Here is a 47,884-nt window from a genome sequence, read left to right as displayed (position 1 = left end):
AACGTGCGGGCGTGAGGTCTGGCGGGGGGGGGGGGGGGGGGGGGGGGGGGGTGTGGGGGGGGGGGGGGGGGGGGGTGGGGGGGGGGTGGGGGGGGGGGGGGGGGGGGGAGGGGGGGGGGGGGGGGGGGGGGGGGTGGGGGGGGGGGGGGGGGCGGGGGGGGGGGCGGGGGGGGGGGGGGGGGTGGCTCGCAGGTCGCAGCGGTGCGCCGGGCAGCGGCCGCTGCGCAACTCGTTCTGCAATCGCTGCGCGACTGCAGAACTCAGACAGTGCTCGCGGAAACCCCGCTGCCCCGCGCACCGCTGAGCGCGACCTGATTGGCGAGCCACCCCCGCCCCGCACCCGCCCCACTCCGGCACTGCGCCAGCGTCGGAGCCGGACGGCTTCACGGATAGAGCGACCTGCCGTTTTAAGCAAATGTCATCGCTGAATGGGCGCTCCCGTCTGCACCGGCGACAACGCAAAGCGCGTATCGGTGCCCCTGGCAACCCGCCAAGCTCAGCACTCATGGGCGCTCCCACCAAAAGTCCCGCCTGGCCCGCGCCCGGACCTCGCAGATGCCGCGACCACCGCGAGATACCCTGCAAGAAGCGGGCGCCGGATTCGTGCCACAGCCCCCGATTTGCTAAACTGCGCCCCTCGCAAATCACAGGTGATCTCAACGCAATGGCCCAGTACGTCTACACCATGAACCGGGTGGGCAAGGTCGTCCCCCCGAAGAAAAAAATCCTCGAAGACATCTCGCTGTCGTTCTTCCCCGGCGCCAAGATCGGCGTGCTCGGCCTGAACGGCTCCGGCAAGTCGACGCTGCTGCGAATCATGGCGGGCATCGACACGGAAATCCTCGGTGAGGCGCGCCCGCAGGCGGGGATCAAGATCGGGTATCTGCCCCAGGAGCCGCAGCTGGATCCGGCGAAGAACGTCCGTGGCAATGTCGAAGAGGGCCTGCAGGAGGCCATCGACGCCCTCGCGGACCTGGACAAGGTCTACACCGCCTACGCGGAGCCCGATGCGGACTTCGATGCACTGGCCAAGGAGCAGGCGCGGCTTGAGGACATCATCCAGGCCACCGACGCGCACAATCTCGAGCACAAGCTGGAAGTTGCCGCGGACGCCCTGAGACTGCCGCCCTGGGAGGCTAACGTCGAGACGCTGTCCGGGGGTGAACTGCGCCGCGTGGCGCTGTGCCGGCTGCTGCTGTCAGGGCCGGACATGCTGCTGCTGGACGAGCCCACCAACCACCTGGACGCCGAGAGCGTCGGCTGGCTGGAGCGCTTCCTGCACGATTTCTCCGGCACCGTGGTGGCCATCACCCACGACCGCTATTTCCTCGACAACGCCGCGGGCTGGATTCTCGAGCTCGACCGCGGCCGCGGCATTCCCTACGAGGGCAACTACTCGGACTGGCTGGAAGCCAAGGAAAAGCGCCTGGAGCAGGAGCAGCGCCAGGAGGCCTCGCATCAGAAAGCGATCAAGTCGGAGCTGGAGTGGGTGCGCAGCAACCCCAAGGGCCGGCAGGCCAAGAGCAAGGCGCGCCTGCAGCGCTTCGAGGAACTGCAGTCCCAGGAGTTCCAGAGCCGCAACGAGACCAACGAAATCTATATTCCGCCGGGTCCCCGTCTGGGTGACAAGGTTATCGAGGTCGACAATCTGAAGAAGGCCTACGGCGACCGACTGCTGTTCGAGAACGTCTCCTTCACAGTACCCAAGGGCAGCATCGTCGGCATTATCGGCGCCAACGGCATGGGCAAGTCCACCCTGTTCCGCATCCTCATGGGCCACGAGCAGCCGGACGGCGGCAGCGTAACGGTCGGCGAGACCGTGCAGCTCGGCTATGTCGACCAGTCGCGGGACGATCTGGACGGCAGCAAGACCGTCTGGGAGGAAGTCTCCGACGGACAGGACGTGATCCGTATCGGCAGTTATGAGGTGAACTCCCGCTCCTACGTCGGCCGTTTCAATTTCAAGGGCTCGGACCAGCAGAAATATGTCAAGGATCTGTCCGGCGGCGAGCGCAACCGCCTGCACCTGGCCAAGCTACTGAAACAGGGTGCCAACGTGCTGCTGCTCGACGAGCCGACCAACGACCTGGATGTGGAAACCCTGCGCGCGCTGGAGGAAGCCCTGCTCACCTTTCCGGGGTCAGCCATGGTGATCTCCCACGATCGCTGGTTCCTCGACCGTATTGCCACCCACATCCTGGCCTACGAGGACGACGGCAGCGTGGTCTTCCACGAGGGCAACTTCAGCGATTACGAGGACGATCGCAAGTCGCGGCTGGGAGCTGCCGCAGATCAGCCGCACCGTGTCAAGTACCGAAAGCTGAAGTGAAGAGATGCTGTCGATTTAACGCAGCCCCCTCGGTATAGTCCGACCATCGAGAGCCAGTAGCGAGATGCCATGAGCGACTTCACGAATGAACGACGCGAGTTTCTGCGCGGCCGCCCCGACCTGGCGGTGGATGTGCATCAGGGCGGAAGCGTCTGGCATCAGCGGCTGGTGGACATCTCTCTCGCCGGAGTCGCCACCGATCAGCCTGATGTCTGGGACGCCCAGTACAACCAGCCCTTCACCCTGATCATTCACCTGGGCGATAACCGGGAGCTCGAGCTGCATGCCTACCTGCAGCACGTGGAGAACGGCCGCCTGGGGTTTTCCGTACAGCATGTCGATCAGGAAAACATCGAGCCGCTCAGAGACCTGCTGGCTGCGCAGGTCGATGATCCGGCCGCACTCGATGCGGAGATTCAGCGGCTCGGGAAATAAAGCCCGGCAGTCGTCGCTGCGGGCACCGCGTTATACGGCACCGTAAGCCAGCATGGCGTCGGCCACTTTTCGAAAACCGGCGACATTCGCCCCCTTGACGTAATCGACCTGCTCATCCCCGGAACCGTATTCCACACACTTGCCGTGAATGTCCTGCATGATGGCCTTCAGCCGGCCCTCCAGTTCTTCGGCACTCCACGCCAGGCGCATACTGTTCTGGGTCATTTCCAGCCCTGAGACGGCGACCCCGCCGGCATTCGCGGCCTTGCCCGGGGCATAGAGCACGCCATTGCCCGTCAGGACCTTGATACCTTCCACGGTGGTCGGCATATTCGCACCCTCGACGACGGCGCGGCAGCCATTCGCAACCAGGTCGCGGGCGTCCTGCTGATCCAGCTCGTTCTGGGTGGCGCAGGGAAAGGCGACATCACAGGCGACACCCCAGGGCGCCTTGCCGGCGTGATACTCGCAGCCGTAGCGCTCGGCATAGTCGGCAATACGGCCGCGCCGCTCTCCCTTGAGTACCTTGATGTACTCCAGTTTTTCCTCATCGATACCGTCTTTGTCGTACACGAAACCCGCCGAGTCCGACAGCGTGACCACCGTTCCTCCCAGTTGCCGCAGTTTCTCCGCGCAGTGCAGGGCAACATTTCCCGAACCCGAGAGCACGCAGGTCTTTCCCTCCAGCTGTTCGCCGCGATGGTGGAGCATGGCTTCCAGAAAGAAGGCCGCGCCGTAACCGGTGGCTTCCTTGCGCACAAGACTGCCCCCATACTCCAGCCCCTTGCCCGTAAGAACGCCGGTAAACTCCCTCGCCATGCGCTTGTACTGGCCGAAAAGAAAGCTTATCTCCCGCGCGCCGACGCCAATATCGCCCGCGGGCACATCAATATTGGGACCGATGTAATGCACCAGTTCTGTCATGAATGCCTGGCAGAAGCGCATGACTTCGCGATCGGACTTGCCCTTGGGGTCGAAATCAGAGCCGCCCTTGCCGGCGCCGATGGGTAAGGTCGTGAGGCTGTTCTTGAAGGTCTGCTCAAAGCCCAGGAACTTGAGAATGCTGAGGTTCACCGAGGGATGAAAACGCAGGCCGCCCTTGTAGGGGCCAATCGCATTGTTGAACTGCACCCGGTAGCCGCGATTGACGCGGATATTCCCCGCATCGTCCTCCCACACCACGCGAAACATGATGGTGCGGTCGGGTTCTGTCATCCGCTCCAGTATACCGGCCTCCCGATAAGCCGGATGCTGAATGACATAGGGAACGACGGACTCCGCAACCTCGTGCACCGCCTGGTGGAACTCCGGCTCTCCGGGGTTGCGCCGGATAACGCCCTGCATGAATTTCTCGAGCGACAAATCCCTGTACATGAATGGCATCCCTGTTGGCTTCGCTGCGCATTATCGCAGCGCTGGCCGCAGATGGAAGGGCGGGCAGACTATCACTGTTCCAGGGCGTCGAGCGCTTCACCCAGCTTGCCCACGGGAATCACCTGCATACCGGGAATGGCATGCTTTGGCGCGTTCGCCTTCGGCACCAGCGCGCGCCGGAAGCCGTGCTTTGCGGCCTCCGCGAGGCGCTCCTGACCACTGGGTACCGGTCGTATCTCGCCGGAAAGGCCGACTTCGCCGAAGATCACCATGTCACGCGGCAGCACGCGGTCACGGAAACTGGACACAATCGCCATCAACAGGGCGAGATCGGCGCTGGTTTCCAGCACCTTGACGCCGCCGACCACATTGGCGAACACGTCCTGGTCGCCGACCTGCAGGCCGCCATGACGATGCAGCACCGCCAGCAGCATGGCAAGACGGTTCTGCTCCAGCCCGACCGCGACGCGACGCGGATTCCCCAGCTGGCTTTCATCCACGAGCGCCTGTATCTCGACCAGCAGCGGCCGCGTTCCTTCCCAGACCACCATGACCGCACTGCCTGCAGCGACCTCGTCGCTGCGATCCAGAAAAATGGCCGAGGGGTTGCGTACCTCTCTCAGGCCGCCGTCGGTCATGGCGAAAATACCGAGTTCATTGACCGCCCCGAAGCGGTTCTTCTGCCCGCGCAGCGTGCGGAAACGCGAGTCGTCACTGCCCTCCAGCAGAATGGAGCAGTCGATCATGTGTTCAAGGACCTTGGGGCCGGCCAGGGATCCGTCCTTGGTGACGTGACCGACCAGCAACAGCACCGTTCCCGACTGCTTGGCAAACCGCGTCAGTGCCGCCGCGCATTCACGTACCTGGGAGACGCTGCCCGGCGCAGAGGCAATCTCGTCGCTGTGCACCACCTGAATGGAGTCGATCACAACGACCCTGGGACGATGCTCATCCAGTGCCGCCAGCATGGACTCGAGATGGGTTTCGGACATCAGGCGCAGCTGATCCGTCGGCAGGCCGAGTCGACGCGCGCGCATGGCCACCTGCTGCAGGCTCTCCTCGCCGGTGACGTACAGACAGGGCATGGTCCGCGCCAGATGGCACAGCGTCTGCAGCAACAGCGTGCTCTTGCCCGCGCCCGGGCTGCCGCCGACGAGTATGGCCGAGCCGGGAACGAGCCCGCCGCCGAGCACGCGATCGAACTCACCCGTGCCACTGGTGAAGCGCGCCACGTCTTCGCAGTCGATATCGTCGAGCAGGCGCGATTCCGGAACCGCACCGGCAAAGCCGCCGCGTCGCCCCGACAGCGCCGAAGACCGGGCAGAGGCGGCGCCACTGCCGCCGCTACTCCCGAGCCGGACCTCGCTGAGCGTGTTCCAGGTGCCACAATCATTGCACTGGCCCTGCCACTTTCGGTAGTCGGAGCCACACTCCGTGCAGACGAATGCCGTTTTCTGTTTTGCCATGTCTCTCCCGCAATAAAAACCGGCGATACCTTCAACTGCGACGGGGGGCTAGGTATCCTAGCCGGCCGTCCACCGCATTCAGGTATCACGATGGCCGAATCGTCGCTCGTTCCCGAGCAACAGCTTGTCTTCTCTCCCGGCCTGGCGGCAACTCTGGGGCTGGAAGAGGCCATTTTGCTGCAATTCCTGCACGGCCTGCTTGACTACCTGCCCGTCAGGCGTCGTGATAGCCGCGACTGGGTGCGAGTGGAACGCGCGCAGCTGCTGAGACAGCTGCCATTCTGGAAAAATCAGGACCTGCAGCGTGTTTGCGCCAGTCTGGCGGCCAAGGGCGTTATTCTGCTCGATCCGGCCGTCGGCATCGACAGTATTCTGTACGCCCTGAACGAAACCCCAGCGGAAGCGAACCGGGGGCGATCCGCTGCGGCGCCGTCGCCCGCCGCATCCACGATGCGCAGTGCTGCCTCCGGCGCGGCGCTGCAAACCCGCGGTTCCGCCGGCACCCACGCTCATGCAGGACTGCTGCCCTCTGGCTGGGCGCCGAGCGAGGATCTGCTGCAGTTGCTGGCACTGAACCACAACATACCGCGGGCCTTCGCACTGGATCAATTGGAAGATTTCATCTTCTACTGGCGCGAGCGCGGCGAAACCAGTCATGCCTGGGAAAACAAGTTCCGCCAGCACGTGCTCAGCAGCTGGCGGCGTCAGCAGCAAAACGCCGGCTCGGCGTTCCAGACAGCGGAACGTCCGCTGGACAACCAGTGGCATCCCAACGCAGACGCCATGGAGATCATGCTGCGGTCAGGGATTGATCGCCAGTTTATCGAGGATGCCATCCCGGAGTTCATTCTGTACTGGCGTGAGCGCGGCAGCGCGCCCAAAGAACTGAACTCGCGCTTCATCCAGCACATCCGCCTGCAGTGGGCGAAATACACGTCCAGCGTTCGCCACAGCACGGAACCCCAACGCATTCCCGAAGACTGGCAGCCAAGCAACGATGTCGTGGACATTCTGCGCCTGTCGCACATCGACCCGGCCTTCGCGATGACCCTGGTGCCGGAATTCATTCTCTTCTGGCGCGACAGCAACCAGCTGCACACCTCCTGGAACACCAAGTTCCTGCAGCATGTAAAATATCACTGGGCAAGACAGAATCAGTTCAACAACAGGAGTGCAGGCCATGACGGACAGCAGAACGCTGGTGGAACAGGTCGCACGCGGGATCGCAGCCTCGAACAGGACCTCAGAGACACCTCCTGGGCGGAATGATCGGCAGCGCGAGGACAGTCACTCGCGCATCGAGGCCATCAATCAGGTCTTCGCCCTGTTCCGACTGAACTACCACAACCAGTACTACGCGGCTTTCCCTGATGCCTCGCAGCTCAGCCAGATCAAGAAACTCTGGCTGGAATCACTGTCAGATTACTCGGTGGAGCAGATCCTTCTGGGTGCCCGACACGCCATTGAAACCAGCGAATACCTGCCGACGCTGAACCGGATGCACCGCTGCTGCGAGGACAGCGCCTCTGCACACGGCCTGCCTCCCGCGCGGGACGCCTATCGCGAGGCCTGCAACGCCCCATCGCCACGCCGCGCACAGAGCTGGTCACACCCGGCGGTGTACCACGCCGGCGCCGACAGCGACTGGTTTTTTCTGTCGACTCACAGCGAGCGGGAAACCTGGCCGGTTTTTCGGGACCACTACCAGCGACACTGCGCCAGGGTCATGCGCGGCGAGACGCTGGAGGTGCCGGCACCGCCCGCGCTGGAGCGGGATGATCCCCAACCGCTGACTCCGGAAGCTCAACAGGCGGAAATGGCCAGATTGCGGCGAGAGACAGGCCTGTAGCGTCAAGCCACAAGGCGCCGGGGGCGCGCCCCACCCGGTGCGCCCCACTAGGTGTCAATGACGGCACGGCCCGGACGGCCAGCGCCCCCCGCCCGCAAACGTTCTTCCTGCAGACGCAGAGAGCGCCATGCCAGCGCCAGGCTGCGACTGAACTGAAGCACCAGGGCCTGTTCGTCGTCATCAAAGGCGTCGCCAGACCGGCTGTACAGACAGAGCACGGCAGGGCGCTCATGATCGTCTCGCGCGACCGGCGCGACCATCATCGTTCGCAGCCCCTGCAACGCGGCGCGATCCGCCCAGGGCATGAACGCGTCCTCACCCGCCAGATCCCGTATTACCAGCGGCTGACCACTGCGGACAACCTGGCCTGCCGGTCCTGCTCCCAAGGGTGAATCGGACCACAGCGCCTCGAAACCGTCCATGTAGCGAACAGCCTCGCCCGCGGCGGCAACCGGCTCGATGCGCTTGCGGGTATCCTCGCGGGGAATCCCGACCCAGACCAGCGCATAGTGACGTTCCTTGACCAGTGTTTCCGCCGTTCTCGAGAACAGGTCGTCTTCACCGTCGGCACTGAGTAGCTCGGCATGGCAGCGCAGCAGGGCGTCACGCAGTCCGGCCAGATGCGCAGCCCGCCCCTCGGCGCGCTTGCGCGCCGTGATATCGATGTGGGTACCGGACATGCGCAGTGGATGCCCGTCCGCGTCCCACTCCACAACAATTCCCCGATCCAGCACCCAGACCCACTCGCCATTGCGATGCCGCATGCGGGCATCGCACTCGTAAGCCGTCGTCTCCCGGGAAAAGACCCGCGACAGGGCCTCATTGGATCGCTCAAGATCCTCCGGATGCGCCAGGCGCGTCCAGGTTTCAATGGTGGTAGGCGACAGCTCCTCCAGGGTGTAGCCAACGATATTTGCCCAGCGCTCATTGAACACGGTCTCGCCGGTGACAATGTTCCACTCCCAGGTGCCGGCATCGGTACCCCAGATCACCTCTTCCAGCCGCTGCTTCTGTCGCTGGAGTTCGCGCTCCTTGCCGCGCACACTCGTCATGTCCAGCAGGCTCACGGGCACGTGTCGCGCCGCCTCCGGGGTCTGCGGTATGGGCATGGCAATCACGGCATCTACTGATGACCCATCCGAACGGATAAACGTCGCCTCGGACTGAAAGGCGTCCTGCCCGGTCCAGAAGGCTTCCAGTTCGTCAACGAACATGCGCCTGGCATCATCGGAGAAGAAATGATGAACCGATCCCAGCAGCTCGGTGCGGGACTTCACGGCAAACAGGGCCACAGCCGCCGGATTGACCTGTACAACCCGTATCAATGACGCCAGGTGGTCTATCTCGTCGGGCCACTCGGCGAGATAGCGGCGTATATCGCTGACGCCGGAGTCCCTAAGTGCGGACAGCGCCTTGAGCAGGTCTGTCAGATCCTCATCGTAGATTGCCACGCCCGCGTTCTCGAACAGATACTGGACCCGCGCTCGCGACTCCAGGAGTGAGCGCTCGTAATCGCGGATGGCATCCAGCTCGCGCAGTATCAGCGCCATGACCAGCGTCGCGACAGTAAGCAGAGGGACATACACCGGCGCCAGACCCAGCACGATATCGTTGAGATAATCGACAGGCAGAAGGGCAAACCACAACACCCCGAGCACGTGCACGGCCAGCCCCAGCGCCAGAAGCTGCCAGTAGCGCAACGCAGCCACCCGGCCGCGGCAGGCGTAGCGCGCGACGCAGCCAACGGCAATTGCCGTGACAATGACAGCAACGCCAACCCAGGTACCCACGCCGCCGACAATAAACACGCGGTAGGCAATGGCAATAATGCCCGAGACAGCACCGACCAGCACACCGCCAATCAGGGCTCCCGTAGAGAGAACGACCGTACGCGCATCGAAAATAACGCCGGATTGCAGCGTGTAAGCCAGCGACATGGCCATGACCGCAGCCGCGCCAAACAGCAGACCCGACATGACCTGGCCACGACGCGACGACGCCGGCCAGCGATCGCGGATAAACCGCTGCATCAGGGCAGCAGCGAGGATCAGTCCGACGTTCTGTGCAAGAGTGAGGAACACGCGCTTATTCGCCGTCAGCCAGAGTTGGGTGCCAGGGAAGTATGGCAGTATGCCGGGCCGGGCTCCAGCGGGACGTCGAGAATGTAACCGGACTGACGCTACTGCGGCTGCTGGGCGCCCCGGGCGAGATTCTCGAAGCGCGTGAACTGATCGATGAAGGCGAGACGACAGGTACCGATGGGCCCGTTGCGCTGCTTGCCGATAATGATTTCCGCAACGCCCTTGTCCTGGGTCTCCTCGTTGTAGACCTCATCCCGGTAAATGAACATGATCACGTCCGCGTCCTGCTCGATAGCACCGGACTCACGCAGGTCAGAGTTCACCGGGCGCTTGTTCGGGCGTTGTTCGAGGGAACGATTGAGCTGGGACAGAGCCACCATGGGGCATTTGAACTCCTTGGCGATGGCCTTGAGATTACGCGAGATTTCCGATATCTCCGCGGTGCGACCCTCCGAGGAGCCTGCCACCTGCATCAACTGCAGGTAGTCGACCATGATCATGCCGATCTCGCCATGCTCCCGCGCTACCCGTCGCGCCCGGCTGCGAAGTTCGGTCGGCGTCAGGGCCGGCGTGTCATCAATCAGCAGATTGGCGTCCTTGAGCTTGCCCACCGCCGTGGACAGCTTCGGCCAGTCTTCCTGCTCGAGTTTGCCGTTGCGGATGCGCGTCTGGTTGATGCGACCGATGGACGACAGCATGCGAATGACCAGCTGATCCGCCGGCATTTCCATGCTGAAAACCAGCACCGGTTTGCCCTGGTTCATGGTTGCGTGCTCTACCAGGTTCATCGCGAAGCTGGTCTTGCCCATGGAGGGGCGTCCCGCAACGATGACCAGGTCGGAGGGCTGCAGCCCCGACGTCATGCCATCGAGGTCGAGGTAGCCCGTGCTGAGCCCGGTGATCTCGCCGCCAGACTGGAACAGCTCCTCAATACGACCCAGTGCGGTCTGCAGAAGGGGCTTGAGAGTTTGCGGACCGCCGGCCTTGGGCCCCTGCTCGGCGATCTGCATGATGCGGCGCTCCGCCTCATCCAGCAGCTCGTCCGAACTGCGCCCCTCGGGGTTGAATCCGCTCTCGGCAATGTCCTGCGCAACGGCGATCAGGCGACGCAGATTGGCCCGCTCACTGACCACCTGGGCGTAGGCACGGATGTTGGAGGCGCTCGGCGTGCTCTGTGCGAGCTCCGTCAGGTAGGGCAATCCACCGGCCTGGTCCAGCTCGCCGCTTGCCTGAAGCTTGTCGGCCACGGTAATGACATCAACGGGATCGCCGGCCTCGGCGAGACGCGAGATCTGGCGAAAAATGAGCCGGTGATCCGGGCGGTAGAAGTCTTCGGCGGCAACCGCCTCGGCGACGCTGTCCCAGCCGTCTGCAGACAGGAGCAGGCCTCCAAGCACCGACTGTTCCGCCTCCGTGGAGTGCGGCTGCATCTTGATGCGGGCGAGATCACGATCGTCCGGGGATGACGACAGCGTGGAGTCAGTGTAGTCCGGATCCATCATGAAAAGCCTGGGTGCAAACGGGGCCGCACAGCGTAGCGCAACTCCCCGTCCTGCTGAAGGCCGGTCTGCGATAACGCAGACCGGAAAGCCGATTTACTCCGGCACGACAGCCAGGCTGATGTCCACCATGACCTCTGCGTGCAGCTGTATCGCCACCTCGAACTCGCCGGTCTCGCGCAGGGCGCCCTCGGGCAGGCGAACTTCGGACTTGTCGATCTCGCAGCCGGCAGCGGTAACCGCGTCAGCGATATCCCGGGTGCCGATGGAGCCGAACAGCTTGCCCTCTTCACCGGCGTTCGCCTCGATGGTGATCGTACCCAGTGCCTGCAGGGCCTCGGCGCGCTTCTGCGCTGCTGTCAGGGCCTCTGCGGCGGCGCGCTCGAGCTCGGCACGACGTGCTTCAAATGCCGCAACATTTTCGCTGGTGGCAGGCACAGCCTTGCCTTTGGGAATCAGAAAGTTCCGACCGTATCCCGACTTGACATCGACCTTGTCACCCAGTCCACCCAGGTTGCCAATGTTCTCCAGAAGAATGACTTCCATTCTGCAATCCTCTACATGCTGGGAGCGCAGCTCCCTGAAAAATCAGACCAATGGCGCCATAGGCGCCATCACAACGTGTATTCAATCGTCGCGCCCCGACGTGTCGTCGTCGCGATCATCCCTGTCTGCACCCAGCCAGCGGCGGCGAAAATCCACCCAGGCATCCACCACGGCCAGGCCCACCAGCATCAACTTGGCGGCATCGAACAGCAGCCACGCCACATACATGGCCGTCAGCCAGAAGGTGCCGCGACCCTTTACCGCCGCCCAGGCGTGCAGTAGTGCAAACCCGATAACACTCACCGGGATCAGCAGGTTCACCGACCAGCTGCGATAAACCAGGCCCATGCTTGCCAGTGCCAGCGCCCCGACCACCAGGCTTGCCATGACGCCAACCGGGTAGCGCAGTTCGCGAAACTCACCCGCAAAGCCTCCGGGGTTGTAAAGTGCCGCCTGCCAGTAACGTGCCAGCATCAGGCACAGCACCGACAATGCCGCGTTTGCCGCGCCAATCATGCCCGCCAGTTGCGTTACACCGGGCGCTACAAGGGTCACGCCGTCCGCGTTGTTGGCTTGCTGGAGCGCACGCACGAAATCCGCAAACACCGCAGACAACTGCTCCAGCATGGCGCCGCCAAAGGCGAGCGTCAGTAGCCCTGTGATGACACCCACCAGCGCGCTGGCCAGTACCGCTAGTGCCAGACTGACCGAAAGGCGCAGCACCAGTGCCAGCACGAAGGTGCCTGCCAGCAGCGCGAGCGGCGTGGTGTCGCCGGACATTCGCGTTACCACCAGAGCCGGCAATGACGCCCACATGAGAATCCATGCGCCCTGAGCAGGCCCCCGTCGCAGGGTGACCAGCGCCGTCACAGCAGCGCCTAGCCAGCAGAACAGCAGACTGCCGGAGCTGGCCATCGCCACCAGTAACGCCCGGTAGCGACCACTCATGACAAAACTGGCCAGACCCTTCATCGACTCGCTCCGGCCGGCAGTGAAACGCGCCGGCGGGCAGCAGTCTTACTGATGCGAATCCGTGTACGGCAGCAGCGCCAGAAAGCGGGCGCGTTTGACAGCGGTCGACAGCTGACGCTGGTAGCGGGCCTTGGTTCCCGTAATACGGCTAGGCACAATCTTTCCGGTTTCGGAAATGTAGGCCTTGAGTGTATCCAGATCCTTGTAATCGATTTCCTTCACGCCTTCGGCGGTGAAGCGACAGAACTTGCGACGACGGAAAAAACGCGCCATGGATTGATCTCCTGCTATTGGGTTGGGCGGACTCAGGCGTCAGCGGATTCTTCGTTACGGGCCGGACGCTCTTCAGCGCGCTCCGGCTTGCTCTCGCCTTCGCTGGACTGGCGCTCTTCATAACGCGTCTTGCGCTCGCGGCTCTCTTTCTCCGCCTTCATGATAGGAGACTCTACCGTATCTGCCTGGTCCCGGCGGATGACCATGTGGCGTATCACCGCATCGTTGAAACGGAAGGTCGTGGTCAGCTCTTCCATTGCCTCGTTGCTGGCCTCGACATTCATGAGCACGTAATGTGCCTTGTGAATCTTGTTGATCGGGAAGGCGAGCTGACGGCGTCCCCAGTCCTCGAGACGATGTACCGCGCCGCCATCCTTGGTGATGGTGCCGGTATAGCGCTCGACCATGCCGGGCACCTGTTCTGACTGGTCCGGATGGACCATGAATACGATTTCGTAATGTCGCATTGACGAGCTCCTTACGGGTAAATGCTGCCCGACGCGGCGGTGCAGCAAGGAGTAATGCCCAACAGTCGGGCACACTTTTTCAGGGACGCGGATTCTATAGGGCAGACGTCCAGATAGCAAGCCAGCTGGCGACGGAATACGCCGACCCGTCTCAGCCGCCACAATCGACGCTCGCAGCGCGTCCCGGCCCCGAATGCCCTCATGCTGGCAACTTGAACCCGACGGCGCCCGGGCCGATACTCAGCGCTGCCCGAAACCATAACATCCCACAAATGGAGAACCCTCGCATGAATGGCGCACAGGCCCTGCTGAAGACCCTCGCCGACAGCGAGATCGACACCTGCTTTGCCAACCCGGGAACCTCCGAAATGCAGCTGGTCTCGGCCATTGGCGAAACGCCGGGGGTACGCGCCGTGCTGTGCCTGTTCGAGGGCGTGGTTACGGGGGCAGCGGATGGCTACGCCCGCATGGCGGATCGCCCCGCCCTCACCCTGCTGCACCTCGGCTCTGGCCTGTCCAATGGCCTCGCGAATCTGCACAACGCCCGCCGCGCCGGGTCCGCCGTGGTCAACGTGGTTGGCGACCACGCCACCTACCACCTGCAGTATGACGCCCCGCTGACCTCGGACCTGCCGGGACTGGCAGCCTGGACATCCAGCTGGTCTCAGGTGGCGGCGTCTGCCGATGAAATGCCCGCGCTGGGTGCAGAGGCGGTATGCGCTTCCCGCGCCGGCAACGGCGCTATCGCGACGCTCATCGCCCCCGCGGACTGTGCCTGGGAGCAAAGCAGCGCACCCGCGACGGCAGCCCTGGCGGCGGTGACGCCCGCTGTCGACGCGGATCATCTGAATCGCCTCGTACAACAGCTGCAGGGCGACCGGCCCCGCGCGTTTTTCCTGGGAGGCCGCGCCCTGCGTGAAGATTGCCTGAATACACTCGGGCGCATTGCCGCCGTGACCGGCGCACGGCTTATCTGCCAGACCTTCCCGGCCAGACTGCAGCGCGGCGCCGGAAGGGTAGCGGTGGAGCGCCTGCCCTACTTCGCCGAGCAGGCCACCGCGTCGCTGGGTGGGCTCGAACAGCTGATACTGGTGGGCTGTGCCGCGCCGGTCAGCTTCTTCGCCTACCCGGGCAAGGAGAGCTGGCTCACCCCGCAGGGCTGCGAAATCATCACACTGGCCAGCGCGAATGAGGATATTGCCGCAGCGCTGGCATCCGTCGCCCAGGGCCTTGAGGCGAACAGCGAGCCGGCGGTGCGCGATGCACACGTCCCGGACCTTCCCGGCGACGTGCCACTCAACGCCGAAGCCATCGGCAACGCCATCGCCGCGCTGCTGCCGGAGAACGCCATCATTGTCGACGAGGGCGTGACCGGCGGCCTGGCGGTCTATCTGCTGACCGAGGGGGCGGCACCCCACGACTGGCTCACACTCACCGGCGGCGCCATCGGCCAGGGACTGCCCGTAGCGCTGGGCGCCGCCATCGCCCGGCCAGCACAGAAAGTGATCGCCCTGCAGGCGGACGGCAGCGCGATGTATACCGTGCAGGCGCTGTGGAGCATGGTGCGCGAGCAAACGGACGTGACGGTAGTGCTTCTGAACAACCGCAGTTACGCCATTCTGGCCATTGAACTCGACCGCGTGGGCGCGGGCGCTGACAACGACAAGACCCGCTCGCTCCTGGACCTGTCGCGCCCGGACATGGACTTCTGCGCCATCGCTGCGGGCCTCGGCATGCGGGCGAGCCGCGCCCGCACCGGCAGCGAATTCGCGCAGCAATTCCGCGATGCCATGGCCACAGCGGGACCCTGCCTGATCGAGGCCATGGTCTGAACGTCGCAGAGTGCGGCCTGGCAACGCCAGCCATAAAGCTCGCAACGCCAACAATAAAGAGAGAACCGGCATGGACTACCTGGGATTACTCGGCAGTGTCGCGCTACTGATCTGGATGGCACTGCGCGGCATCGACATCGTGTTTGCCGCGCTGCTGTGCTCCGTCATCGTGATCGTCACCAACGGCCTTCCGGTTGCGCAGGGCCTCGGCGAGTATTTCTCCCTCGGCCCCCTGGGCGCCTTCACCTTCGCCGGTCGCTTCTTCCTGCTGTTCGCCGCGGGTGCCGTTTTCGGTCGCCTGATGGGTGAAAGTCACGCCGCCGCCAGCGTTGCCATGGCGCTGGTGAGCAGGCTCGGTGCCCACCGCGCGCTGTGGATCACCGTGCTCGCCTGCGGGCTGCTCACCTATGGTGGCGTCGTGGTGTTTGTGGTGATCTTTGCCATGTATCCCTTGGGTCTGCGCCTGCTCCGTGAGGCCGACATTCCCAAGCGCCTGTTCTGCGGAGCCATTGCGCTCGGGGCCGGCACTTTCACGCTCACCGCTCTGCCCGGTACGCCGTCGATCCAGAACGTCATCTCCGCCTCCGCTCTGGGTACGGACCTGTTCGCCGGCGGCTGGCTGGGGCTGATCGGCGGCGTCATCATGTTTGCGCTGGGCATGTGGTACCTGGAGACACAGCGTGTAAAGGCGCAACAGCAGGGCGAGGGCTTTGTTCCCGGCCCGCGGGATGCGGCCATCAGCGGACCCGAAGATGCGAGCCCACTGCCGCCCTGGCCGCTGGCCATACTGCCCATCGCAGTCGTGCTCAGCATTATTGTGACGCCGCGGCTTCTCGGCGAACCGACCGGAGACGGCGCGCTCGGGGCGCTGCTGCGCTTTGCCGCGACCCAGCCAGTCCTGTGGCCCAGCTTCGCCCTGTTCACCGGTAGCCTGGTCAGCGTACTGCTGTTTGCCTCCGTGCGTCGGCACGGCCTGCGCCTTGCGGGAGCGGGTACGCAGGACGCCATCCTGCCCCTCATCAACACCGCCGCGGTTATCGGCTTCGGCGGCGTGGTCACCCAGACCCAGGGCTTCGCTGATTTCACCGCGCTCGCGCTGGAATCCTCGCTGCCGCCGCTGGTATCCCTGTTCGGCAGCGTCAGCCTGGTATCGGCACTTACCGGCTCGGCATCCGGCGGTCTGCAGATCTTCATGCAGAGCCTGGCGCCCGCCTATCTTGAGATGGGCATTGAGTCCGGCGTTCTGCATCGCCTGGCCACCATGGCCAGCGGCGGATTCGACTCCCTGCCGCACTGTGGCGCCGTGGTCGCCATGCTGACCATCACCCAGCTCTCCCATCGCGAGGCCTACCGGGATGTCGGCATTATCACCGTGGTTATCCCGGTGTTTGCTACACTGGTAGTCATGGCGCTGGCAGCGCTAGGCCTGTCATGAGGACTGCCGTGAACCCGACCATCCATTTCCGTATTGCCGCCCTGCTGATCGCGGTCGGCATCGCCAGCGCCGGCTGGTTCGTGTCTCAGGGGCTCGAGCGCCTGCGCATGGCGGATCGCTCCGTGGTCATCAAGGGGCTTGCCGAGCAGGACGTGCAGAGCGACTATGCCACCTGGTCACTGACCTTTCGCCGCGCGGCCAGCAACTTCATGGAGGTGCAGAAGGCGCTGGCCGCGGACCGCGAGAAGGTGCTGAGTTTCCTTGGCGACGCCGGTTTTACGACAGAAGAAATCGAGGTGCGCCCCCTGCTGGTGCGCGACGCCTTCTCCGCGGAGTACGCCAACGCCAATCAGCCATTTCGCTACACCGGGACTGGCCTCGTGCTGGTCAGTACAACGCGCATCGACACCGTGGAATCCGCGGCCCTGGCAACGGATCCGCTGACCAGCCAGGGCGTTGTGCTGGACACTGGCAACGGCCCGCGCTATGAGCTGCGCGCCTTCAACGAGGCCAAGGGGCCGCTCCTGGCTGAGGCAACCCGCAACGCCCGGGCGCAGGCGGAGGCCTTTGCCGCCGATGCCGGGGCACGCCTCGGGCCGCTGCGCAATGCCAATCAGGGTGTGATCCAGATTCATGGCAGCACCAGCCAGGGCTGGGATGACGGCACATCGCGCAGCAAGCGGCTGCGTGTAGTAAGCACCTTCGAGTACGAATTGCGCTGAGGCTTCAGGCCCCTGCTGTACCCGTCGGACGTCGTTGCCGTACGGCCTCGAACAGGCATACGCCGGCAGCCACCGAGACGTTGAGGCTGCTGACACTTCCCGCCATCGGCAGCTGCACCAGCGCATCGCAACCCTCACGGGTGAGGCGACGCAGGCCCTTACCCTCGCTGCCCAGCACCAGCGCGACCGGAGCGCGAAGGTCCTGATCGTACAGACTTTCCGCAGCCTCGCCGGCGGCACCGTAGACCCAGACACCGCGCTCGCGCAGGGCTTTCAGGGTGCGCGCGAGGTTGGTGACCTGCACCAGCGGCAGCACTTCTGCAGCGCCGCAAGCCACTTTCTGCACTGTGGGGGTCATGCCGACAGATTTGTCTTTAGGCACCACCACCGCCATCGCTCCGGCGGCCTCGGCGCTGCGCAGACAGGCGCCGAGGTTATGCGGATCGGTAACACCGTCGAGAACCAGCAACAGGCAGGGCGATTCTGCGGTGTCGAGGACCTGCAGCAGGTCCGGCTCCTGCCACGCCTGCGCAGTGGAAGGGGCCCTGTCCACCTCGGCAGACAATTCCGCGGCAACCCCCTGGTGTCGGCCGGGTGCCATGGCGTCCAGCGCGCGTTTGTCCAGACGCTCGACCCTCACGCCCTGATTGGCGGCCAGTGTCAGCAGCGCCTGTACACGCCGGTCCTCACGGCCCTTGAGCACGCACAGACGGGCAATGCCGCCGGGACGCTGTCGCAGCAGTCCATCCACCGCGTGGATGCCATAGGTGACCCGGGACATGGCCGTCAGCTGGAGGAGGCGGGGCGGCGGCGTCTGCCGCCACGGCGACGCGCCTTCTTCTTCGGCGCAGCACCGTCTGCGTCCTGATCCGGCGCTGTTGCCGTGTCAGTCTTCGGCTCACTGGCTTTCGACTTGGGCCTGGGCTTGGTCAGGACCTCGACATCGGGACCCGCCCGGGTGGGGGGCGCTGAGGAAGCGTCTGCAGCAGGACTGGCCGCTGCGGGCTTCTTTCGGGCCCGTGATCGCCCGCCGCCTTTTTTGCCCTCGTCTTTGCCCGCATCGCCCTTTTTACCCGCATCGCTTTTCTTGCCCGCGTCGTCCTTCTTGCCCGCGTCGCTATTTCTGGTGCTGCTGCTTTTTTTGCTGTCACTCGGCTTCTTGCGGCCGCCGCCTTTCTTGCCATCGCTGGCCGCAGAATCGCTCTTGGCGGGAGCCTTGCGCTTGCCGCCACCGCCTTCAGCGCGCGCCTTGCGTCGCGCCGGCGCATCGACCAGTTCAAGGTCAATTTTCTTGTCATCCAGATCTACACGGGCAACCTGCACACTCACCTTGTCGCCAAGCTGGAAGGTACGGCCGCTGCGCTCGCCTACCAGGCGTTGATGCGCCGGATCAAAACGGTAGTAGTCACCTGGCAGTGCGGTAATATGCACGAGGCCTTCGATATAGAGATCCTCCAGCTCGACAAACAGACCGAAGCTGGTGACCGCAGCCACAACACCGCCGAACTCGGCGCCGACATGGTCCTGCAGGTACTCGCACTTGAGCCAGGACTGCACATCGCGCGTGGCGTCATCCGCCCGGCGCTCGGTCACGGAGAAGTGCTCCCCGAGTGCTGTCACGGTTTTTTCGTCGTAGGGGTAGCTGCGCTCCATCGGCAGCAGTTCGGCGCCGTCGGCCCGGCGCACCAGCTTGCTGCGCGTTTTGGACCGGATAATGGCGCGGATACCGCGGTGGATCAGCAGGTCGGGATAACGCCGGATCGGCGACGTAAAGTGGGCATAGCCATCGTAGTTGAGACCAAAGTGACCCTTGTTCTCGGGCTGGTACACCGCCTGACGCAGGGAGCGCAGCATCATGGTCTGGATGACATTGGCATCATCGCGATCCGCCACCTGCTCCATCAGCGCCTGGTAATCCTTGGGCGAGGGGTTGTTGCCGCCGCGCAGACCCAGACCCAGTTCGCCGAGGAACGTGCGCAGATTTTCCAGGCGCTCCTCGCCGGGACCCTCGTGCACACGAAACAGGGTCGGCAGCTTGTGCTTTTCAAAGAACTGGGCGGTCGCCACGTTGGCGCAGAGCATGCACTCTTCGATCAGCTTGTGCGCATCGTTGCGGTGCACCGGGACAATCGCATCGATCTTGCGCTGCTCGTTGAAGATGATCCGGGTTTCCACGGTCTCGAAGTCGATCGCACCGCGCTGCTCCCGCGCGGTCCGCAGCACCCGGTAAAGTGCCTGTAGACGCTGCAGGTCGGGAACGCGCTCTACCGGGACGCCGTCGGCCTGGCCCTGTTCCAGTGCCTCGCCCACCTGCGTATAGGTAAGCCGCGCATGGGAGTGAATGACCGCCTCGAAAAAGCAGAAGCGCTTGATAACGCCGTCGTTGGTGAGATCGATCTCAACCACCTGTGACAGGCGGTCAACGCCGGGCTTCAGCGAGCACAGTCCGTTCGACAGGACCTCGGGGAACATCGGCACCACGCGCTCCGGGAAATACACCGAGTTGCCGCGGGTCTGGGCTTCGGCATCCAGCGCCGAGCCGGGCCGCACGTAGTGTGAGACATCGGCAATCGCCACCCACAGGCGCCAGCCACCAAAACGCTTCTTCTTGCAGTAGACGGCATCGTCGAAGTCCCGGGCATCTTCACCATCAATGGTAACGAAGGGCACATCGCGCATGTCGATGCGGTTCTTCTTGTCCTTTTCTTCCGGCTCGTCTTTCAGGTAAGACGCTTCCTCGAGCACCGGCTCCGGCCACTCGAAGGGGATGCCGTGGGCGCGGATGGCAACGTCGATTTCCAGCCCGGGATCCATATGGTCGCCGAGCACCTCGATGATTTCGCCCTTGGCACCGAGGCGGCCCTTCGGGTAATCCGTGATCAGCGCGGTGACAATCTGCCCGGAAATCGCCTTGCCTTTTGCCGCCGGCGGGATCAGCACCTGCTGGGTGATCCGGGCGTTGTCGGGAATGACAAAGCCGATGCCGCTTTCTTCCTGGTAGCGGCCCACAACTTTCTGCACGCCGCGCTCCAGAACCTCGACCACCTTGCCTTCCTGGCGACCGCGTCGGTCAATTCCGGATACCGCGACCAGCACGGTATCGCCGTCAAACACCTGGCCCATCTGACGGGCACTCAGGTAGACGTCCTCGCCACCCGCCTGCGGCACGGCAAAGCCGTAGCCATCGCGATGGCCCTGTACGCGGCAGCGCAGCAGGTTCATCTTGTCCACAACGCCATAGGCACCGCGACGGTCCACCAGCAGCTGGCCATCGCGCTGCATGGCGCGCAGCCGGTTGCGCAGGGCGTCCACGTCCTGCTGTTCTGTCAGACCGAGGAGATCGGCAATTTGCTGGGTATCGACGGGCCGGTCAGCCTCACGCAGCTGCTCGAGAATGAACTCCCGTGACGGGATGGGGTTATCGTAGTTCGCCGCCTCGCGGGCGGCGTGCGGGTCGGCTTTCTTGCCTCGACGCGACATAGGGGGTCCCTCAAAAAGCCGATAGTGTAGCACAGAGGGCCCGTTCAGATTGACGTCGCAAAAGCAACAGCGGCCTCGCCGTAAAAAAACACACGGTGCCGGTTGACAAGGGCCGGCTGCAGCATTAACTTTGCCGCCCTCACCCGATGCCCAGGTGGTGAAATTGGTAGACACGCTAGCTTCAGGTGCTAGTGGCCGAAAGGCCGTGGAGGTTCAAGTCCTCTCCTGGGCACCATCCAAACGCGACTCTACGGCTCTACCCACTTAACGGGGGATGCACCGGTTTTCACTAAACGCCGTTAACAATGGTAGCCCGTCAGCGCCTTAGCTCAACCGCCACGGGGCAGTGGTCCGAACCCAGCAATTCATCGTGGATTTCAGCGCCCAGCAGGCGACCTTCCGCAATGTCCTCACTGGCCAGGAAGTAGTCGATGCGCCAGCCGATGTTCTTGCCCCGCGCCCCCGCGCGGTAGCTCCACCAGGAATATTTTATCGTATCCGGATGCAGATGGCGGAACGTGTCCACGAAACCGGCGGCCAGAATCCTGTCCATGCCGTCGATCTCTTTCTGGGTATAGCCCGCGCTCTTGTTGTAGTTGGGTTTGGGCCTGGCGATATCAATCTCCCGGTGAGCCACGTTGAAATCACCGCACATCAGCAGCGGTTTTTTCCGCTTCAGTTTTTCAGCAAAGGCAAGAAACTCACGATCCCACGCCTCCCGATAAGGGAGTCGCGCCAGCTCGCTCCCTGAGTTCGGCGTGTACACCGTCAGCAGGTAGAAGTCCGGAAACTCGGCCGTAAGAACCCGCCCCTCCTGATCGTGGTCTTCCATGCCAATTCCCGAATTGACGTCCAGCGGCTCCTCGCGGCTGAGGATCGCTACGCCGGCATAGCCCTTTCGCACTGCCGCATTGCTGTAGACATGGTAACCCTCGACGCCCTCAAGAGCGGCGTGTACCTGCTCGTTCTGCGCCTTGGTTTCCTGCAGGCAGAGAATGTCGGCCCGCAGGGTATGCAGGGAATCGGTGAAGTCCTTTTTCATGATGGCTCGCAGGCCATTGACGTTCCAGGAGGCTATTCTCATTACCTGTCTGCTCCCGCGGGACGTTCAGTGGCGATCGAGCGCATGCCGCGTCAGATCCTCGAGTTTGAGCACGCCGAGCGCGCCTTCGTGCGTCGCGTCCAGCCGCACCGGTGGCGCGCAACCGGCTTCCAGGGATTCCTGCCAGCGCGCCGCGCACAGACACCACTGATCGCCGGGCACCAGCCCCGGGAATCCGGATTCCGGCCTGGGCGTGGCAAGATCGTTACCTCGACCGGCCGAGAACGTGAGGAACTCCGCGGTGACCCGGGCGCACACGAGGTGCCTCCCGACATCGGCTGGGCCGGTGTTGCAGCAGCCATCGCGGAAAAAGCCCGTCACCGGATCATGCGAGCAGTCGGCCAGCACGCCGCCAAGAACATTGCGGGCAGTGGGTGATTCCAGGGTCGACATCGGACATCATCCTCCGATTAGCGTGAGAAGTTGCCGTCATCGCGCGGCATGTGGACTATCACCCGATGGCAGCGACTCACTCGATAGTTTTCGAACGGTTAGCGCGCTTCAGCGCGTGCCAAGTATAGAGAGTGTGCACGGGCTTTGTGAACCGACCTCGCTTTTGGAGCGCGCACAACACCGAACCAAATTCGCCAAAAGGTGACAAAGACAGGGGGATTTCAGGCGCGGGCTGGCCGTGATGCATGGCATCTGCCGGGTCCGCACCGTGTACAGTTTTCCGACGTGCAGAACGAGGCAAACAAGGCATGACCCGCAGGAAAATACTGTTGACGCTCACCACTATTGTGATGATTCCTGTAATCATCGTCATCGCGGGGCTCGGCATACTCTACGCTCAGCAGGACGCGCTGATGCAGCGCATTGTCGGCCAGGTAAATGATCGCATCGAGGGCGTCATGACCGTGGACGACATCCGCCTTGCGCCGCTTAAGGGTCTGCCCTATTTCTCCATCGACCTGCGCGAGGTCAATTTCTACGCGTCAAGGGACACCGCCCAGCGCCCCCTCTATACCTTTGGCGACCTCTATCTCGGATTCGATATCAGGGACATTCTGAGCAACAACTACGCTATCAGGACCCTGAAAGTGGAGAACGGCCACCTCGACGTTGTTCAGCGAGCGGACGGCAGTCTCAATCTGCTGGAGGCCAAGGGTATCACCCCCTCTGCCGCGGGGGATGCCCCAGAAGAGCAGGCACCACTGGACCTGAGCATCAATGACCTGAGTATCCGGCAGGTCGACATCGCCTTCAGCAGCGAGATCGACGGCCAGGCGATTGCCGTGTCCCTCGACGAACTGCTGGCAAGGATCAGTTACCGCCAACAACACCTGTATGTCGACTTGCTGTCTGACCTGACGCTGGACATTTCAGCGGCGGGAGTGCCGGCCTACTTCACCGGCCTGGATGTGCATCTGGATATTGAGGGCGACTACGACGAGTTGAGCGGAATGCTCCAGGTATTGCCAAGCACCGTCTCCCTCAACAACGCCGACTTCCGGGTGGATGGTGGCGTTAATATCGCCAACGATCTTGATATGGATCTTCGCCTGCGCGGGGACAAATCCGACTTCAGCCTGCTCGCCGCATTCCTGCCGCCAGACGTTGGTGAAGGTCTGGACCGCTACCAGAATGCCGGCACGATTTTCTTTGAGGGAACGGTTGTCGGCAAGGCTGGCAATGGCCATCTCCCTGCGGTGGAGGTGCAGTTCGGCAGCGAGGACGTCTGGTTCGTGAACAGGCAGACCCGGGCGCGGGTTGAGCAGCTGGGCTTCACCGGGAGTTTCTCCACCGGCGAGGACGGAACGCTGCGCAGCTCAATTCTGCAGATCAGCAACCTATACGCGAAGCCGGAAGAGGGAGTCTTCGAGGGGCGTCTTGCCATCAGAAACTTCGTGGACCCCGTTGTGAAGCTGGATGTCCACGCCGACCTGGATCTTGAGTTTCTCGGCAGGTTTCTGCAGCTCAGCGAGCTGGAGCATGTGCGCGGCAAGGTCCTGCTCGACATGAATTTTGACGAGATCGTCGATCTGAACTTCCCGGGTGAATCACTCGCGCTGCTCAAGTCCGGCGTTGACTCCGAACTCACGATTCGCGATCTGCAGTTTACCCTGCCGGAGCTGGCGCAGACGGTATCGGCGATGAACGGCTATGCGGTCATGCGCGATGGCGTCATTACGCTGGACTCGCTGAGCCTGCGCATTGGCGACAGCGATCTCAGCCTCAATGGCTCATTGAGCGATTTCCCCGCTATGTTCCATCGCTACGACAGTCCCGTCCGCATCGAACTGACCGCCCGCGCCGACAGGATCGACCTGCCTGACCTTCTGGCCGTCAATGCAGATCTTGCGACGCGCTTTGACGAAGTGGTGGAGAACGCCTCGGTGACGCTGGCGCTGGAGAGCCGGGCGCAGGAGCTTTTCAACTTCCAGCATCTTCCCAGAGGCACGTTTTTCATTGATGACCTGTACGCCACCTTCCGCCACTACCCTCACACCCTGCACGACTTCCACGCCGACATCGGCATAAGCGAGCGGGAAATCGCCGTCACCGATTTCAGCGGCGAAATCGACGACACCGACTTTCACTTCTCCGGCAGTCTGGACAATTACCCAAAATGGTTCCAGGAAGACCCCGTTGGCGACAGCCTGGTCGAGTTCGACCTGACCTCCAGGCACTTCTCGCTAAAGGATCTGCTGACCTACCGGGGCGAGAATTACCTGCCAGAGTCCTACCGTGACGAGGTGTTTCGGGATACGGCACTGCATGGCCGCATGGCACTGCACTACGACCGCGGCCTGCAGTCGGTAGACCTTTACCTGGATGAGCTCACGTCGCAAACCGAACTGCATCCGCTGAAGCTGGAGAATTTTGCCGGTCGCGCCCACTACGAACAGGGTCACCTGCTGCTGGAGGATTTTTCCGGCGCTCTGGGCGAGAGCGATTTCCACGTGAACCTGTCGTATTTTTTCGAGGATCCCGAACACCCGCAGACGCGGGAGAATTTTCTTGAGCTGAAATCCGAGGCGCTGAATCTGGATACACTCACCGGTTTCGAGGACAGCGATGAACCCGTGGATCATGCGCAGGCGTTCAACGTGTTCGAGGTGCCCTTCCCCAACCTTCGGGTGAATGCCGACATCGGCCGGATGAATTATCACAACTATTGTCTGGAGGACGTCAGTCTGGCCTTGCGCGTGCAGGAAGACCACTACCTGTACGTAGACAGCCTGGACCTTGGCGTGGCGGGTGGCAGCCTGTCCATGACAGGCTATTTCAATGGCTCGGATCCCGACAACATCTACTACCACAGTGATATTGACGCCCGCGACCTCGACATCGACAAACTCATGATCAAGTTCGACAACTTCGGCCAGGATGCACTGGTCAATGACAACGTTCACGGCAGGATTACGGGCCGTATCGAGAGCACTTTCAGAATGCATCCCGATCTCACGCCGAGACTCGAAGAGAGTGAAGCCCACATGGAGCTGACGATCGACGATGGCAGCCTGGTGAATTTCGCGCCTCTCATGGCCATGTCTGACTTTTTCGGCGACCGTAACCTCGGCCTGCTGCGCTTTGACAGGATCGAGAACAGCCTCGACCTCAAGGATGGCGCCCTCACCATCCCAAGCATGCTGATCAACTCCTCCGTCGGTTTCATGGAGGTGTCCGGGCAGCAGGGCCTGGATGCCTCCATGGCCTATTTCGTCCGTGTGCCGCTGCGACTGGTGGGCCAGGTCGCCTGGCGCAAGCTGTTCGGCGGCGGTCGCAGGGCCGAGATCAACCCGGCACGGATCGACGAGATCGAGGCGGTGGGCGACACCAGCGACGTACGCTTCCTCAACCTGCGCATCACGGGAACGCCGGACGATTACAGCGTCACGCTGGGGCGGAAACCGGATTGAGTTTGAGACAGGCCTGGTGCCAGGCACTCAATGGCATGGAGCGGGTGTCGCAGTGCACAACTGCCGACGCGCGAATCCTGTGGACTTGATGAGAAAACAGGCGCATGTTTCCAGCAAGGTCTATGCTGTGCGGTGAGGGCAATGACGATGTTCACCAGCCTCCGGCGACTGACAGGCGGCGTTTCTCTTGCCGCCTACGGCGTCGTTTATCAATACCATCGGGAGATCCACTATGAACAGGTTGAGGCAGGTTGGCTGTGTTGGTTTGCTCAGCGTTGTCGTGTGCAGCGCTGCCGTGGTGAGCGCACAACCAGAAGCAAAGTCACCCCGCGCGCAGACGCAGGGGCAGGGGCAGGGGCAGGGAATGAACAGGCCAGCATTTTCCGACTATGACCAGAATGGCGACGGCATGATCGGCAAAGAGGAGTTCAGCGAGGCCCACGCCAGGCGGGTCGGCGATCGCGCCAGGCAGGGTTATGCCTTGCGAAACCAGGATAAGGCACCCTCTTTCGAGGATCTTGACCAAAACGGTGATGGTGAAATCAGTCCCGAGGAATTTGCGGAACACCAGCAGCGACGTCGATGAACAATGCCGGGCCACAGTTGCCCGACGGGACCGGCCTCGCGTCCTATCGTGTATGGGATGCGCCCACGCGCGGGTTTCACTGGATCAATGCCATTTGTGTGCTCCTGCTTGCCGCGCTCGGTCTGATCCTTCTCAACGCGAGCGCGCTGGACGTCTCCAGCAGCGGCAAGATTCTCCTGAAAACCCTACACGTCTGGACGGGTTACGTATTCGCTCTGAATATTGTTATCCGCATAGCCTGGGGTTTCTTTGGCAACCATCACGCCCGCTGGCGGCAGATGCTGCCGGTCGGCAGAGATTACTTCCGGCGCCTGAGACGCTATCTCGCGTCCATTGCGGAAGGCAGCCCCGAGCCTTACATCGGTCACAATCCGCTGGGGCGTATCGCCATCTCCGGTTTGTTGCTGATCATGATCGTTCAGGCCTCCACAGGGCTCCTGCTGGCGGGCACTGACATCTATTTTCCGCCCTTCGGCGCCTGGATCGCCGAATGGATCGCAGCGCCCGGTGTCGACCCCGCTACCCTGGTCCCCTACTCACCCGAGATGTATGACGAGGCTGCGTACGCAGAGATGCGATCACTGCGCAAACCGTTCTTTGTGGTTCACCTCTACGGCTTCTACCTGCTGGCAGCCGGGACTGTGATCCATATCGCGGGCGTGGTCATCACGGAAACACGAGAGGGCGGCAGCCTGACCTCGGCCATGATCAGCGGGCGCAAAGCACTCAGCGGCAGGCCGGCCGATGCGCCAGAGTCTGCGGTAGCTGCGGAAAAACATGCGTAATCCGTTTCTGGAGAATGCCCACAGACTGTCACAAAAAAACAAGGGGCCTCTCCGCCAGGTTCACGGCCTCGAGGACGCCCTCACCTCAAACGCACCCGATCCCCAGCCTCCAGGTCCCGCCCTGGATGCCGGACCACTCTATCCCCAACCTCCAGTCCCGCAAGGACTTCAGTCATGAAACCGTTTGTCTGCCCGATGTCAATCGCCACGCGAACCACCCGATCGCCGGTGACGCGGAACACCGCAGACCCGTCTTCATGCCGGAATACCGCAGAGGCCGGCACCTGCAGAGCATCCGCTGACTGCCAGAGAATGAACTCGGCATCCACCCGATAGCCGTGTCCCAGGGTCTGCCACTCCTGGCGGGGGCTGATCATGTCTGCGAGCACCCTCACGCGCTGCTCCTCGACGCCCAGGGCAGAGATGTCGATAAATCCCACGGGCTCCACGCGCCGGACCGCCGCATCCAGCGGCGCGCCGCCCCAGCCGGTCAGGCGCACCGACATCCCCGGGCGCAGCCTGACCGCGTCAAAGCTGAGCACGTCCACCAAGACTTCCAGCGCGCCGGGATCCCCCACTTCGAGAATCGCCTCGCCCGCCTGAATCACACCCTCGCTCTCGCGCATGATGTCGAGCACAGCTCCTGCTACCGGGGAGCGAATTGTCACGTGCTCCCGCGCCTGCTCACCGTCGGACTGCGCGGCGGATACCTCGAGTCGTGTTCTGGCCGCCGCCAGCTCGTATGCCGCGACGTCCTCGTCAAAGCGCACCGAGCCCAGCACGGCATCCGCGCGAATGGCGGCGGTCCGCGCCTGTTGCAATCGCTCCACGGACACAAAATTTTCGCCCTCCAGCGACAGCAGCCGCTGCACTTCACTTTGCGCAAGCTCGGCGTCCGCCCTTGCCACCTCGACTTTTTGCTGCACCGAGCTCAGCGCCGCACGGGCGGCCTCGACGCGCGCCTGGGCTTCGGCCCGGCTACGTGCATCCAGCACGCTGGCCGGCATCGGATCGACCAGGCTCAACACATTGCCGGGGACCACGCGGTCACCGACATCAAGCTCTACACGGTGCAGATAGCCGGTCACCGGCGAAGACAGGACATAGCGGTCTTTCACCTGGGTCCTGCCTTCCTCTGCGATTGTCACCTCCAGGGGCCCGCGCACGAGCGTCGCGACGTCCACCCAGACGGGCTCCGGTCGCAGAGCGAGGAAAGCAATAGCCCCCGACAGCAGCCCAAGCACGGACCAGAACAGCCACTTGCCTGCCGGACGTCGCGTCGCCATCAGTCACCTCCTGCAGGAATCGACTTATTCACGGGTTTTGAGTACGGACACCAGATCCATGTTGCGCAGACGCCGCCAGATGATCACGCCTGACAGCGCTGCAGAAACCACCACCACATTGGCTGCCAGCGCCAGCGTTTTGCCACTGATAACCAGAGGTACACGGTACAGTTCAGTCTCGATCGCCATGACGACCAGGCCCGCCAGCCCATGCCCTACCGCCCAGCCAAGCGGAATGCCCAGCATGAGAAGCACCGCCAGCTCACCCAGCAGGATATGCGACACCTCGCCGTGACGGTAGCCCAGCACTCGCAGGCTGGCCAGGTCACGGCCGCGCTCTGCGAGCGAGATTTTCAGAGTGTTGTAGATGACGCCAAAGGCAATAATGCCGCCGAGGAGGCTGATCACGAACATATAGGTGAGGAAAGTCCGCGCCAGGGTGTTGAAAAAACTGTCTAGCATCGCCTGGCGAACGTTGATGGCCATCACCCGGGGCTGTTCGCGCAGGTCTCGGTACACGGCATCCTCGCTGCCCGGATCCAGATTCATCAGAATCTGGTTAACCACCCGGCCCTCCCTGAGCGCCCGGTTCATGGCGTGCAGGTCCATATACGCGCCAGCACCGAGAAACTCACTGGTGACCCCCGCCACGGGAAGCAGCAGGCGCGGACGATGACCCTCCAGCACACGCACTTCGACGCTGTCCCCAGGGCCTACCGCAAGGCGCCCGGCGAGAAAGTCGGTCAACAGCAGGCCCGTGGGCGGGAGGGTCACGTTATTCAAGTGATCATCCAGGACAAACTGCACCCGGGCATCCTGCGGCAAGCCTGAAAGAGATACCCGCCACTCGCGGTGCCCGTTTATCAGCTCAACCGCAACCACGCGACGACCCTCCGCGTAGCGAACGCCTGGCTGGCGCGCAAGGCCATACATGGCGGAGCGATTGACCGGGTCCGTCAGGCTGACAGTGATATCCTGCGTCTGCACCCGCGCAAACTGGGTATGCACCATGAGCGAAACGGAACTGAACTGAAAGCTGCCCACCATCACGATGGCCGTCGCCATCGCCACGCCCAGTACGGAAAGCGCGCTGCGCACGGGACGCCGCATCAGATGACGCACGATCATGCGCGACGGCTGACTCAGGGGCATCCACGACAACAGGCGCTCGGCGCGGGTGATGTGGTAGATGGCCGGGCCTTCCGGTCGCATGGCCTCCGCAGGGGGCAGGATGGCGGCGCGGCGAATCGCGCGCCAGCCAGCGGCCCAGGCCACGCCAACAGTAACCACCGCCAGCTGCAGCACCCACCAGGGGCTGATGCGGAACAACAGCTCGGGGAAACGGTAGTAATCCATGTAGAGCACGCCCAGCTCACGGCCCAGCCACAGACCGGCCGCCGTGCCCGACAACAGGCCGATGATGGCAATGACAAACACAAGCTGGCTGTAGTGCCTGGCGATCTGGCGGTTGTCGTAGCCAAATGCCTTGAGCACCGCAATCACCTCCCGCTGGGTACTCAGCAGGCGGCCGACCACCACATTGAGCAGAAACATGGCCACGCCCATGAAAATTGCCGGGAAGATCAGCGCCATGGTCTTTAGCTGGTTGAGCTCATCGCTGAGGAAACGGTGGGAGAACTGCTGCTCACGGGAATAGGCGCCGGTGCTGCCATACGCGGCGAACAGGCGGTCGAGACTATCGATCACGCTGGCGACGGCCACCGCCGGATCCACGCGAAGTACGAGACTGTTGAAGGCGCCGCGCATGTCCATGGCCGCCGCCAGGGCGTCCTCGTTCATCCACAGCACGCCATAACGCTGATAGTCCGGGAGCATGCCGCCAGGCGGAATGACGTAAATGAATTCCGGTGATTCCACGATACCCACAATGGTCAGTTGCTGGCGTCGACCGTTGATAATGGCATCCAGCCGGTCGCCCGGCTGCAGCGCATGGGCATCGGCAAAGCTGCCGATGACGGCCACCTCGCCGCTGTGGGCGGCCTGCGGCAGTCGGCCTTGGCGCAGAAAGAGCCGGTTTACCTCCGGCTGACCTGTCCCCGGCAGGGATACCAGGCGTGCCGAAACCGGATCCGCGAAACCCTCAACCGCCAGTGTTGCCGCACCTTCCACCCGACCACTGATGCGGGCAACACCGGGTATGTCCGCCACACGCTGCAAAACATGCCGGGGCACGCGCTTGACGGCGACGAAGACATCCGCAAATTGGTTTTCCAGATAATAGGCCTCACGCGTGGCGCTGAGCGAGGCATGGTTCACCAGAGACAGAAGGCACACCGAGACACCACCCGCAATCACCAGGGCGATCGCCAGTATCTGGCCTCTCTGCTGCCACATTTCCCGTCGCAGCTTGGTGTGCAATACGCTGCCGCGGGAAATTAACACCGGGCTACCAGCTCAGGCCGCGCGGATCATGCCGCGCGGGGTTGCGATGCTCACCGCTGATCGTCCCGTCAGACAGGGTGATCACCCGATCGGCCATCTGTCCGATCGACGCGTTGTGCGTGATGATCACCGTGGTGGTACCGGTCTCCCGGTTCACGGTATCCAGCGCAGCCAGCACGAGCACACCGGTAGCCGAATCCAGCGCGCCGGTGGGCTCATCGCAGAGCAGCACATCCGGACGCTTGGCAATAGCGCGGGCGATCGCCACCCGCTGCTGCTCACCGCCGGAGAGCTGCGCCGGAAAGTGGTCCATGCGGGGCGTCAATCCCACCAGATCCAGCGCCGCCTCAGGCGTCATGGGGTTGTGCGCAATCTCTGTCACTGCCGCCACATTTTCCCGTGCCGTCAGGCTGGGTATCAGGTTATAGAACTGAAACACAAAGCCGACGTGGTTGCGCCGGTAGCGGGTCAATTCCCGATCATCGGCGCCGGCGATATCGATATCCCGGTAAGTCACCTCGCCGCTGGTAGGCACGTCGAGACCACCGAGGATGTTGAGCAGGGTGGACTTGCCGGAGCCGGAGGCGCCAAGCATTACCACCAGTTCGCCGTCCACAAGGTCCATGTCAATGCCGCGCAGCGCATGCACCTTTACGTTACCCTGCCAGTAAACCTTGGTGAGCCCCCGCGCATGAAACACCGCTTCACCCGAAAGCGCCACGCGCTGACCTCCTTTACACTGCCGCGGTGACCCTACAGATCACCGATCTGCCTGATCCAGGGCTGAAACGCCGCAAACCCCGGTTTCGCCGCCTCCGCCTGGGCACGTGTCGCGTAACTGCCGTGTACCACAAGATACTGGCGAGTATCACCCTGGCGTCGCCGCTGCACGCTGGCTTTACCGGCCAGTGAATTCTCGCGGATAAACGACTGCGCGGCATCCGCAGAACTGAACACGCCGAGCTGCAGCGTGAAAGCATCGGCAGTGCTTCCCGCTGCAGCGTCTGCGCGCGAAGATCCTGAGGCTCCGCGAGAGGCAGTGGCGGCTACCGCGGGTCCACTGAGGTTACCCCCGAGGCAGCGCGAAACGCCGAGCTCATTTCCGGCCGCCACCTGCTGATACTTCTCCCAGAACGCCGCATCAACCTTCTTGCCATACGCGGACGCCGATTCACTGCGGTAGCGGGCCACCTGGCTGGGTCCTCCGTTATAGGCCGAGTACGCAGAACGGGCCAGATTGTCGAGGCCGCCGGGCTGCCGATGCTCCCCTTTGCGAATGGCATACTTGACCAGATAATCGAGCAGCACTTCGACACCCGCAGTACTGTTATAGGCAATATCCCAACGCAGCTGCTGCTGGTTGTAGAAGCCACGCCACACGCGCTCATTCACCTGCATCAGGCCGACGTCACCGGTGCCGGAGCGCAAGGGCACCAGCTTTCTGTCATCGCTGATCACGTAATGTCGCCAGCAGCTCTCCTGCCATGCCGTAGTGAGCACCAGCCGTCGGAACAGCTCGGCATAGGCATCATCCAGGTCCCGGCTGGCTACCGCCTTCGTTGCCGAATCCTGCAGCAGCAGCGCAACCTGTGGCAGGTACTCGGCCAGGTCATTGCGCTGGGGTGCCCAGCTGTTGAGGCGATCCAGGTCCGCCGCCACCGCGCGCGGAAACAGGGAAAAATCCACACGCCAGGCCGAGGGCGGCGGCGTCGCCTTGAGACTCTCGTCCAGCAGCCGCCGCAGATCCGGATCCACCTCCCCGGAGTAGTCCAGTAGCTGGTCACCGGCGCCACCGTTGATCATTCTTGCCAGCCGGCGCAGGCCGTCCGCAGAAATATCCAGGCCCATTGTGGGGCCGAGCCGGTCCAGCGCACTCAACGCATCCGTGGCCGCAATCACGCTGAACAACAGCATATGCTGCTGGCCTGGCTGCTCCAGGCCAATGCGCCTGATCACCGGCGCCAGGGACTGCCAACTCTGCAGGAACCAGTCCCGCACCACGTCCTCACCGGTATCCGGCGTCTCAACCAGCGCATCGCGCAGCCGGTAGCGGCTTTCGATCAGCACGTCGAGCAAGGCGTCGCGCAGTACCTGTAGCTGGGTTTCCGCAGCGTAGTGCTTTACCGCCAGCACCAGCAGCGAATCCATAAGCTGCCAGCGCTCTTCCCAGCGCGCGAGTTCCTCGTCATCGAGACCGCGTTCCGGCGGTAGCGGGCCGGACAGGAGCTCCACCGCAAACACGATATCCGCCTCCAGCGTGTCATCCGTCACATCCAGGTCGCTCACGCGAAGACTGTCGAGCAGGGATTGGATCTGCTGCCGGGAATGCCGCGGCAGGACCTCCGGCAGCAGGGCGCCCACCGACTGCAGCTGCGGCGCAAGATCCACCACAAAGCGACTGAACAGCGTCCGGGCACTGGCATCGGCCATTTGCTGGAGGCGGTCATTGGCGATGGGCTGGCCGGCGGCATCCAGCAGCCAGACCCGGTCGGGCGCGAAGCCAAGAGCGCTGCCGTCGCTGCGGATTTCGGGTTTGCCGGTCACACCGATTCGACCCTGCCAGTTGAGCATGGTGGCACAGGCGCCGGGGGCGCCAAGGCCAATGCGCGCGCGCAGGCCGGCAATGACTTCAAGCTGCGAGTCGCGGGGCGCCAATTCCGGTTCGCTCACGGTGATTTCACTGCAGCCCGTGGGATCGTTCAGAAGCTCACGGCTTTGCCCGGGACCGATAAACAGCTGCGTGACAAGGAGCTGCTGCAACAGCGGATAGTCAAGACTGAGCGGCACCGCGACGTCGGATGTCTGCGCCTGCCTGTCGTTCGATGGCGGCTCGGTCGCCGCGACGGAAGCGCCTGCCAGTAGAAACGCCAAAAATAGCCAGCAGTGCCGCCGGGCGGCAGCGAGTGCGGCCAGCGGCGCGGGCAAGTCCTGCATACGGGTAAAACAAGAGGTCATGGTTTACTGAATCCCTGCGGCGTTGGGTCATATTCTAATCGGGCAAGGGGCCCGGCGTCGCTGTCACAGGTACCTTATCGGGTATCCATTGACGGGTTGCCTCATCACTCCTTACTGAAACGATACAGAACGCTACCGTGGGCGCCTGTCGCTGAGCAGCGTGACTCTATGACATCATAACGCTATAATGCTAATCTCAACCCAGGGAAAATCACCATGAACGAACCACCCAAGCGATCAACGGTCTACTTCGACCCGCAGCTGCATGCGGCGCTTCGTGTGAAAGCGGCCCACACAAACCGCAGCCTGTCGGACATCGTGAATGAGGCTGTCCGCGCCGCGCTCGCGGAAGATCAGGAAGACCTGGCGGCATTCAGGGACCGTGTATCCGAAGCAACGATAAGTTACGAAGCGCTGCTGGACAACCTGAAGACGCATGGCAAAATATAAGCTTTTCTTCAAAGCATCCGTTGCCAAAGACCTGCGGGCTATCCCGAAAAAGGATGTCACCCGCATTCTCCAGCGTATTGACGCGCTGCAGGACCAGCCTCGTCCTGCCGGCTGCGAAAAACTCTCTGGCGAGGAGCGTTTTCGTGTTCGGCAGGGCAACTACCGAATCGTTTACGAAATCGAAGATCTTTACCTGATTGTCACCGTGATCAGAGTGGGTCACCGACGGCAGGTTTACCTCCCCCGCTGAACTGGCCCTTGCGACAGATTCCACCGGCCAGTGGGCCGGGCGCTACGTTCGGTAACGCTCAGCGTCAGGATCGCTAATGTTCGGACGTCCCCAGCCGTCCCGTCTCCACCCGTCCAACCACCCAGTAGCGCACATGCTCCCGCCCCACCAGCGGCTCGATCTCGGCAAGTATGCCCTGCCGCTGCTCAGGCGCGTGGAGGATTTCGAAGCGGGTGAAGCGACGCGCGCCGTCCACCATCTCGGCAGCATTGAAATGGCTGTGCTCGCGACTGAAACCTGCGGCCTCCACGGCGCTGAAGCCGGAGACGCCCTCAAAGGCCATCAGCGCGTCCACAACGTCCTCGTGCAGGCGCCATGGCACCAGCACCACCATCAGGTCCAGATCACTCATGCTGGCGACGCCCCCAGTACTGGTAGAAGACCGGCAACAGGAACAGGGTGGTGACGGTAGATGTCAGCAGCCCCCCAACCACCACAATCGCCAGGGGGCGCTGCACTTCCGCGCCGGGCCCGGTGGCGAACACCAGCGGCAGCAGCCCGAAAATCGCGGTGGTCGCCGTCATCAGCACCGGACGCAGGCGCTGTGTCGCGCCATTGACGATACGCTCGGATAGCGGTGCACTCATGTGCCAATGCTGCTGGAAATAGCTCACCATCATCACACCATTGAGTACCGCTATGCCCAGCAGCGCAATCAGCCCCACGGATGCGGGTACCGACAGGTACTCGCCGCTGACAAACAGCGCAATCACGCCACCCATCAGCGCAAACGGCGTGTTGCCGAGAATAATCCCCGCCAGCGCCAGCGAGCGGAAGGTCGCGAAAAGGATAATCGTGATCAGCACCAGGGCCACCGGTACAACCAGCAGCAGGTTGCGGGTCGCCCGCTGCTGGTTCTCGAACTCGCCGCCGTATTCCAGGCGGTAGCCCGAGGGCAGCGGCAGATCCCGCGCCAGTATCCCACGCAGCTCCTCCACCAGGCCGACGACGTCGCGCCCTTCAACGTTGAGCGTGATGATACCGAAACGGCTACCCCGCTCCCTCTCAATCACGGACGGCCCCTCGGCGTAGCTGATGTCGGCGATAGCGGCCAGGGTCGCGAGCTCGCCATCAGGCAGGACCACGGTCCGCTGCTCGAGCTCAGGCACCGTTGCCGGCGCGGCTATCGATGTCGACCCTGAGGCCAGGGTCAGAGGTATGCGCTGACGCCCCTCGCGGACCTCGGAGATAGTCGTGCCTTCTATCTGCGTCTTGAGGTAGTCCGCAAGACCGCTGGCGCTCAGGCCGTGAGCCGCCGCGAGCTCCGGCTGCACGCGCACGTTCAGGAACTTGCCGCCCTCGGTGACAGAGGCCTGAACATCCACCGCGCCGGGCACGTCCCGGGCAATCCGCGCAATACGCGGCATCAGCTCTGCCACCTGCGCCAGCTCTTCACCGAAGAGCTTGATGGTAACGTCGCCACTGCTGCCGGTGAGCATCTCGGACGCGCGCATCTGTATTGGCTGGGTGAAGCCAATGTTGATGCCGGGAAAGCGTGAAACCACGTCCCTGACCGCGTTCTCCAGTTCATCCTTGCTGTCCATGCGCCAGGTATCGCGCGGCGCCAGCTCCATGAAGATGTCCGTCTCGTTCAGGCTCATGGGGTCTAGGCCAAGCTCGTCCGAGCCGGTACGCGAGACAATCTGCCGGATTTCCGGAATCGCCTCAAGCAGTGCGATCTCGATCTGCTTGTCCAGTTCGACCGAGGCCTCAAGTGAGATGCTCGGCGATTTCTCCAGCTGGACGATCACATCGCCCTCGTCCAGCACCGGCATGAAGATCTTGCCGATCAGGGTGAGCAGCAGCGCACTCAGCGCCAGCAGCCCGAGAACCGCCAGCAGCAGCCAGCGCGGACGCGTGAGCACGCGGGCAAGCAACGCCGCGTAATGCTGCTGCATTCGCTGCATGAATCGCGGCATGGCAATTGCCTTGTTACCCAGCAATAGGGATGCCATCACCGGGATCACGGTCAGGGCCATCAGCAGCGCCGCAATCATGGCGTAGACGATGGTCAGGGCCACCGGCGTGAACAGTTTGCCCTCCAGCCCGCTCAGGGTCAGCAGCGGCGAGAAGACAATGATCACGATCAGGGTGCCGGAGACCACGGGCAGCGCGACCTCGCGCACGGCACGGTAGATGAGATGCAGACGCGGCAGCCCGCGGTTGTCCGCAAGGCGCGTCACGGTGTTCTCCACCACCACGACCGAGGCATCCACCAGCATACCGATGGCAATCACCAGGCCCCCCAGGCTCATCAGGTTCGCTGTCAGCTGTGTCGCGGACATGAGCAGGAAGGTGGACAGGGCCGCCAGCGGCAGCGACAGCGACACCACCAGCGCGGCGCGGAAATTGCCAAGGAATATGGCCAGTACAGCGACCACAAGGACGATGGCCTGGAACAGGGCGTTGGACATGGTGCCGATGGCGGTGCTGATAAGTCGGGCGCGGTCGTAGAACACGTTGATCTGCGTGCCTGGCGGCAGGGTGTTCTCCAGCTCCGCCAGACGCTCCTTCACGCCAGCCACCACCGCGCCGGTGTTGCTGTCTCTCAGCGCGATGACCAGACCCTGCACCGCCTCCTCACCATTGCGCGTCACCGCACCATAGCGGGCCAGGTGGCCGATCTCGACATCGGCGACATCGCGCAGGCGATACACGCCCTGGGGACCGGCTCTCACCACCACGTCGCCCAGCGACTGCAGGGAGGCAATGCGTCCTTCCACGCGGACCACCAGCACATCGTTCCCGAGCAGGATTCGACCGGTTCCGGCATTCATGTTCTGGCCGACAATCGCACTTTCGATATCCGCCATGCTCAGGCCCAGCGCCGAGAGTTCGGCCGTCCGCGGCGTCACCTGGAACGTTCTGGCATAGCCGCCCAGCACATTGACATCGGCCACACCGTCCACGGTACGCAGGGCCGGACGGATCTCCCACTCCAGCAGGCGCCGTTTTTCCATCAGGGACAACTCGTCATTCTCCACCGTGAACATGAACATCTCGCCCAGTGGCGTGCTCATGGGTGCGAGGCCCCCGTCGACGGCGAAGGGCAGATCGTTGAGCAGCCCGCCGAGACGCTCGTTGACCTGCTGGCGGGCCCAGTAGATGTCCGTGCCCTCAATGAAGTCCAGGGTGATCGCCGTGATCGCGTACTTTGTCGTTGATCGCAGCATCGCCTGCCGGGGGATGCCGAGCAGCTCGGTCTCGACCGGATAGGTCACCCGCTGCTCGATTTCCTCAGCGGTCATTCCCGGAACCTTGAGGATGACCTTGACCTGGGTGGGCGAGATATCCGGGTAGGCATCGACCGGGAGGAGAATCCAGGCGCGCACGCCAAGGCCGACCACCAGCGCGGCCAGTACGCAGACAAACAGGCGCTGCGTCAGGGAAAAGCGGACCAGCTGATTCAGCACGTCATTCGCCACCAAGTCCCAGGAGGATACCCTGGACTGCGCTGACCGACGTCACCAGTACCTCACTGCCCGCGAGGTCACTGGCAGCGCTGACTGCATAGTCCTCACCATCGGGCATCAGCAGGGAAACGGCGACGGACGCCAGCGCATTCCCCCGCCGCACCAGCACCTGCGCCTCACCGTCCCGGGTAAATACCGCCGACCGGGGCACCGCGTAGGCTGCCTGCCGGTAAAGCGGGCGGGCACTGAGCGTCGCATTCAGGGTGACCTCGCAGTCCGCGGGTATCGGCTCACTCCAGGCGGTAACGAAGAAGCCTTCGGCCACGCGGTCGACGGCGGCCACCGCGACCCGGCAGGTGGAAAGCTCCAGCGCGGCGAGATCCCCTGCCGACGCCATGGGCACCCGCGCGCGAAGTCGCAGGGCGTCTGCGGCCAGGAAGCCGGCGAGCTCCGTGCCGGCCACCAGACGCTCACGGTTGTCGGCATAGTGAATGCGCCCGTCGATGGGCGCGACAAGCGTGATTGCCTCATCATGATCGGTCGTTTCGCGCACCAGCTCCTGGAAATGTCGCATGTGCTCGAACTCCAGCTGCAGTGCGAGATAGCGATCGGATATCTCGACCCACTGGTCTTCCCGCAGCGCCTGCTGGCGATAGGACTCGCGGCTTCGCTCGTAACGGTCCTTCGCGGACTCGTAGCGTGTCCGGAGCGTGGAATACTCCAGCAGCAGATGGTGTATTTCGGGGCCATCGAGCACCACAAATGGCTGGCCGGCACTGACGGCCTCACCATTGTCCACCAGGTAGCTTGCGCGACGGGCATCCCTCGGCAATTCAATACGGTACATGGCGCCGCCCCGGTGAGTCGCACTGGCCTGCACCGCCGGGCCCGGCACCTCGTCCAGCGGCTGCACCGCTGCGAACGACAGGTTCAGGTCACCGAGATCATCGATAGCCACCCGCTGCGCCGCCGCCCACGCCGGCAGCAGCGCCAGAATCAGACCAGCACAAAGCAGGCAACGCCGGTATCGCTTCATAAGGACTGTCCTGCTGTCTGCCGCTGTCGCGCGGCGTTGCGGTGTATTTCTGACGCGATCAGCGCAAGCTCACCGCGCCGATCCAGCACATCGATCAACCGGCGCAGAACCAGCTCCGCCTCGACCTCATTGCCGGTACGAAGAGAGAGCAGCTGCGCCTCGATCTGCTCACCCAGTCGAGCGGACTCTTCCAGAAGCCGCTGCCGGGTGCGCAGGCGCTGCTCATCGCTGCGAAGCGTCTGCCATTGACTGCGAATCTCGAGCTGCGCCTCATCACGCTGTCGAGCAGCGTCACGCTGAGCGGCGGCTTTCTGGCTTTCGGCCCCGCGGTTGCGGACCTCCAGCATGCCCAGCGGCACGTCCACTGCCAGGCCGTACTGCCGCTCATCCTGTGCGGGACCGGCAAAGTCCCGGGCCACCAGCGCCAGGTTCCAGTTGGCCGCCTGCGGCTCTGAGAGACCGGCTACCGCCCGGCTCTGCGCCTGCCCGAGCTCGAGCAGCATCAGCCGCGGATGCGTTGCGTAATTCGGACGTTCGGGAAGCGGTGCCGTCTCCGCGATATCCGCGGGCACCGTGGGCAGTCCGGTAAGCGCCTGAAAACGCAGGGCCGCCTCGCGCTGCGCCGCTTCGCGATCGGCCAGCAACAGCTCGGCATCCAGCCGCTCCTGGCCGGTCAGCAGCAGGGAATACTCCGGCGTTGCGCCGGCGCGCACCTGAAGCTCTGCACGCGCCTCCAGCTCAGACAGCAACTGCACCCGTTTGCGGGCCTGCTCGATCTGCACACTGGCCAGCCGGTGCGCCCACACGGTCTCGCGTATCAGGCCGGAGAAATACCAGGCCCGGTAGTCGCGGTTGGCCTGGTCGAGGCGCGTCTCAAGACCGGACAACGAATTATCCAGCCTGCGGCGCAGTCCGGACTTCACCGGCAGGTTCAGCGACACCTCAGTCTCGTCAGTGCCGCGGTCCAGATCGCTCTGGACATGAAGCGCGGACAGGACCGGCAGGCCACCCAGAATTCCCGCGCCGGCACTGGCATCAGCCGCTTCCGCCTCCCCCTCGCCGTGATAAGCGAGTGTGGCCGCGAGGACCTCCTGCAGAGAAAGCGTGCTGGCCTGCTGCGCCCGGGCCGCCCCCACCACAACGGTGACGCCCGCTACCAGGCAGACTGCGAGGAGCCATGATTTCATCAAGTTACCGGGCATGTTCCACCAAGGTCTGAAATTGTCGGGTATTCTACCGGCTTGACGCGGCAATGCATCCTGCAAATGCCCCACAGGAATGCCTGTGGTACATATGCCCGATAACGCCAACCGCTGGTTTTTTACGGAGGTGAATGTGAAAGATCGACTGATTGCTGCCCTGCTCGCATGCATCGTGCTGCTGGAGCTGCTCGACGTCACCGCCGATGCCGGCCTCGGCGTCCCGGCGTGGCACCTGGTGCAGGAGTGGACACTACTGCTTCTGTCTGCCGCGGGTTTCGTCTACCTCGTGATTGATATCCGCCGCCGCACGCGGGAGACCCGGCAATTGCGTGGCTCACTGTCCCTGACCCACCAGAAACTGGAGCTGCTGGGGCAGCGCATGCGCGATGCCCGTCGACAGTATGGGGAGGTGATACAGGATCAGTTCGAGCAATGGGGTCTGAGTCTCGGGGAGCAGGAGGTGGCACTGCTGTTACTCAAAGGCCTGAGCCTGAAGGAGATCGCCAGCGTCAGAAACACCAGAGAAAAAACCGCCCGACAGCAGGCGTCGAGTATCTACAGCAAGACCGGACTGGAGGGTCGACACGCCATCTCGGCCTGGTTTCTCGAAGATTTTCTGACGGTCGATGCCCCGCAGCCACCGCAGGACGAGGCATCCAGCCCGGAGTAGCTTTTGCCCCCCCAAATCCGTATTCTCTGCGCATGTTGCCACTTGCCCCCGCGCCGGATACCCCACGTAACCGATGACTTATTGCCTCGCTATCGCCCTGGACGAGGGTCTGGTGTTCTGCTCCGACTCACGGACCAACGCCGGGCCCGACCGGGTCAGCACCTACAGCAAGATGCACCGCTTCTGCGTGCCCCACGATCGTTCGCTGGTGATACTCACCGCCGGCAACCTCGCCACCAGCCAGGCGGTCATTGCGCAGCTGCAGCGGGATATCGAGGAAGACAACGACTTCAATATCTTCAAGGCGCGCTATGTCAGCGATGTCGCCGACTACCTGGGCGAACTTAGCCTCGCCGAGCAGGCCAAGTACGCCAAGAAAGGCGGCCCCAATGCGGGCTTTTCGCCCAGCGCGAGCTTCATTCTCGGCGGCCAGATCAAGGGGCAGCAGCCGGAACTGTACATGGTATACCCCGAGGGGAATCACATTACCGCCTCCGATCTGTATCCCTATCTGCAGATCGGCGAGACCAAGTACGGCAAGCCGATTCTCGACCGGATCATTCGCCCGCATACGCCGGTCGAAACCGCCATGCGCTGCGCGCTGGTGTCGATAGATTCCACCATGCGCTCCAATGCCACCGTGGGCCCACCCCTGGAATGTCTGTTTTACGAGAAAGACAGCCTGCAGCCCTACAACCGCTACATCATGCTGGAGGAAAACCATCCTTATCTTGCCCGGCTGCGGCAGAGCTGGGACGACAACATCCGCATGGCCTTCGACAACCTGCCGCCGCTCAGCGACGTGTTTGCAGCAGCCGAATAATCCGGTCAACGAATTCCAGCTTGTTGGCGACATGGCGGTTGATGGAGAACGGATAGGCGTCGCCCAGGCCCATGCTGCGGTTCAGCTCGTTCAGGGTTGTGCTGATATCCATCCACACTGAAATGCGCTCGGCCATGCTCATCTCCGCCGGCGCCCGATAAACCAGCCCCTGCGTGGCAGCGGTTTCCAGCGCGTCGTAAATGTGCAGGTAGTGCCCCCAGCACTCGGCCCAGTCCTCGGTGGGATGCACGCTGGCGTACGCACTGATGTAGTGATCGCGCCAGTTGGACACCGGGCCGTGGTTGTAGTGGTACTGTAGCGCGCCGGCATAGTCGCGACTGTCGTCGCCGAAGGTCTGGCCGAAGGCGTCTCGGGTCTCTGCATCCGGCTCCAGCCGGCTCCAGAAATAGTGGCCGGATTCGTGTCGCAGGTGGCCCAGCACAGTGCGATAGCTTTCATTCATCTGGTGTCGCACCTGGGTGCGCGCAACGTCGTCAGCCTCCAGGGTGTTGATGGTGATGACCCCGCCGAGATATCCCGTTGTCGCAAAGCTTTCCGCAAACATGTCGCGGCTGCGGCCGTCCTCGATAAAGTCGAACAGCAGGCCATAACGGGGATCTTCCCAGCCGCTGACCAGGGGCACCTGCAGCTGCATGAGCGTGAAAAAGAGCCGCTTCTTGCCCTCCTCCAGTACGCGCCAGCGCCGGTCATTGTCCGGCAGAGACTGATTGGGGACCGTGCGGTTGAACTGGCAGCCGAAACAGAGCGGGTGCGACGCCGCGGCGGGTCGCAGCCAGTTGCAGACATTGTAGATTTCACCGTTGTCACACAGGCGGAACCGCTCACCGTCCGCCGCACAATACACGCTGTCGTCGCCCTTGCTGACCGTGCGCATATTGCGTGTTGCCGGGTCAAAACCCAGGCGCGCGCCGCAGGCGACGCAGTGGTCGCTGTCGAAGAACACCTGACTGCCGCAATCACAGCGGAATCGTTTCATCGCGTATCAAACCGGAACCAGGTGTCGCTGATCGCGGCATGCACCTGACTCAATACCACCTGCAGATCATCAATATACACATGCAGCTCGTCCCGGCCGTATTTTTCCGACTCGAAGCGCCGCAGCTTGCGCCGCGCGCGGTCGACCATTTTCAGCGCCTGGGTATGGTTGGACAGGGGGCTGAGCTCCTCGCGGATGCCGCGCAGGCAGAAGGCCAGCGAGCGCGGGAAGGCCGGTTCGAGAAATACGAAATCCACCGCCGCATTCTTTTCCACCAGCGGTCCGATCATCCGCCGATAGGCGCCCAGCGCCGAGAGTGATTTCAGCAGCGTGCCCCAGAGCAGATGGTCGATGGCCTGATGCGCACCCTCCTGGTCAAGAATGTCCGCGGCACCGACGTCGATGATGCGAGTGGTCATGTCGGCGCGTTCCAGCAGCTGGCCAATCTTGACAAAGCGATAGGTGTGATCCCGGCACAGGGTGCTGTTGAGCACCCCCGTGATGACCTGGCTGCGGGAGACGATTTCCTGCAGGAACTGCTGTCGGTTGCGACGGCCCACGGAATTGCCCGAGTGCTCACGCGCGTAAAGATGCAGCTCGTTGACCAGCTCCCAGACTTCGTCGGGCAGGACATCCCGGGTGGTGCGGACGTTCTCCCGCGCCGCGTGAACCGCGTAGGGAATGCTGCAGGCCGCGCCGGACTCGGCAACCAGCAGCTTAACCACGTTCTGCTCGTTGGGCACGCGGAAATACTCGCCGAAAATCGGGTTGGCGGCCAGAATACGCACGAGGATGTCCCAGCCGGGCTGGGAGTCCCGCGGGATGTCCATGACCATGTGGTGATAGGCGTCGACCAGGCGCGCCGCGTTCTCCGCGCGCTCGAGATAGCGCGCCATCCAGTACACGCGCTCAGCCACTCGCGACAGCATGGTCATGATTTGCCCTCCACAATCCAGGTGTCCTTGCTACCCCCGCCCTGGGAGGAATTCACCACCAGCGAGCCCTTCACCATGGCAACGCGGGTCAGGCCGCCGGCGGTCACGTAGGTCTCGCGCCCCTGGAGAATAAAGGGTCGCAGATCCAGATGACGCGGCTGCACGCTATCATCGATAAACGTGGGCGCGGTAGACAGCGCCAGCGTGGGCTGGGCGATGTAGTTGCGCGGGTTTTTCTCGATCAGCTTTGCAAACCGCCGCCTTGTGGCCTCGTCGCTGTGCGGCCCCACCATGATGCCGTAACCCCCGGACTCGTTCGCCGGCTTGACCACCAGCTCATCGAGGTGCGAGAGCACATAGTCGCGGTCCTTGTCGTACATGCACAGGTAGGTGGGCACGGAACGCAGCAGCGGCTCCTCCCCAAGGTAGTAGCGGATCATTTCCGGGACAAAGGCGTACACGACCTTGTCGTCCGCAACACCGGCACCGGGCGCGTTGGCAATCGCCACCTTGCCGGCGCGCCAGGCGCGCATCAAGCCCGGAACGCCGAGAACGGAATCCTCGCGAAACGCCTCGGGATCCATGAATTCTTCGTCGATGCGCCGGTAGATGACATCGACCCGGATCGGCCCATCCACGGTGCGCATGTAGACGCAGTCCTCATCGTCCACCAGCAGATCAGCGCCTTCCACCAGCTCTGCCCCCATCCCCTGGGCAAGAAAGGCATGCTCGAAATAGGCCGAGTTGTAGATTCCCGGGGTGAGCACGACCACGCAGGGCCGCTTTCGCTCGCGGGGCGACAGCGAAGCCAGCGTTGCGTAGAGCTGTGACGGGTAGTCGTCCACCGGGAGAATGCTGTAGTTCTCGAACAGCTCCGGGAGTACGCGCTTGGTGATTTCACGATTCTCGAGCATGTAGGACACGCCCGACGGCACTCGCAGATTGTCCTCCAGCACGTAGAGTCTGCCATCGGCGTTGCGGATGAGATCGCTGCCGCAGATGTGCGCCCACACCCCGAAACGCGGAGAGGCACCGACGCAGGCGGTCTTGTAATTGGGCGACTCGAGCACGATGTCCGCAGGCACCTTGCCATCCGCGAGGATTTTCTGGCGATTGTAGATATCGTCGATAAAGCGGTTGAGCGCCCGACTGCGCTGGGCCAGCCCGCGGCTGACGTTGCGCCACTCGCGTTCGGTGATGATCCGGGGAATGATATCAAAGGGCCAGGCGCGATCGATATTGCCGCCCTCGGTGTACACCGTGAACGAAATCCCCATCTCGCGGATCGCGACCTCCGCCGCAGTGCGCCTCGCATCCAGCTCGCCATCGGGAAGGCCGCCGAGCATATTCACCGCCTGCCGCGCCGCCACCCGAGGCCTGCCCTTCGGGGTGAACAGCTCATCGTAGAACCCCGTGGCCTTGTAATCCCCCCAACCCTGATCCATGGAACCTCCGTCACCGAGAAGCCAGATGCATGCCAAGAGGCATCAATATAACGAATAACCCGACAAACCACACGGACGGGCAGTGGCTGTGATGGCGGGCGGACGGTACACTCGATCCCAACATGGCGCTTTGACGCCGGAAAACACCCAGGGAGACGCCCCATGCCGAGCACTCACCATCGCGCCTGTCACCTGTGCGAAGCGATCTGCGGACTGGTCATCGAGACCGAGGGCCAGACTATCCTGTCCATAAAGGGCGACCCCGACGATCCGCTCAGCCGCGGACACATCTGTCCCAAGGCCATCGCCCTGCGCGATATCCATGAGGACCCTGATCGCCTGCGTCAGCCGATCAGGAAAGTCCGCCACGCCGATGGCCATGTCGAGTGGCAGGAAATCTCCTGGGATGAGGCGCTCGATGCCACCGCCGACGCACTGTTCGATGTCCATGAACGCCACGGCGTCGATGCCATCGGCGTGTACCTCGGTAATCCGACGGTGCATAACATCGGCATGATGACCCACCAGAACAACCTGTTCCGCTTTCTGCGAACCCGCAACCGCTTCTCCGCCACCTCCGTCGATCAGCTGCCGCACCATCTGGTAGCGCTGTGGCTGTTCGGTCACAAGGCAATGTTCCCGATACCGGACATCGACAACACCGACTATTTCCTCATGCTGGGCGCCAATCCGGTGGCGTCCAACGGCAGCATCTGGACCGTTCCCGACATCCGCCGGCGAATCCGCGACCTGAAGGCCCGCGGTGGACGGCTGGTCGTGCTCGATCCCCGGCGCACGGAAACGGCGGACATGGCCACGGAGCATCATTTCATACGCCCCGGCAATGACGCGCTGTTCCTGGCGGCGCTGCTGCAGACCCTGTTCCACGAGGGCCTGGCAAAGCCCGGACACCTTACACCGCTGTTGCGTGACCTCGACAGCGTTGCCGATGCCGTGCGCGATTTCACGCCAGAGTCCGTGACCGAGGCCACCGGTATCGCAGCCGACACGATCCGCGGTATCGCCCGCGACCTGGCATCGGCGCCGCGCGCTATCTGCTATGGCCGCATGGGCGTCTCCACCCAGGAGTTCGGCACCCTGTGCCAGTGGCTGATTGCGATGATCAACATTGCCACCGGCAACCTCGACCGCCCCGGCGGTTCGCTGTTCACGCTGCCGGCGGTAGACCAGGTCAGCAATACCGGCCCCGGCGGCTTTGCGAGGCATCACAGCCGCGTGCGGCAGCTGCCGGAGTTTGATCGGGAGCTGCCCTCGTCCGCGCTGGCAGACGAAATCACCACCCCGGGGGAAGGGCAGATCCGCGCCCTGTTCACCGGCGCCGGCAACCCGGTGCTGTCGACGCCCAACGGGCGCCAGCTGGACGAGGCACTGGCGTCACTCGAGTTCATGGTGTCGCTGGATCCGTACCTGAACGAGACCACGCGTCATGCCGACATTATCCTGCCGCCAACCTCGCCGCTGGAGCACGACCACTACGATCTCGCCTTCCATATGAACGCCATGCGCAATACCGCGCGCTACAACCCGCCGATATTCGAGCGCGCCGAGGGTTGTCTGCACGACTGGGAGATCTTCAGTGCGCTGGGTGAGCGGATCGCTAACCGTCTTGGGCTTGAACCAAAGCCGGCACAGCCGCCGCACGCCATGATCGACGCGGGCCTGCGCGCCGGCCCCTACAGCGAAGCGCGCGGAAGTGAGCACGCACTCACGCTGGAAAAGCTCAAGCGGAATCCGTCCGGCATTGACCTTGGCCCGCTACAGCCACAGCTGCCGGAGCGCCTGTTCACCGCGGACCACATGATCCACTGCGCGCCGCCGCCGGTGCTGGCCGACCTCGACCGGCTGCGCCGGCATCACCTGGCCGCCGACAACGTCGGACAGCTGCGCCTGATCGGACGCCGCCACGTGCGCTCCAACAATTCCTGGATGCACAACTACCACCGCCTGGTGAAAGGCCGCGACCGCTGCGCCCTGATGGTCCACCCAGACGACCTTGCGGCGCGCGGCCTGGCCGATGGCGCGCGCGCCGAACTGGCCTCGCGCACCGGCACCCTCACGGTCACCCTGGAGGCCAGCGAGGACATTATGCCCGGCGTGGTGAGCCTGCCCCACGGCTATGGACACGATCGCGCCGGCATCCGCATGCAGACGGCCCGTGCCAACGCCGGCGTATCGTGCAATGATATTACCGACGACCGCTTCCTTGACGGCCTGTCCGGCAACGCCGCCGTGAACGGGGTGCCGGTAACGCTCGCCCCCTGTGACGAGAGTCCCCTCTCGGCGGGCACCGCTGGTGAAGGCATTCGGGCATAGGCGCCCTTCAATCGTGGAGACTTACTGATGGACGTGGCAAGCATCGTTTTCTGGCTTGTGCTGCTGGGCCTGGTGATCTACGTCATCAGCATCTACAACAGCCTGGTGACACTGCGCAACCGCTACAAGAATGCCTTCGCGCAGATTGAAGTGCAGCTTAAACGGCGTTATGACCTGATTCCGAACCTGGTGGAGACAGCCCGCGGCTACATGCAGCATGAGCGCGAGACGCTGGACGCCGTAATCAGCGCTCGCAACGAGGCTGCCAGCATTCTCAAGGCCATTGGCGGCACCGGTGACGGACCATCGCTGGGCAAACTGGCCGGTGCCGAGAACGCACTGCAGGGCGCCCTCGGCAAGCTCAACGTGACCATGGAAGCCTATCCGGATCTCAAGGCCAGCGAAAACATGCAGCAACTGTCGGAGGAGCTCACCTCCACCGAGAACCGGGTGGCCTTCGCCCGCCAGGGCTTCAACGATGCGGTCATGGCCTACAACACCTACCGGCAGAGCTTCCCGCCAGTGCTGCTTGCCGGGACCTTCGGCCATC

General features: G+C 63.2%; 39 protein-coding genes and 1 tRNA gene (1 of these 40 only partly in view). 17 read left to right on the top strand and 23 right to left on the bottom strand.

Going from position 1 to position 47,884, the window contains the following annotated elements:
- The first annotated feature begins 664 nt into the window (after positions 1–664).
- Together ettA and EV688_RS13060 are read left to right on the top strand one after the other, a co-directional pair.
- Complete coding sequence (gene ettA, locus EV688_RS13065) at positions 665–2,329, top strand: energy-dependent translational throttle protein EttA (RefSeq protein ID WP_117318809.1); 1,665 nt, start codon at positions 665–667, stop codon at positions 2,327–2,329.
- 69 nt (positions 2,330–2,398) lie between these two features.
- Complete coding sequence (locus EV688_RS13060) at positions 2,399–2,764, top strand: PilZ domain-containing protein (RefSeq protein WP_117318807.1); 366 nt, start codon at positions 2,399–2,401, stop codon at positions 2,762–2,764.
- 30 nt (positions 2,765–2,794) lie between these two features.
- On the opposite strand, the gene gdhA is transcribed toward EV688_RS13060, so the two are convergent.
- Both gdhA and radA read right to left on the bottom strand, forming a co-directional pair.
- Positions 2,795–4,138 carry an NADP-specific glutamate dehydrogenase gene (gene gdhA, locus EV688_RS13055; RefSeq protein WP_117318867.1) on the bottom strand — a complete coding sequence of 448 codons (1,344 nt, stop codon included), beginning with the start codon at positions 4,136–4,138 and terminating at the stop codon, positions 2,795–2,797.
- Between the two features lie 71 nt (positions 4,139–4,209).
- A complete protein-coding gene (gene radA, locus EV688_RS13050) occupies positions 4,210–5,604 on the bottom strand; it encodes a DNA repair protein RadA (protein ID WP_117318805.1) in 1,395 nt (464 codons plus the stop codon).
- A gap of 90 nt (positions 5,605–5,694) precedes the next feature.
- Between radA and EV688_RS13045 the strand changes: the two genes are divergently transcribed.
- On the top strand, positions 5,695–6,873 hold the full coding sequence (locus EV688_RS13045; protein ID WP_117318803.1) for a DnaT-like ssDNA-binding domain-containing protein: 1,179 nt from the start codon (positions 5,695–5,697) through the stop codon (positions 6,871–6,873).
- Positions 6,785–7,453 (top strand): replication protein P, encoded by a 669-nt coding sequence (locus tag EV688_RS13040; protein WP_162883941.1) that lies wholly within the window; start codon positions 6,785–6,787, stop codon positions 7,451–7,453. Before EV688_RS13045 ends, EV688_RS13040 begins: the two co-directional genes overlap by 89 nt.
- Positions 7,454–7,500: 47 nt before the next feature.
- On the opposite strand, the gene EV688_RS13035 is transcribed toward EV688_RS13040, so the two are convergent.
- From EV688_RS13035 to rpsF, 6 genes are all read right to left on the bottom strand, one after another.
- Positions 7,501–9,534 carry a PAS domain-containing protein gene (locus tag EV688_RS13035; protein ID WP_117318801.1) on the bottom strand — a complete coding sequence of 678 codons (2,034 nt, stop codon included), beginning with the start codon at positions 9,532–9,534 and terminating at the stop codon, positions 7,501–7,503.
- Between the two features lie 98 nt (positions 9,535–9,632).
- A complete protein-coding gene (gene dnaB, locus EV688_RS13030) occupies positions 9,633–11,036 on the bottom strand; it encodes a replicative DNA helicase (RefSeq protein ID WP_240624393.1) in 1,404 nt (467 codons plus the stop codon).
- 93 nt (positions 11,037–11,129) lie between these two features.
- Positions 11,130–11,579: a 50S ribosomal protein L9 gene (rplI, locus tag EV688_RS13025; protein ID WP_117318797.1), complete on the bottom strand. Its 450-nt coding sequence runs from the start codon at positions 11,577–11,579 to the stop codon at positions 11,130–11,132.
- 81 nt (positions 11,580–11,660) lie between these two features.
- Positions 11,661–12,551, bottom strand: coding sequence for a hypothetical protein (locus EV688_RS13020; RefSeq protein ID WP_117318795.1), 891 nt, complete (start codon positions 12,549–12,551; stop codon positions 11,661–11,663).
- Between the two features lie 45 nt (positions 12,552–12,596).
- Positions 12,597–12,824, bottom strand: a complete 228-nt coding sequence (gene rpsR / locus EV688_RS13015; protein ID WP_117318793.1) for a 30S ribosomal protein S18 — start codon at positions 12,822–12,824, stop codon at positions 12,597–12,599.
- Positions 12,825–12,856: 32 nt separating this feature from the next.
- Entirely contained in the window at positions 12,857–13,291 is a 435-nt protein-coding gene (rpsF, locus tag EV688_RS13010; protein ID WP_117318791.1) for a 30S ribosomal protein S6, read from the bottom strand.
- Between the two features lie 287 nt (positions 13,292–13,578).
- Between rpsF and EV688_RS13005 the strand changes: the two genes are divergently transcribed.
- The 3 genes from EV688_RS13005 to EV688_RS12995 all read left to right on the top strand — a co-directional run bounded on the left by EV688_RS13005 (position 13,579) and on the right by EV688_RS12995 (position 17,280).
- On the top strand, positions 13,579–15,123 hold the full coding sequence (locus EV688_RS13005; RefSeq protein ID WP_117318789.1) for an acetolactate synthase large subunit: 1,545 nt from the start codon (positions 13,579–13,581) through the stop codon (positions 15,121–15,123).
- Between the two features lie 70 nt (positions 15,124–15,193).
- On the top strand, positions 15,194–16,558 hold the full coding sequence (locus tag EV688_RS13000) for a GntP family permease (RefSeq protein WP_117318787.1): 1,365 nt from the start codon (positions 15,194–15,196) through the stop codon (positions 16,556–16,558).
- Between the two features lie 8 nt (positions 16,559–16,566).
- The gene (locus tag EV688_RS12995) at positions 16,567–17,280 is read left to right on the top strand and encodes an SIMPL domain-containing protein (protein WP_240624392.1); all 714 of its coding nucleotides are present in this window, start codon (positions 16,567–16,569) and stop codon (positions 17,278–17,280) included.
- Between the two features lie 4 nt (positions 17,281–17,284).
- Here the strand turns inward: EV688_RS12995 and rlmB are convergent, their stop codons facing one another.
- The gene (gene rlmB, locus EV688_RS12990) at positions 17,285–18,061 is read right to left on the bottom strand and encodes a 23S rRNA (guanosine(2251)-2'-O)-methyltransferase RlmB (RefSeq protein WP_117318782.1); all 777 of its coding nucleotides are present in this window, start codon (positions 18,059–18,061) and stop codon (positions 17,285–17,287) included.
- Between the two features lie 5 nt (positions 18,062–18,066).
- Positions 18,067–20,760, bottom strand: coding sequence for a ribonuclease R (rnr, locus tag EV688_RS12985; protein WP_117318780.1), 2,694 nt, complete (start codon positions 20,758–20,760; stop codon positions 18,067–18,069).
- A gap of 148 nt (positions 20,761–20,908) precedes the next feature.
- On the opposite strand from rnr, the gene EV688_RS12980 reads away from it, so the two are divergent.
- A tRNA-Leu gene (locus tag EV688_RS12980) sits at positions 20,909–20,995 on the top strand.
- An 81-nt stretch (positions 20,996–21,076) separates the two neighbouring features.
- Here the strand turns inward: EV688_RS12980 and EV688_RS12975 are convergent.
- On the bottom strand, positions 21,077–21,844 hold the full coding sequence (locus tag EV688_RS12975) for an exodeoxyribonuclease III (protein WP_117318778.1): 768 nt from the start codon (positions 21,842–21,844) through the stop codon (positions 21,077–21,079).
- 24 nt (positions 21,845–21,868) lie between these two features.
- A complete protein-coding gene (locus EV688_RS12970; RefSeq protein ID WP_117318776.1) occupies positions 21,869–22,255 on the bottom strand; it encodes a DUF2237 family protein in 387 nt (128 codons plus the stop codon).
- 308 nt (positions 22,256–22,563) lie between these two features.
- Between EV688_RS12970 and EV688_RS12965 the strand changes: the two genes are divergently transcribed.
- The 3 genes from EV688_RS12965 to EV688_RS12955 all read left to right on the top strand — a co-directional run bounded on the left by EV688_RS12965 (position 22,564) and on the right by EV688_RS12955 (position 27,096).
- Positions 22,564–25,725, top strand: a complete 3,162-nt coding sequence (locus tag EV688_RS12965) for an AsmA-like C-terminal region-containing protein (protein ID WP_162883940.1) — start codon at positions 22,564–22,566, stop codon at positions 25,723–25,725.
- A 364-nt stretch (positions 25,726–26,089) separates the two neighbouring features.
- Complete coding sequence (locus EV688_RS17455; protein ID WP_162883939.1) at positions 26,090–26,311, top strand: EF-hand domain-containing protein; 222 nt, start codon at positions 26,090–26,092, stop codon at positions 26,309–26,311.
- Entirely contained in the window at positions 26,308–27,096 is a 789-nt protein-coding gene (locus EV688_RS12955; RefSeq protein WP_117318770.1) for a cytochrome b/b6 domain-containing protein, read from the top strand. The genes EV688_RS17455 and EV688_RS12955 overlap by 4 nt, the downstream gene beginning before the upstream one ends.
- A gap of 80 nt (positions 27,097–27,176) precedes the next feature.
- Here the strand turns inward: EV688_RS12955 and EV688_RS12950 are convergent, their stop codons facing one another.
- From EV688_RS12950 to EV688_RS12935, 4 genes are read right to left on the bottom strand one after another with little or no spacing between them, the layout of a single operon-like run.
- The gene (locus EV688_RS12950) at positions 27,177–28,382 is read right to left on the bottom strand and encodes an efflux RND transporter periplasmic adaptor subunit (RefSeq protein ID WP_117318768.1); all 1,206 of its coding nucleotides are present in this window, start codon (positions 28,380–28,382) and stop codon (positions 27,177–27,179) included.
- Between the two features lie 24 nt (positions 28,383–28,406).
- On the bottom strand, positions 28,407–30,737 hold the full coding sequence (locus EV688_RS12945; RefSeq protein WP_117318766.1) for an ABC transporter permease: 2,331 nt from the start codon (positions 30,735–30,737) through the stop codon (positions 28,407–28,409).
- Positions 30,738–30,789: 52 nt separating this feature from the next.
- Positions 30,790–31,506 (bottom strand): ABC transporter ATP-binding protein, encoded by a 717-nt coding sequence (locus tag EV688_RS12940; protein WP_117318764.1) that lies wholly within the window; start codon positions 31,504–31,506, stop codon positions 30,790–30,792.
- A gap of 32 nt (positions 31,507–31,538) precedes the next feature.
- The gene (locus EV688_RS12935; protein WP_162883938.1) at positions 31,539–33,740 is read right to left on the bottom strand and encodes a transglycosylase SLT domain-containing protein; all 2,202 of its coding nucleotides are present in this window, start codon (positions 33,738–33,740) and stop codon (positions 31,539–31,541) included.
- A 216-nt stretch (positions 33,741–33,956) separates the two neighbouring features.
- Here EV688_RS12935 and EV688_RS12930 point away from each other — a divergent pair, with 216 nt between their 5' ends.
- On the top strand, positions 33,957–34,190 hold the full coding sequence (locus EV688_RS12930) for a CopG family transcriptional regulator (RefSeq protein ID WP_117318760.1): 234 nt from the start codon (positions 33,957–33,959) through the stop codon (positions 34,188–34,190).
- Positions 34,177–34,440, top strand: a complete 264-nt coding sequence (locus EV688_RS12925) for a type II toxin-antitoxin system RelE family toxin (protein WP_117318758.1) — start codon at positions 34,177–34,179, stop codon at positions 34,438–34,440. Before EV688_RS12930 ends, EV688_RS12925 begins: the two co-directional genes overlap by 14 nt.
- A gap of 73 nt (positions 34,441–34,513) precedes the next feature.
- Here the strand turns inward: EV688_RS12925 and EV688_RS12920 are convergent, their stop codons facing one another.
- Genes EV688_RS12920 through EV688_RS12905 form a run of 4 tightly spaced genes read right to left on the bottom strand, consistent with a single transcriptional unit; the run spans position 34,514 to position 40,115 of the window.
- The gene (locus EV688_RS12920; RefSeq protein ID WP_117318756.1) at positions 34,514–34,831 is read right to left on the bottom strand and encodes a DUF3240 family protein; all 318 of its coding nucleotides are present in this window, start codon (positions 34,829–34,831) and stop codon (positions 34,514–34,516) included.
- Positions 34,824–37,892: an efflux RND transporter permease subunit gene (locus tag EV688_RS12915; protein WP_117318754.1), complete on the bottom strand. Its 3,069-nt coding sequence runs from the start codon at positions 37,890–37,892 to the stop codon at positions 34,824–34,826. Before EV688_RS12915 ends, EV688_RS12920 begins: the two co-directional genes overlap by 8 nt.
- A 1-nt stretch (position 37,893) precedes the next feature.
- Entirely contained in the window at positions 37,894–38,928 is a 1,035-nt protein-coding gene (locus tag EV688_RS12910; protein WP_117318752.1) for an efflux RND transporter periplasmic adaptor subunit, read from the bottom strand.
- Positions 38,925–40,115, bottom strand: a complete 1,191-nt coding sequence (locus tag EV688_RS12905) for a TolC family protein (protein ID WP_117318749.1) — start codon at positions 40,113–40,115, stop codon at positions 38,925–38,927. Before EV688_RS12905 ends, EV688_RS12910 begins: the two co-directional genes overlap by 4 nt.
- 148 nt (positions 40,116–40,263) lie before the next feature.
- On the opposite strand from EV688_RS12905, the gene EV688_RS12900 reads away from it, so the two are divergent.
- Together EV688_RS12900 and EV688_RS12895 are read left to right on the top strand one after the other, a co-directional pair.
- Positions 40,264–40,800, top strand: coding sequence for a helix-turn-helix transcriptional regulator (locus EV688_RS12900; protein ID WP_117318865.1), 537 nt, complete (start codon positions 40,264–40,266; stop codon positions 40,798–40,800).
- A 73-nt stretch (positions 40,801–40,873) separates the two neighbouring features.
- Complete coding sequence (locus EV688_RS12895) at positions 40,874–41,623, top strand: proteasome-type protease (protein WP_117318747.1); 750 nt, start codon at positions 40,874–40,876, stop codon at positions 41,621–41,623.
- On the opposite strand, the gene EV688_RS12890 is transcribed toward EV688_RS12895, so the two are convergent.
- From EV688_RS12890 to EV688_RS12880, 3 genes are read right to left on the bottom strand one after another with little or no spacing between them, the layout of a single operon-like run.
- Positions 41,595–42,620: a zinc-binding metallopeptidase family protein gene (locus EV688_RS12890; protein WP_117318745.1), complete on the bottom strand. Its 1,026-nt coding sequence runs from the start codon at positions 42,618–42,620 to the stop codon at positions 41,595–41,597. The genes EV688_RS12895 and EV688_RS12890 overlap by 29 nt on opposite strands.
- Positions 42,617–43,555, bottom strand: coding sequence for an alpha-E domain-containing protein (locus tag EV688_RS12885; RefSeq protein ID WP_117318743.1), 939 nt, complete (start codon positions 43,553–43,555; stop codon positions 42,617–42,619). Before EV688_RS12885 ends, EV688_RS12890 begins: the two co-directional genes overlap by 4 nt.
- Positions 43,552–45,000, bottom strand: coding sequence for a circularly permuted type 2 ATP-grasp protein (locus tag EV688_RS12880; RefSeq protein WP_117318741.1), 1,449 nt, complete (start codon positions 44,998–45,000; stop codon positions 43,552–43,554). Before EV688_RS12880 ends, EV688_RS12885 begins: the two co-directional genes overlap by 4 nt.
- A gap of 162 nt (positions 45,001–45,162) precedes the next feature.
- On the opposite strand from EV688_RS12880, the gene EV688_RS12875 reads away from it, so the two are divergent.
- Positions 45,163–47,334, top strand: a complete 2,172-nt coding sequence (locus EV688_RS12875; protein WP_117318739.1) for a molybdopterin oxidoreductase family protein — start codon at positions 45,163–45,165, stop codon at positions 47,332–47,334.
- A 27-nt stretch (positions 47,335–47,361) separates the two neighbouring features.
- Positions 47,362–47,884, top strand: partial view of a LemA family protein gene (locus EV688_RS12870; RefSeq protein ID WP_117318737.1) — the 5' portion only. Its footprint extends 71 nt past the window's final position; only the first 523 of its 594 coding nucleotides appear in the window; it begins with the start codon at positions 47,362–47,364; its stop codon lies off the right edge, out of view.

The organism is Chromatocurvus halotolerans, from assembly GCF_004340525.1.
In the GTDB taxonomy this organism is placed as follows: Bacteria; Pseudomonadota; Gammaproteobacteria; order Pseudomonadales; family Halieaceae; genus Chromatocurvus; species Chromatocurvus halotolerans.
Note: the sequence above shows the minus strand (reverse complement) of the source record. Positions and strands in the feature narration are given on the sequence as shown.

What these genes read in the sequence shown, in the direction of transcription:
- ettA (WP_117318809.1), top strand. Translation starts at nt 665, where the DNA reads ATGGCCCAGTACGTCTACACCATGAACCGGGTGGGCAAGGTCGTCCCC.
- EV688_RS13060 (WP_117318807.1), top strand. Translation starts at nt 2,399, where the DNA reads ATGAGCGACTTCACGAATGAACGACGCGAGTTTCTGCGCGGCCGCCCC.
- gdhA (WP_117318867.1), bottom strand. Translation starts at nt 4,138, where the DNA reads ATGTACAGGGATTTGTCGCTCGAGAAATTCATGCAGGGCGTTATCCGG.
- radA (WP_117318805.1), bottom strand. Translation starts at nt 5,604, where the DNA reads ATGGCAAAACAGAAAACGGCATTCGTCTGCACGGAGTGTGGCTCCGAC.
- EV688_RS13045 (WP_117318803.1), top strand. Translation starts at nt 5,695, where the DNA reads ATGGCCGAATCGTCGCTCGTTCCCGAGCAACAGCTTGTCTTCTCTCCC.
- EV688_RS13040 (WP_162883941.1), top strand. Translation starts at nt 6,785, where the DNA reads ATGACGGACAGCAGAACGCTGGTGGAACAGGTCGCACGCGGGATCGCA.
- dnaB (WP_240624393.1), bottom strand. Translation starts at nt 11,036, where the DNA reads ATGATGGATCCGGACTACACTGACTCCACGCTGTCGTCATCCCCGGAC.
- rplI (WP_117318797.1), bottom strand. Translation starts at nt 11,579, where the DNA reads ATGGAAGTCATTCTTCTGGAGAACATTGGCAACCTGGGTGGACTGGGT.
- EV688_RS13020 (WP_117318795.1), bottom strand. Translation starts at nt 12,551, where the DNA reads ATGAAGGGTCTGGCCAGTTTTGTCATGAGTGGTCGCTACCGGGCGTTA.
- rpsR (WP_117318793.1), bottom strand. Translation starts at nt 12,824, where the DNA reads ATGGCGCGTTTTTTCCGTCGTCGCAAGTTCTGTCGCTTCACCGCCGAA.
- rpsF (WP_117318791.1), bottom strand. Translation starts at nt 13,291, where the DNA reads ATGCGACATTACGAAATCGTATTCATGGTCCATCCGGACCAGTCAGAA.
- EV688_RS13005 (WP_117318789.1), top strand. Translation starts at nt 13,579, where the DNA reads ATGAATGGCGCACAGGCCCTGCTGAAGACCCTCGCCGACAGCGAGATC.
- EV688_RS13000 (WP_117318787.1), top strand. Translation starts at nt 15,194, where the DNA reads ATGGACTACCTGGGATTACTCGGCAGTGTCGCGCTACTGATCTGGATG.
- rlmB (WP_117318782.1), bottom strand. Translation starts at nt 18,061, where the DNA reads ATGTCCCGGGTCACCTATGGCATCCACGCGGTGGATGGACTGCTGCGA.
- rnr (WP_117318780.1), bottom strand. Translation starts at nt 20,760, where the DNA reads ATGTCGCGTCGAGGCAAGAAAGCCGACCCGCACGCCGCCCGCGAGGCG.
- EV688_RS12975 (WP_117318778.1), bottom strand. Translation starts at nt 21,844, where the DNA reads ATGAGAATAGCCTCCTGGAACGTCAATGGCCTGCGAGCCATCATGAAA.
- EV688_RS12970 (WP_117318776.1), bottom strand. Translation starts at nt 22,255, where the DNA reads ATGTCGACCCTGGAATCACCCACTGCCCGCAATGTTCTTGGCGGCGTG.
- EV688_RS12965 (WP_162883940.1), top strand. Translation starts at nt 22,564, where the DNA reads ATGACCCGCAGGAAAATACTGTTGACGCTCACCACTATTGTGATGATT.
- EV688_RS17455 (WP_162883939.1), top strand. Translation starts at nt 26,090, where the DNA reads ATGAACAGGCCAGCATTTTCCGACTATGACCAGAATGGCGACGGCATG.
- EV688_RS12955 (WP_117318770.1), top strand. Translation starts at nt 26,308, where the DNA reads ATGAACAATGCCGGGCCACAGTTGCCCGACGGGACCGGCCTCGCGTCC.
- EV688_RS12950 (WP_117318768.1), bottom strand. Translation starts at nt 28,382, where the DNA reads ATGGCGACGCGACGTCCGGCAGGCAAGTGGCTGTTCTGGTCCGTGCTT.
- EV688_RS12945 (WP_117318766.1), bottom strand. Translation starts at nt 30,737, where the DNA reads ATGTGGCAGCAGAGAGGCCAGATACTGGCGATCGCCCTGGTGATTGCG.
- EV688_RS12935 (WP_162883938.1), bottom strand. Translation starts at nt 33,740, where the DNA reads ATGACCTCTTGTTTTACCCGTATGCAGGACTTGCCCGCGCCGCTGGCC.
- EV688_RS12930 (WP_117318760.1), top strand. Translation starts at nt 33,957, where the DNA reads ATGAACGAACCACCCAAGCGATCAACGGTCTACTTCGACCCGCAGCTG.
- EV688_RS12925 (WP_117318758.1), top strand. Translation starts at nt 34,177, where the DNA reads ATGGCAAAATATAAGCTTTTCTTCAAAGCATCCGTTGCCAAAGACCTG.
- EV688_RS12920 (WP_117318756.1), bottom strand. Translation starts at nt 34,831, where the DNA reads ATGAGTGATCTGGACCTGATGGTGGTGCTGGTGCCATGGCGCCTGCAC.
- EV688_RS12910 (WP_117318752.1), bottom strand. Translation starts at nt 38,928, where the DNA reads ATGAAGCGATACCGGCGTTGCCTGCTTTGTGCTGGTCTGATTCTGGCG.
- EV688_RS12905 (WP_117318749.1), bottom strand. Translation starts at nt 40,115, where the DNA reads ATGAAATCATGGCTCCTCGCAGTCTGCCTGGTAGCGGGCGTCACCGTT.
- EV688_RS12895 (WP_117318747.1), top strand. Translation starts at nt 40,874, where the DNA reads ATGACTTATTGCCTCGCTATCGCCCTGGACGAGGGTCTGGTGTTCTGC.
- EV688_RS12890 (WP_117318745.1), bottom strand. Translation starts at nt 42,620, where the DNA reads ATGAAACGATTCCGCTGTGATTGCGGCAGTCAGGTGTTCTTCGACAGC.
- EV688_RS12885 (WP_117318743.1), bottom strand. Translation starts at nt 43,555, where the DNA reads ATGACCATGCTGTCGCGAGTGGCTGAGCGCGTGTACTGGATGGCGCGC.
- EV688_RS12880 (WP_117318741.1), bottom strand. Translation starts at nt 45,000, where the DNA reads ATGGATCAGGGTTGGGGGGATTACAAGGCCACGGGGTTCTACGATGAG.
- EV688_RS12875 (WP_117318739.1), top strand. Translation starts at nt 45,163, where the DNA reads ATGCCGAGCACTCACCATCGCGCCTGTCACCTGTGCGAAGCGATCTGC.